This window comes from Collinsella aerofaciens (genome assembly GCF_040910185.1).
Lineage (GTDB): Bacteria > Actinomycetota > Coriobacteriia > Coriobacteriales > Coriobacteriaceae > Collinsella > Collinsella aerofaciens_BF.
Window position 1 is genome coordinate 18,738 of record NZ_JBDGBA010000009.1, and the last position, 57,671, is coordinate 76,408.

Here is a 57,671-nt window from a genome sequence, read left to right on the forward strand (position 1 = left end):
ACATAAACGCGACACAGCACACGATCACAGGGATGGAAGAATGCTCGTCGAGTGTGCTTACCGCAAAAAGACCGCATACGTACACGCCCAGGCCGACTGCCGTGGGGCCCTCGCAGCCAACACGGTCCGAAACCGTACCCGAAAGCGGGCCGATAAAGGCATTCACCATTGGCAGCGCCAAAAAGAGCAATCCGGAAATGTCGGAACCAAAGCCGTGGGCGTCCTGAAAATAGAACGGCAGGATAAACTCGGATGCGCCAATGCCAACAAACACGATGAGCATGCAGGCAAGGTTGATGGTGAAGGCCGAATTTGCAAAGCAGCGACGAGCAGCCTCGATCAGGGACATGGGGCGTTCGCCGGCCTCTGGCTTAACGTGCGGCAGCGTGTAGAGCCCCACGATAAACGAGATTACGCCGATGGGCAGGTTGATGAGGAAGATGCTCTCCCAGGGAAAGCTTGCCACCAGCATGCCGCCGAGCACGGGGCCGCACATCATGCCGAGGGCCACGAAGGTCGCGAGAATACCCATGGCACGGCCTCGTTCGCGCGCCGGAAACGACTCGGTGATGATACCCATGTTGTTAGCCATGGCCGCCGCGCAACCGACGCCCTGAACAATGCGCGCCAGGATAAGAACCTCGAGCGAGGCCGAAAGGCCGCACAGCAGCGAACCGACCGAAAAGACGATGACGCCCAACTGAAACACATTCACCTTGCCGCGCACGTCGCCCAGACGGCCAAACGGCAACATAGCCACGCAAGTCGCAAGCAGATACACCGAGCTTACCAGCTGAATGCGATCGAGGCCCACGCCCAGCTCCTTTTGCATCACGGGCAGCGCCACGGTCACGACGGTCGAATCCAGACACACCATAAACGTCATGATGAGCACGGTAAACAGAATCGCCCACTTGTTCTTGCCATGGGTGTCGCCCTCTAGGGCAATGTGCTCGCGGCGCAGCTGCTCTGCGGTTTTCTCCATATCCATCCTTTCGAGTGGCCCAACGCAAAAACGGGGCCCCAATCGCCTGTAAACAGTCGCGATTGGGGTCCCGCCTACGGAATCGGAACTAAAGGTCGCCGAAGCTTTCTGCCAGCATCGGCGCCTTATGCGAACGCTAGCCTAGCACTGCTCGAGCGCCTGCTCAAGGTCGGCAATCAGATCGGCCGTGTCCTCGAGGCCGCACGACAGGCGCACCATGTCGGCGGAGATACCGCAGGCGATGAGTTCCTCGTCGTTCATCTGGCGATGCGTAGCGTTAGCAGGATGCAGGCAGCAAGTGCGGGCGTCGGCAACGTGCGTGGCGATCTGGGCGAGCTTGAGGCTCTTCATAAAGGTCTCGGCCGCCGCGCGACCACCGTTAAAGCCAAAGCTCACAACGCCGCAGGTACCGTTGGGCATGTACTTCTGAGCGATGTCATAGTACTTATCGCCCTCCAGGCCCGGATAGCTCACGAAGCGCACCTTGGGATGGCTCTGCAGGAACTTGGCAACGGCCAGGCCGTTCTCGCAATGACGCGGCATGCGCACATGCAGGCTCTCGAGCGAGCTGTTCAGGAAGAAGGCCGCCTGCGGATTCTGCATAGGACCAAGATCGCGCATGAGCTGAGCGGTTGCCTTGGTAATGAAGGCACCCTCGCGACCAAACTTCTCGGCATAGGTCACGCCGTGGTAGCTCTCATCGGGCGTGGTAAGACCCGGGAACTTGTCCGCATGAGCCATCCAGTCAAACTGGCCGTGGTCAACGATCACGCCGCCCAGGTAGGCAGCATGTCCATCCATGTACTTGGTGGTGGAGTGCGTAACGATGTCGGCACCCCACTCAAAGGGACGGCACATCACGGGCGTCGGGAAGGTGTTGTCGACCATCAGCGGCACGCCGTGGTCATGTGCGGCCTTGGCAAAGCGCTCAATATCGAGCACGGCAAGGGCGGGGTTGGCAATCGTCTCGCCAAAGACGAGCTTGGTATTGGGCTCAAAGGCTGCCTCGAGCTCCTCATCGGTGCAGTCGGGGGCGACGAACGTGCAGGTCAGACCCATGCGCTCCATGGTGTGGGCGAGCAGGTTATACGTACCGCCGTAAATGGCAGAGCTAGCGACCACATGATCGCCGGCACCGGCCACGTTAAAGATCGCGAGGAAGTTCGCAGCCATGCCCGAGCTCGTGAGCATCGCAGCGGTACCGCCCTCCATCTCGCAGATCTTGGCGGCAACCAGATCGCACGTGGGGTTCTGCAGGCGGCTGTAGAAGTAGCCCGACTCCTCCAGGTCAAACAGCTTGCCCATATGCTCCGACGTGTCGTACTTCCACGTGGTGGACTGGTAGATGGGCACCTGGCGCGGCTCGGCATCTCCCGGGTGATAGCCGCCCTGAACGCATGTGGTACCGATGGTCTGCTCGCTCATATCTAGCTCCCTTGCCTGGGTTACGTTTTATTCGGTTCACGATACCGCTACCCCGCACCCCTCTCAACCCATCCCCAAGGTAGGTTATGGGACAAATTGATCAGGGTATTTATCTCAAGCTTTGGGCATTTGCTCGATAGATAAAAACGAGGCATACATGAAGCTCTCGATGATTACATGCCCCGTCACGGGTACCATAGGCGGGTACACCGTGACCAAGGAGACAACGATGAAGCAAATCGATACGGCCCAGCTCGACATCACCGCCTGTCAGGCTCAAGCTGCCGAATATCACGCCCGTGGCTTTAACTGCGCCCAGGCCGTCGCCTGCACGCTCGCGCCCGCTGTCGGGCTCGACCCCCAGGTCGCCTTTACCCTCACCGAGGGCTTTGGCGCCGGCATGGGCGGCATGACCGAAACCTGCGGCGCCATCTCGGGCGCCGTGGCCATCATGGGCTTTGTAATGAGCGACGGCATGGAAAACCCCAAGACCAAGGGCCAGACCTACAAGCTGTCGCGCGAAATCGCCAAGCGCTTTGGCGAGAAGAACACGACGACCGTCTGCGGCACGCTCAAGGGTATCGGATCGGACAAGGGTCCGCTTCGCAGCTGCCCCGGCTGCATCGACGATGCCATCGAGATCGCCTGCGATGTGCTAAAGCAGCTCGCCGAGTAATCGACAGCAACAGTAAAACGACGGCCGGCGCGCTTTGGATCCATCCAAAAGCACGCCGGCCGTCGCCGTTAGAACTCGGCAAATTCGGGAGCTCCGACCTCAATCTCCTCACGCCCCGCCATAAGCTCGCGCATCTTAGCGCAAAACGGCTCCTGCTCCCCCGCCTTAAACACCAAATGAAGTGTCACGGCATCCGCGTAATCGGTATCCGAAACCTTGGCACCCGAATCCTGCGCCAAACGAAGCACCTGCTCGTACTGCGGATAGGCCACATGCACGTCAACCGGCACGACGCTTGTCATCTCAACGATCTGCCCGGCCTCCTGAGCCGCGGCCACCGCCGCCTGCGTCGCCGCGGTATAGGCGCGTACCAAGCCACCAGGCCCCAACAGCGTGCCACCAAAATAGCGCGTCACTACGCAGCAAACATTTTTGAGCCCCGCGCCGCGCAACACCTCGAGCGTCGGCATACCGCTCGTGCGGCTCGGCTCACCATCATCGCTCTGGCGCTCGCGTCCATCGACCAAAATCCACGCGGGAACATTGTGTCGAGCGTCGTAATGACGTTTGCGAACCATCTCGATAAAGGCATTCGCCTCATCCTCGGACTCAATATGGACCAGCTGGGCAATAAACCGGCTCTTGCGGTCCACAAACTCGCCCGAAGCCTCAATATTCGATTGCAGAGTAAAATAGCTGTCCAACAAAGCCCCTCAACAACAAGCAAAGCAACAAACAGCCTCAATAATACGGCAAAGGCAGTACCATTGCCCTCGCCAACAAGAACGGAAACGCCAATGATGCCGTCGCCAACAGCGAGACGGCGTCAGCTGAGTCGATTTGGCCCGAAAGAGGAGGGAGCACGCCTTATGGCGGCGACCGACGAATGAGCGCCAAATCGGCCAGCTGACGCCGTCGAAAGCGAGAACCCGTCAGCGCGAGCAAGGTGCCTTGAAAGACGAGATTGCAACAGAAATGAGGCTGCCGATGACCAGGAAAAACAGCAAGACGGCGTCAGCTGAGTCGATTTGGCCCGAAAGAGGAGGGAGCACGCCTTATGGCGGCGACCGACGAATGAGCGCCAAATCGGCCAGCTGATGCCGTCGCAGCGTCAACATAGTTGCTGAGTGGGCCTATAAGCCGGGTTCTGTCGTGAACGGTCATTTATCTTGTCTGCACGTTACCGTGCAGCTCCACGCACGCTACCCGAACGCGGACCGGGCCGGCCCATAGCGTTCCTATTCGCGCTTGCTCCGGATGGGGCTTGCCAAGCCGCCGTGTTGCCACGACGCTGGTGGTCTCTTACACCACCGTTTCAGCTTTTCCCTTTACGCCTTGCGGCGCAGGTGGGAGTCTTCTTTTCTGCGGCGCTTTCCGTCGGATCACTCCGCCCGGCCGTTAGCCGGCATCCCGCCCTCTGGAGCCCGGACTTTCCTCACGCGTGCTGCAAGCAGCACATCGCGCGACCGTCTGGCCCACTCAGCAGTGCAAGAGTGTAGCACACCGTTGCCGCAGGCAATGGCACAACACAAGCGTTCGACACGATAAACCAAGAACCACGCCATGCAGTACAATAGGGTTGTCGATGGGCAACGTCGTCAGTCGAGACGCGACCGCGCTCCGCACCCCTCCGTCTACTCGGTGTGTTCCCGCCTCCTCCCCGAGGCGGGATGTCGGCATTTTTCATGCACCGACAACCCAATAGCAAACAGACAACCCGGGCAGCATTGCGCACGGGCAGCATCGCGTGCATCAGAAGCAAATGCAAAAAGGGACCCGTCCATTGCGGACGGATCCCTTAAACAAGTGATCGTCAAACCGATTTACTCGGCGTCGGTCTCCTCGTCCTTCTTCTCGGAAGGCAGCGGGGTAACCTCGATCTCGACGCCCAGAGTCTCAGCAGCGGACTTCATGGACAGGGAGATACGACGACGGTCGAGGTCGATCTCCATGACCTTGACCTGAACCTTGTCGCCCACGTGGGTGACCTGAGAAGGCTGATCGACGTGCTTGTTGGCCATCTCGGAGATGTGCACCAGGCCCTCGATGCCCTCGCCCAGGTCGACGAAAGCGCCGAACGGGACAAGCTTGGTCACAGTGCCCTCGACAATAGCGCCGACGGGGTACTTCTTGACCAGTGCGCGCCACGGATCCTCGGTGGTCTGCTTGAGACCCAGGGAGATGCGCTCGCGGTTGAGATCGACGTCGAGAACCTCGACCTCGACCTCCTGGCCGACCTTGACAACCTCGGAAGGATGGTTGACGTGGTTCCAAGAGAGCTCGGAGATGTGGATGAGGCCGTCGATACCGCCGAGGTCGACGAAGGCGCCGAAGTCGACGATGGAGGAAACGGTGCCCTGGAGACGCATGCCAGACTTGAGCTTGGACAGGATCTCGGAGCGCTCGGCCTTACGGGACTCCTCGAGCACGACGCGACGGGAGAGGACAACGTTGTTGCGGTTGCGGTCCATCTCGATGACGCGGGCCTCGATGCGGGTGCCCATGTAAGAGGTGAGGTCCTTGACGCGACGGAGGTCGACGAGGGAAGCAGGCAGGAAGCCACGCAGGCCGATGTCGAGGATCAGGCCGCCCTTGACAACCTCGATAACCTCGCCCTCGACGTTCTCGCCGGAGTTGAACTTCTCCTCGATGCGGTTCCAAGCACGCTCGTACTCGGCACGCTTCTTGGACAGGACCAGACGACCGTCCTTGTCCTCCTTCTGGAGAACCAGAGCCTCGATGGGATCACCGAGTGCAACGATGTCTGCAGGGTTAGCGTCCTTGCGGATGGACAGCTCGCGGACCGGGATAACGCCCTCGGACTTGAATCCGATGTCAACGAGCACCTCGTCATGCTCGATCTTAACGACAGTGCCGTTAACGAGATCGCCCTCATCAAAGTCGGTAATCGTACCGTCGATGAGGTTGTTCATCTCCTCCTCGTTGACATCGTCAAGAGAGAAAATGGACGAGTTCTGAATCTCACTCAAAGGTGGACCCCTTTCGAACTACGGGGCCCCGATTGCTAGGACCTACAGAAGGGTGCGACAAGCACACAACGTTTAGGAACACTCGGGAGCCGACAGATACTAATGTGACGCTTATGCAATCACGTTCGTATAGGTTACGGGGAAATGAGTTCGATTTCAAGCGTGAACTGCGATTTTTTACTCGTGTGGAGACTTTTTCGTAATCTTATGAACACACGTCTCCGCAACTTGACGATAACCAGCCAGGCATTCGGCTTTGGGGTAAAGTATCCGGAGCCAACGATTCTAGATCGATTTTTCGAGAAAGGTGCCCGCGTGCTCAAAGCAGTCGTTTTCGATATGGACGAAACGCTTCTTAGCATCAACCTCAACGCGTTCATCCTTCGCTATTTTAAGGATGTCTCTTCGATGCTCGCGGATATCGGGCGCCGCAGCCGCGGTGGCACGATGGCGCGCCTCGGCACCATCCTGGTCGACCTCAACGCCAATCGCCGCAGCGGCACGGACAACCGCACCAATCTTGAGTTTTACCAAGAAGAGGTCGAGCGCCGATGCGGGATCTGCCTCTCCGATCCCCTCATCTACGAGGCGTTTACCTACTATGACCGCGAAATTCTTCCGTACAAGAACGACGATGTCATTAACGCTCACGCCATGCCGGGCGCGCACGCCGCGCTCCAGGCCGTACAGGACGCAGGGCTGCGCTGCGCGCTCTTTACCAACCCCAGCTTTCCCCAGGGCGCCATCGAGTGCCGCATGGGTTGGGGCGACCTGGCCGACGCTCCCTTTGAGCTCGTCACACACATGGGAAACACCACCCGCTGCAAGCCCGATGCCACCTACTATCTAGAGCAGCTTCAGGTGATGGGGCTCGAGCCGCACGAGGTCCTTATGGTTGGCAACGATCCCAAACGCGACTTCCCGTCCCCCGATTGCGGCATCCAAACCGCCTTTGTGGGCCAGGGCAAGCCCAGCCGAGCCACCTGGCGCGGAACCATGGAAGACTTCGCCCGCGACTTTAACGCCGTAATCGAAGCCTTCTACGAGCACCGAATAGCCGACGAACTGTCATAGGACCCCTCGCTCCAAACAAAATAGCGCCGCAGGTTGAGCATGAGTCAGCGAAAATGCCCCTAAGCGAGCAATGTGCCTTGAAAGAGGAGGGCATAGGCCTTCTGGCCATGCCCGACGATTGAAAGGCAGATTGCCGCTTAGGGGCGTTTGCAGCGTCGACTGGTTACGCGGTTTGGTAAAACCGCGTAACTAGCACACCTGGGTTTTACCGATCATGATGTTGAGGATCTCGATGTCGGTGTCCTTCATGCCCACGCGGCCCACGTAGCCCATGCTGGCAATCGTCTGCTCGACGGTATCCTGAATGAGACCCTCGCCGGCGCGGAAGCCGCGGCCCTGCATGGCCATATCGTGGCCCAGAATCGCAGCATCAACGGCAGCGGAAATCTTAGCCGCGCAACTCGCCTTGGCGCCATCGCACACGATGCCGCCCACGTTACCGAGCGTATTCGAGACCGTCGCGCCAATCTGCTCGCGCGTGCCACCGCACAGCCAGGTAATCGCAGCGCCGGCGCCGCACGCGGCGCAAATAGCACCGCAAAACGCCGAGAGCGCACCAATATAGCTCTTGATATGCACGGCGATAAGATCGGACAGCATCACGGCGCGCACCAGGCGCTCGTGGTCGCAACGCAGGTACTCGGCATACTCCATGACGGGCAATGCGCAGGTAATGCCCTGATTGCCCGAGCCGCACACAATGGCGACCGGCAGCGCGCAGCCGTTCATGCGGGCGTCGGACCCGGCGGCCGCACGGGCACGGGCACGGCAGGCGACGTCATCGGCACGAGCACCCAGCAGCGTACGACCCACCTCGGCGCCCCAAGCGTGCGCAAGGCCCTCGGCACTGATTGCGCCATTCAGCTCAATCTGACGCTCAACGGCAGCGCGGGCGTCCTCAATGTCACCGTCCTCGATAAAGTCGATGATGGACTCAATGCTCATAGGGGCATCGGCCTTATCCGCCGCACGCTCGGCCACCACGCGCTCGGCGCAGGCGGCACACTCCCCCGCCGACTTGCCGCATACCGGAATACCATCGAGCGTATGGCACGTGACATTAGTGTGGTGATCGGTAATCTCGACGACCGCGGTATGGCCCCCGGCCGTCGCAGTCACCTTGATGTAGAGGTTGGGCACACCTTCGACAAGCGACACATCGCAGTAGCCGGCGTCGGCGAGGAGCTCGGCCACGCGAGCGCGGTCTTCATCGTTAACGCTCTCGAGCACCTCGAGCGCGCTCTTAGCGTCGCCGCCCACGGCACCCAGCACGGCCGCGGCCTCAATACCGTGCATACCGCCCGAGTTGGGCACGGTCACGCTCTTGACGTTCTTGATGATGTTGCCCGAGCAGGCAACATCCATATGATCGGGCTCGCAACCGAGCGTCTGGCTCGCCAGTGCCGCTGCATAGGCAACGGCAATGGGCTCGGTACAGCCGAGCGCGCAGACAAGCTCGCGGTTCAAAACATCGCAAAACGCGGCATCACGAAGGGAATCGGCAGGCATAGGTATCTCCTACTTGTATAACGGGCTGGGCTCTCAATAATAATTAGCTCTTTTATTTGATAACAATGCATCAAAATCCGCAACCCAGGTTCCGGTAGACGGCATTCAGGCGCAAACTGACGGCATTCATTCATGAGAAACCGGTCTTGTCGCATGCTAAAGCGTTTGACCAAAAAACGCTCGAGCGTTTACGCAAAAGTCGCGCTATCATGCAGTCGAACGCGGTAAACACCTTTAGCATTTGCACCGCACAGACAAGAGAGGAACCATCCATGAAGATCGGTATCGGTAACGACCACGCCGCCGTCGAGCTCAAGAACATCATTTCCGAGCACCTGAAGGAGCGCGGCTGCGAGGTCGTGAACTTTGGCACCGACACCTCCGAGAGCTTTGACTACCCCATCGCCGGCTACAAGGTGGGTAAGGCCGTTGCCAACGGCGACGTCGACCTGGGCATCCTCATCTGTGGAACCGGTGTCGGGATTAGCCTGGCTGCCAACAAGGTCGAGGGCGTACGCGCCGTCGTGTGCTCCGAACCCTTCAGCGCCAAGTTCTCGCGCATGCACAACAACACCAACGTGCTCGCCTTTGGTGCTCGCGTCGTGGGCTCCGAGCTCGCCAAGATGATTGTCGACGAGTGGCTCGACGCCGAGTTTGAGGGCGGTCGTCACGAGCGTCGCGTTAACCTCCTCAACGAGATCGACCACACGCGCGGCCTCAAGGTCGTCGACGAGGCCTAAACCACTCAGTGCCACAAGCTAACAGCAGGGGCCCGCTCGGAACTCATGACCGAGCGGGCCCCTTCATAGATTTTGGAATAAAAGGACGCCGCGGATGGAGTTCCGCGGCGCCCAAGCCACACGCTAACAGCTTTAAGGAGTCAAAGCTGGTTTAGCCAAAGAAGCGCTTGATCTCAATCTCGGCGTTCTCCAGGCAGTCGGAGCCGTGGATCACGTTGGCGTTGACATCGACGGCAAAGTCGCCGCGGATGGTACCAGGAGCAGCGTCAAGCGGATTAGTAGCGCCCATGAGGGTGCGCATCTTAGCAACAGCGGAGAGACCGGAAACGACCATCTTGACGACCGGACCGCTCGTCATAAAGTCGCAAAGACCGCCAAAGAAGGGCTTGTCGGCCAGATGGGCGTAGTGCTCCTCGACGGTAGCGCGCTCGAGCGTGGTCATCTCCATGCGCTCGATGACAAGACCGCTGCGCTCAATGCGAGCAACGATCTCGCCGATCTTACGGTCGCGCACGGCGTCGGGCTTAATCATGATGAAGGTCTTCTCGATAGCCATAAGGTAGCCTTTCAAGTAGGTTCGCGCGTGCCCAAGTCCCATTCCGGCACCCGCCTGGACTGCATCGTAACAGAGTTTTAGCTGCAGTTAAACAAAAAGCTGTTTATTGAAACGCTGCAATTTATTAAAGCGCTCCATATGTGTCACTTCTGTTTCGCAGCCCGATTAGAGTACCATCCGACCGCCCGTCAACCGCATCGAACAGAGCAGGCGGTCGGTTGCCACGCGCAAACGTACCCCCTTCACAACCTGCCCAAAGGTCCTACAGAAGTTCTCGACAAGCCCCTCCCCCATAGCAACAAAATACGGACGCCCACATCAGCAGACGTCCGTAAAGCAAAACCGATTTATCAATACATGGCCAAAACGGCTTCAGCCAAACCTCTACTTTGCCCCGTGACCCATCTCGACGACCTTGGTCAGCGAGCTAAACACGCCCTCATCGGCCACGAGCTGTGCCTCGACACGCTGCAGCTGCACGGCAACGGCGGCAGGAGCGGTGCCGCCCTCGGTCGTGCGCGCGGCGACAATCGACGGGATGTCGAGCGCCTCGGTAATATCGCGCTCAAAGAGCGGGCTTGCCTCCTGGAATACCTCAAACGGCAGGTCCTCAAGATTGCAGCCGCGCTTCTCACACATCAGGACCAGATGGCCCACCACGGCATGCGCCTCGCGGAACGGCAGACCACGCTTAGCCAGATAATCGGCAACATCGGTGGCGGCAAGGTGCCCCACGCCGCACTCGCGCGCCATGGCATCCTCGTTGACGGTCCAAGTCGAAATCATACCGGCCATAACCGACAGGCACTGCATGAGCGTGTGAGCGGTATCGAGCGCACCCTCCTTGTCCTCCTGCAAGTCCTTGTTATAGGCCAGCGGCAGCCCCTTCATGGTCACGAGCAACTGCACCAGGTTGCCATAGACTCGGCCACTCTTGCCGCGGATAAGCTCGGCAAAGTCGGGATTCTTCTTCTGCGGCATGATGGACGAGCCGGTGGAGTACGAGTCGGAAAGCGTGATAAAGCCAAATTCGGAGCTCGACCACAGCACGATCTCCTCGGAAAGACGCGACAGGTGCATGGCCATGACGGAGCCGGCATAATGCAGATCGAGCAGGAAATCACGGTCGGAAACCGCATCGAGCGAGTTGGGAATCACACCCGCAAAGCCAAGTTCGGCAGCCGTCATCTGACGATCGAGCGGATAGCTCGTACCGGCAAGCGCGGCAGCGCCCAGCGGGCAGTTGTCGGCGGCATCAAAGGCGGCCTTCAAGCGTGTAAAGTCGCGCGCGAACATCCAGGAATACGCCAGCAGATGATGCGACAGCAGCACGGGCTGAGCATGCTGCATGTGCGTGTAGCCCGGCAGAATCACCTTGTCGTACTTCTTGGCCGCATCCACCAGCACATGGCGCAACTCAAGATTGGCCTCCATGAGCTCCCTGGCCAGCGCCTTGACGCCCAGGCGCGTATCGGTCGCCACCTGGTCGTTGCGCGAACGCCCGGTATGCAAGCGCTTACCGGCCTCGCCGATGCGGCGCGTCAGCTCGCTCTCGATAGACATATGAATGTCCTCATCGTTGATATCGAAGGTGAAGTTGCCGGCATCGATATCCTGTTCGATTCCGGTCAGGCCCTCGGCAATCGCCTGCTCATCCTCGGCACTGATGATGCCCTGGGCCGCCAGCATCTTGGCATGCGCCTTAGAGCCGGCGATATCCTGCTTATAGAGATGTTTGTCGACCGGCAGCGACGCGCCAAACTCCTGCGTGACCTCGGCCACGCCCGCCTCAAAACGACCGCCCCAAAGAGCCATGGAACCGTCCCCTTTCTCCGAATACCAAAACAAGCGCCCAGCGCAATGCGCCATGTCGCTAAAGCGATTTTTCAACCGCTAGTTTTACACATTCCCCACCGTGCGCGGGGCAATGTAGCTAATTTGCAAAGAAGTGACGCACCAGGCACTTGGCGCCCAACGTCCCCCTCCGGATGTTGCCTTGCGAACCATCGATCCAGGCCTTCAGGCTCATAGGAACATCCTCGACCTTTGCAGCATCGAACTCGGGCGCGAGGGCAAGTAAGGCATGCGCGACAGCATTGAACATAATGGATACTCCTCATATATATAGGCGCAGAGCCGCCCAATTGATAGAAGGAGCCCCGCCGGACAACCCCGGCGGGGCTCGGAATCAGCCGCGGACGCGGCATCATATATGCGGGCGGAACGTAGGGGCCACCGATGTTAAGAAGTGTCAGCAAGCATAACGAAAGGTAGGGACCCCGTGCGCCCGTTTTGTATCACGCGGATGGGCCGCGCGGATACCAAGGGAAGGAGGCGCTAGGCCTGGGCGGCGGCGGAGCTGGGACCCTGGACCTTTGCCCACGTCTTGAGCGACAGCGTATCGATCTCGATAAAGCCGGCGCTGGCCTTCTCGTCAAACGTGGTGTCGCGGTCGTAGGTAGCCAGACCGTAGTCGTAGAGGCTGAAGGGGCTCTTGCGGCCGACGACATGGCAGTTGCCCTTAAAGAACTTCAGACGGACGGTGCCGGTCACGAACTTCTGGGTGTCGGCCATAAAGGCGTCGAGCGCGCTTTTGAGCGGGCTGTACCACTGGCCGTTGTACACGGCGGTGGCCCAATCCTGCTCGAGCTTAATCTTGGCCTTGAGCAGGTCGCCCTCGACGCAAATGTCCTCAAGCGCCTTGTGGGCGGTGATGAGTGTCAGGGCGCCGGGAACCTCATAGCACTCGCGGCTCTTGAGGCCCACCAGACGATCCTCGACCAGGTCCAGGCGACCAAAGCCGTTGTCGCCGGAGATCTTGTTGAGGGCGATGACGATCTCGGAGAGCTTCATCTTCTTGCCGTCGACGGCAACGGGCTTGCCGGCCTCAAACTCAATCTCGGTGTAGGTCGGGGTGTCCGGCGTGTCCTCGGGGTTCTTGGTCATAACCCAAGCGTCGTCGAGCGGCTCGTTCCAGGGATCCTCCAGGTGACCGCACTCAATGGCACGACCCCACAGGTTGTCGTCGATGGAGTAGGGGTTGTCGTTGGCACCCTCGGGAACCGGCACGTTGTGGGCGTGGGCATAGGCGACCTCGTCGGGACGGCACTTCAGGTCCCACTCGCGAACCGGGGCGATAACCTTGAGCTCGGGGTCGAGGGCCTTGACGGCGGCCTCAAAACGGACCTGGTCGTTACCCTTGCCGGTGCAGCCGTGGGCGACGTAGGTCGCGCCAAACTCGTGGGCGACCTCAACAAGCTTCTTGGCAAGCAGCGGGCGAGACAGGGCGGAGAGCAGCGGATACTTGTTCTCGTACATGGAGTTTGCGGCGATGGCCTTAGTCAGGAACTCATCGGAGAACTCGTCGCGCAGGTCGAGTACCTGGCAATCGAGAACGCCCAGGTCGAGCGCCTTCTGCTTCTTGGCATCCAGTCCGGTCTCTTCCTGGCCCACGTTGCCGCAGACGCAAACGACATCGAGATTCTTCTCGTCCTGGAGCCACTTGACACATACGGATGTATCAAGACCACCGGAATATGCGAGAACGACTTTTTCCTTGCTCATGGCTGTTTCCTTTCGCCCTTGGTAGCTAGTTAGAACATCGGTCAGTTGCAAGTCATTTCAAGGTCATATACCGTGCAATATCAGGTTAAATAGCAAAAATCAGCACATACATGCCCTAGAAACATGCAGCAATGTCGTGCTAAAACCCAACGACCTCAAAATGACTCTGTTGAGGCAATTCGCCCCATGCGGACAGAGACGATTGTTATCGTCGTCGGGAAATTGCGCGCTGGCGTCGGATGGCATTGTCTGCAGTGGTGATGATCTTTACGAACTGCATCTGCCTCTCCTTTCACCTATCGCCGGGCGCAATTCTAATATCGTAAACGGTGCCTTTTCCTCGGTAAGCGGTTGTTTTTCCGTCTCCGTTTTCGATGGTCGCTATATTACGCTAAAGTGCCCGCAGCACAAGCGACAAATTCAAATTTCTGAAAAGTTTTTTCATTACTTTGTGAAGCGTGGTGCAAATACGCTCCGTTCCTGCGAAAATACGCCCGACTACGAATTGATGGTTATAACGTCTGAAACAATCTCGAAACGAAAGGCTCGCTTTTATGCAAACTTACGAATCGGACGCCAATATCGGAAACATTAAGATTCTCGCCGTCGACATGGACAAGACGCTGCTGACCGACGAGCGCGTGCTGCCCCAGGGTCTTGATGAGCGCCTGGACAAGCTCGCCGACGCCGACATCGTATTCTGCCCCGCCAGCGGACGTCCCGCCCCCAAGCTCGAGGAGATGTTCGAGGGCGTCAAGAACCGCCTCGCCTTTTGTCCCGACAACGGAGCGTGCGTGATCTATCGCGGCAGCTATATCTATAAGAGCACTATTGACGTGGAGCTGTATCAGCAGGTCTTGAGCCGTGCCTCGGAGGATCCGCGCGCTGTCCCCGTCCTTTGCTGCTTCGACGAGTTCTACGTGCTTGCCCGCGACCATCAATACCACGACGAGATCAGCGTCTACTACAACACAATCAACTACGTCGACAGCTTTGATGGCATTGATTTCGAGTCCAACAAGATTTCGGTCTTCTTCCCCGGCTACGACGCCGAGCCCGCTTTCCGCGAGACCTATAGCCCCGAGTTCTCGGACAAGCTCTACGTCACCAACGCTGGGCGCGAGTGGATCGACTTTATGAACCTGGGCGTCGACAAGGGCGCCGGCGTCGCTCACCTGTGCGAGCACCTGGGCATCGATATCGCCGACGCCGCCGCCGTGGGCGATACGTACAACGACATCCCCATGCTGGAGCGCGTTGGTCACAGCTTTATCGTGGACAATGCCGAGGAGCATATGAACGCGCACGCCAAGTGGCGCATTCCGAGCAACAACGACGGGGGCGTACTGACGCTCATCGACGCCATCTTGGCGGCTCGTTAACGTGGCTCGTCGGACCTGGCCGGGCGAGGCGGGTAAGTTTTTCGTTCGGTCAGGTCCTGGGCTCGCTCGGAAAGCACATTAAGTGCTTTCCGGCTCGTGCGGAATCTACGAAAAACTTACCCGCCTCGCCCGGCCAGGTCCTAGGGTGACTTGCTTGCCGCCTAGATGGCGTCTTGGCGTCTAGATACTTGGCTGAATAATTATGGATGAAGGGAGTTCCTTGCTGAAAGGGACTCCCTTCTGGTTTGGCTGCTTTGGACCTGTGGCTGTTTTTCTATTTCGCGTCGGCCCAGGTTATGCCGGTGCTGGCTTCGGCGATTAGGGGAACGCGGAGGTCTACGACGTGCTCCATGACGTCGCGGACCATGGTGGTTAGGCGCTCGACTTCGTCGATGGGGCACTCAAAGTCCAGTTCGTCGTGTACCTGCAAGATCATGTGGGCGGCAAAGCCCTCCTCTTCCAGACGGCGGCTTACGCGGGCCATCGCGATCTTGATGATGTCGGCGGCGGTGCCCTGCATGGGGTGGTTCATGGCCGTGCGCTCGCCAAAACCGCGGAGTTGCGGGTTTTTGGCCTTGAGCTCCGGAATATGACGACGGCGGCCGTACATGGTCTCGGCGTAGCCCGTCTGCTTGGCGCGCGCCACCACGTTGTCGAGGAATGTACGCACGCCCGGGTAGGCCTCGTAGTAGCGGTCGATCATGTCGCGCGCCTCGGCCATCGAGATATGCAGCGACTGTGACAGACCATAGGCCTGCTGGCCGTACACGATGCCAAAGTTCACGGCCTTGGCGCGACTGCGCAGGTCGGGCGTTACCTCGGACACCGGCACACCAAATACGCGCGCCGCCGTCTCGGCATGGAAGTCCTCGCCCTCGTTAAAGGCGCGCACCAAGTGCTCGTCACCCGAGAGATGTGCCAGCAGGCGCAGCTCTATCTGCGAGTAGTCCACCGCCAAAAAGACGCTTCCCTCGCCTGCCGAAAACGCCGTCTTGACGGTACGACCCAGCTCCGAGCGCGTCGGGATGTTCTGCAGGTTCGGGTCGCTCGAGGACAGACGCCCCGTTGCCGTGATGGTCTGGTTGTACGTGGTGTGCACGCGACCGTCACCACGGCGCAGCGGGCCCAGCGTATCCAGATAGGTGGACTTGATTTTGGACTTTTCACGCCAATCCAAGATCAGACGCACGATTTCGTGGTCGCGGGCAAGGTCGCTCAACACCTTGGCGTTGGTCGAATAGTAGCCGCGCTTAGTCTTCTTGAGGCCCTTGGTCGGAAGCCCCATCACATCAAAGAGCACATGCGACAGCTGCATGGGACTGCCAATATTAAAGGTCTCGTCACCCGCCAGGTCGCGAATGCTGCGCTCGACCTCGGTGATCTGGGTCGCCAGGCCCTCGGACAGATTACGCAGGCGGTCGGGATCCACGAGCATTCCCGCGCGCTCCATCTTGGCAAGCACCGGCACGAGCGGCATCTCGATGCCATCGAACACGTTGGCGGCATTCTCACGGGCCATGCACTCGCGCAACGGCGTCACGAGCGCCAGCGTCAGAGCCGCAGTACGGGCGGCAGGCGCTGGAGCGTCCTCACCAGCACCCTCTGCGCCGCGCGCCGCAGGCAACGCCATCTGCAGATACGTATCGGCAAGATATGCCTCATCGAACTCGGAGCGATCGGAATCCAGCAGATAGGCAGCGACCACGGTATCGAAGATACGCGTGGAATCGGCAGCGAGCGGATCCATGAGCTCGGGCTCAGAAGAATCGATGGGCGAAAGCTCGTGCAACAGCACCTTCATATCCGGGCTCGCCACGCGACCCTCCATAAACAGACGCGCGAGCACGCCAGCAATCACGCCGTGAACGAAGTTGAAGCCCTCAACCTCAGCCGCCGCGCAGCTGTCGCCCTCCTCGAGCGCGAAGAGGCCCTTGGACGTCGCCAACCACAGCGTGCGCGTCAGTCCAAAGAGCGCGCCCTCTTCCTTGTCATCGTCCACCACGGCGGCGACCCACTCGCCCGCCTCGATCGCACGCGAAACCTCGGACGCCACGTCAGCAAGCGCCTCGGCATCGCCGGCAGCGGTGCGCTCAATCGTGGGCATCTCAAACGTTCTAGCAGCGGCAGCAGCGCCACCCTCGCCGCCGATCAGCGCCAAGAAACGGTTCTGCATGGCGGTGATACCAAGCGTGCCCAGCGCCGCGGACACTTCGTCGGCAGAAAACGCCGGGAAGGACGTCGCCTCAAAATCGAGCTCGACGGGCGCATCGGTGCGAATGGTTGCGACCTTGCGGCTCAGCAGCGCATCGTCGATGTGCGCACGCAGGTTCTCGCCCATCTTGCCCTTGACCTCGTCGGCATGCGCGATGACCTCGTCCAAGCTGCCGTACTGTGCGATGAGCGCGCTCGCCTTTTTGGGGCCGATGCCCGGTACGCCGGGAATGTTGTCCGACGTATCGCCCTTTAGACCGTAAAAATCGGGCACGAGCGCCGGCGTAATGCCGTGATACAGGTCATCCACGCTCTCGGGCGTCATGATCGCCACGTCGGACAGGCCCTTACGGGTCGAGACCACGTTGACGTGCTCGGTAACTAGCTGATACATGTCGCGATCACCGGTCACCAGCAGCATGTCACAGCCGGCCTGCTCGCCCAGGCGCGCCATAGTACCCAGGATGTCATCGCCTTCCCAGCCCTCGGACTGCAGAATCGGCACGTTGAGTGCGACGAGCAGCTCCTTGATCATAGGGAACTGCGCATGCAGATCGGGGTCCATGGGCGGGCGCTGCGCCTTATACTGCGGCAGCATCTCCATGCGCACGCGCGGCTTGCCCTTATCAAACGCCACGACCACGCCGTCGGGGTTAAAGGCATCGATCATCTTGAGAAACATGTTCAGGAAGCCGAAGATCGCGTTGGTGGGGCGGCCGTCCGGCGCGTTCATGGTCGGCGGCACGGCGTGGAAGGCGCGATGCATGAGCGAGTTGCCGTCGATAACGGCAAAGGTACGGCGCTTGTCAGACATATTGAATACCTCGCTTTGGGCTGGGCACGGTTTGCTCACTCCAGTTTACACGCTCCCCGCCCCGCGGCCACCTCACATCAAGCTCCCCCGCCACCGTGAGCCCGCGCGTGATACGATGGCTCACGGTACATCAACCAGCACGATCGATCCGAAAGGAGCCTGCGTCATGGAGCGTCCCTGCGCATGGAAAAAGTACACGCCACAGCAGATCGAAGAGCTCGAGGAGCTTTGCCGCGGCTATAAGCAGTTTTTGAGCGAGAACAAGACCGAGCGCCTGTGCGTCAAGACCGGTATCAAGATGGCCGAGGAGGCGGGCTACGTCAATCTGGAGACCGTGATCGCCGAGGGCCGCGCGCTCAAGGCAGGCGACAAGGTGTACGCCGCCAACCACGGCAAGGACCTTATGCTCGTCAACCTGGGCACCGCCCCGCTCGAGCAGGGCTTTAACATCCTGGGCGCCCACGTGGACTCGCCGCGCCTGGACCTTAAGCAGAACCCCGCTTTCGAGGCCGGCGACATGGCCTATCTCGACACGCACTACTATGGCGGCGTCAAGAGCTACCACTGGGTCGCTTCCCCGCTCGCGCTCGTAGGCGTCATCTGCAAAAAGGACGGCACCACCGTCGACATTAACATCGGCGACAAGGCAGACGACCCGGTCTTTACCATCTCCGACCTGCTGATCCACCTCTCGAGCGAGCAGATGGCCAAGCCCGCCAAGGACGCCGTCGACGCCGAGATCCTCGACGTGATCGTGGGCGGCCGCCCCGTCAAGTTTGACGAGGACGACAAGGACGCCCCCAAGGAGCCCGTCAAGCAGATGTTCCTGGACATCCTCAAGGAGCAGTACGACGTCGAGGAGGAGGACTTCCTCTCCGCCGAGATCGAGGTCGTGCCCGCCGGCCCGGCCCGCGACATGGGCCTCGACCGCTCCATGATTCTGGGCTATGGCCATGACGACCGTGTCTGCGCCTATCCGTCCATGCTCGCCCAGATCGACGTCGCCAACGTGGAGCGCACGAGCATCACACTCATCGTCGACAAGGAGGAGATTGGCTCCGTGGGTGCCACCGGCATGACGAGCCGCTTCTTCGAGAACACCGTCGCCGAGATCATGACGCTCGCCGGCGAGGATAGCCCGCTGGCCCTGCGCCGCGCACTCGCCCACAGCCGCATGCTCTCCTCCGACGTGTCCGCCGGCTTCGACCCGGGCTACGCCGGCAAGTTCGAAACCAAGAACGCAGCCTTCATGGGTCGCGGCCTGTGCTTTAACAAGTACACGGGCAGCCGCGGCAAGGGCGGTTCAAACGACGCCGACGCCGAGTACGTGGCCCTCGTCCGCGACATCATGGACGAGGCCGGCGTGGACTTCCAGACCTGCGAGCTCGGCCGCGTCAACGCGGGCGGCGGTGGCACCATCGCCTATATCATGGCCAAGTACGGCATGAACGTCATCGACTCCGGCGTTGCCGTCCTGTCCATGCACGCCCTGTGGGAGGTCGCCAACAAGGCCGACATCTACGAGGCCTACCGCGGCTACAAGGCCTTCATCGAGCGCGCCTAACCAACCCTTCATCAGTTGCGGTGAAATACGGACTAGACTGGCCCATAAACGACCAAAACAGACCGTATTCCACCGCAACTTCTTTTTTGGCAGAGGAGAGTCCATGCTGCAGGTCATCATTTCGCCCGCCAAGCAGATGCGCGCGGCCCAAGATGCTTTTGAAGTCCTGGGCATTACACCCTTTGCGCGCGAGACAGCTCGCCTCCACCGCGCACTGCTAGATATCGAGCGGAATGAAGGCAGCGGCGGCCTGCAGGCGCTATGGAACGTGAGCGACAAACTGCTTACAACGTGCCTGGATACGCTTCACGAATTTATGCCCGTCCTGAGCGATGCCAGCCTCGCCGATCCCGATATCGCGCGTCGAATCTCCCCCGCCGTCATGTCCTATCACGGCATTCAATACCAAAGCATGGCGCCCGAGGTCATGGATGCCGCACAGCTCGACTGGCTGCAAAACCATCTCTGGATCCTCTCGGGCCTTTACGGATGCGTACGCCCCTTCCATGCCGTTGAACCGTATCGGCTGGAGATGGGCGCGAAGCTTGTCGTCGACGGTGCCCGAGACCTCTACGCATTTTGGGGCGACAAGCTCGCAGGGACTATCGCTCCGGCAGGCTCCAACGCTACGATCGTCAACCTCGCCAGCGCGGAATACGCCAAAGCTGTTCTCACCCGCCTCACCACCGATGCCACGGTCGTCACATGTCTCTTTGGCGAAGGCATCCGCAACGGGAAGCCCATCCAACGGTCGACCGCCAGCAAAAAGGCGCGCGGCTCCATGGTGCGGTGGATGGCAGAAAACAAGCTCAAGGATGCAAGCGAACTTACCGCATTCAACATCGGCTATCGGCACATCCCCGAGCTTTCAGACAAAAACACCCTGGTTTTCATGAACGCACAGGCACAATAGACCCGCCGTTTCCAAACACCCCATTACTCCGCCAAGCCATCGGCCTTTGCAATCTCGCTCGTCGAGCCATCTTGGTAGGTAATCTTAACGTGCTCCACCTCGGATACCGCAGCGCCCGCCGAGGGCTCCAAGCGCCATTCCGTCAGCGCAATGTCCATGGTCGTGGGCACGTCCCCTTGATCTTTGAGCTTCACCGTCAGCGTTTTGAGCGTCGCATCAAACGTCACGCGTTCGATTTCTTCGCCCGGAATAGACCCGCCGCTCAGCTGCAGCTGCACAAACTCGTCGCGCGGATACCAATAGTCCCCCGGCGCGGCAACGGTATTGCCGCCCGCGACCCTCACCGTCATTATCGGCAGGGCATCGTCGGCCTCAAACTCCCAGGCAGCGCCGCCGCGACCGCCAAACGTCCAAATACAAAAGGCAATCACCAGCACGGCAAGCACCGCAAAGCCAATCGCGACAAGGCCATGGTGCGCACGGCTTTCCTCGGCCGATACATCCCATTGCGTCTCTCGATATAGATGCTTGTCTTCCATGTTCGCCTCCCCACAGGCACGCTCGTTGGCCCAATCGTACCCATTCAGGCTATACTTGAGCCCACCACATAAACGGGGAGCTTGCAGGACAAGACGGCAGGCTGAGACTGGGCGCGCCCGCCCTGACCCGCAAACCTGATATGGGTAATGCCAACGAAGGGAGCCGTGCCAATGAGCACACAGACCGAGCCCAAGCTCGTCACGCAAATCGACTTCGCCCGCGCCGGGCAGATCACACCGCAGATGAAGGAAGTCGCCGAGCGCGAGCATCGCGACCCCGAGTACATCCGCGAGCGCGTGGCCGACGGCCGCATCGCCATTCCCGCCAACATCGTGCACATCAAAAAGGGCATGCGCGCCTTTGGCGTCGGTGAGGGCCTGTCCACCAAGGTCAACGTCAACTTGGGCATCTCGGGCGATAAGGCCGATGCCGCCGAAGAGTGGAAGAAGGTCAAGATCGCCGAGGACTTTGGCGCCGACGCCATCATGGACCTCTCCAACTCGGGCAAGACGCGCCAGTTCCGCCAGCAGCTCATCGACGAGACGCCGCTCATGGTAGGCACCGTCCCCATGTACGACGCCATCGGCTACATGGAAAAGCCGCTGGTCAAGCTGACCAAGAACGATCTGCTCGAGGTCGTGCGTGCACACGCCGAAGACGGCGTGGACTTTATGACCATCCACTGCGGCATCAATAAATCGGTCATCAAGACCTTCAAGGAGACCGGCCGCCTCATGAACATCGTCAGCCGCGGCGGCTCGCTGCTGTTTGGCTGGATGGAAGTCACCGGTAACGAGAACCCCTTCTACGAGTTCTACGACGAGGTGCTCGAAATCTGCCACGAGTACGACGTGACGATTTCGCTCGGCGACTCCTGCCGCCCGGGCTGCCTCTACGACTCCAACGACGCCACCGAGACCGCCGAGATGATCGAGCTGGGCAAGCTATGCAAGCGTGCTTGGGCCGCCGGCGTCCAGGTCATGGTCGAGGGCCCGGGTCACATGGCGCTCGACGAGATCGCCGCCAACATGAAACTGCAGAAGCGCCTGTGCCACAATGCTCCGTTCTATGTGCTCGGACCGCTGGTGACCGATATCGGCGTGGGTTACGACCACATCACCGCTGCCATCGGCGGCGCCATCTCCGCCAGCTCCGGTGCCGACTTCCTGTGCTACGTGACACCGGCCGAGCACCTATGCCTGCCTAACGCCCAGGATGTGCTCGACGGCCTCATGGCCACCAAGATCGCCGCACACGCCGCCGACATCGCCAAAAAGGTGCCCCACGCCCGCGACATGGACGACAAGATGGGCCAGGCACGCCGCAAGCTCGACTGGGACGCCATGTGGAAGTGCGCGCTCGACCCGGTTACGGGCAAGAAGCGCTACGAGGAGTCCCCCGCCGCCACCGAGGGCACTTGCACCATGTGTGGCAAGATGTGCGCCGTCCGAACCGTCAACAAGATCTTCGAGGGCACCACGATCGACCTCGGCATGGAGGACTAGCCCTGTCGCCGCGGCCGCCTCTGGCGGCGAGCTGGCGCCTGTCAATTGTTGACGTGTGAACATTTGCTTACGTTTGCGTAAAGATTGCATCGCCCGCCCGGGTTCGACATAGAGTCGTCCCGGGCATCTTTATAATGCTGGCTTAAAGACCCATTTGATTCCGACCGAACAAGGGAGCGAACATGGATCGTAGTAAGGTACCTGCCGTCCTGTCCATCGCGGGATCCGATTCCAGCGGTGGCGCCGGCATTCAGGCCGACATCAAAACCATCACGGCGCACCGCCTGTATGCCGAGACGGCCATCACCGCCATCACAGCGCAAAACACACTGGGCGTTACCGCCGTGCAGAACATCTCCCCGGATATTGTCGCGGCGCAGATCGATGCCGTTTTTGACGATATCCGCCCCAACGCCGTCAAGATTGGCATGGTTTCCTCTGCCGAGATTATCGATGTTATCGCCGACCGCCTGAGCGCTTGGAACGCGACAAACGTTGTCGTCGACCCCGTCATGGTCGCCACCTCGGGCGCGCGGCTGATTGCCGAAGATGCCGCCGAGGCGCTCACCCGCCGCCTGTTCCCGCTAGCGACGGTTATCACGCCCAATATTCCCGAGGCCATGGCCCTGCTTGACTACGAGGTCGACTCCGAGCGCACGCAGCAAAATGCTGCCATGCTCCTCACCCGCCGCTTTGGTTGCGCATCCCTCGTTAAGGGTGGGCATCTTGTCAACGAGGCCAACGATGTACTGGCCGAACCCGCGCCGCTCGATGACGAGGGCAACCATCTGGGAGATCCACTCACCACGTGGTTCCGCCACAAGCGCATCGAGACCGACAACACGCACGGCACCGGATGCACGCTCTCGTCCGCCATCGCCTGCGCGCTGGCCCAGGGCATGGATCTTGCCGATGCCGTCAACGCCGGCAAGGCCTACCTGACAGGCGCTCTGGCCGCCGGCCTGAACATGGGCAAAGGCTCCGGCCCCGTCAATCACATGTGGCAGTATTAAGATTTGCAGCCCAAAACCACCGCAAAGGCGCCCGTCCCCTTTGCGGTGGCTTGGGGTCGCGCTACTCTCCGAGCATCTCTTGGAGCTTGGCTGCCACGGCGTGACCCAGGCTCTCATGGCTTTCGGGCATCATATGCAGATAGTCGATATCGCCCGGCTCGGCAAAGTCGGCGGCATTCAAAAAGTCGCAGCCAAACTGCTCGGCTACGTGCGCGTAGTATTCAGCAAAATGCTCCGAGGCCTCGACGGAACGCTCGTCAAAATCGGTCATATATACATCGGCGATTTGCGGCTTGATCTTGATAGGTGCCATCAGCAGAATACGCGGGCAGGATGCGGCATTGGTCCAGGGAAATGCGCGCACCGCGCGAATCAGTGCCATGGTGCCACGGGCAATATCGGAGGCCGTCACACCAAAGACCGTCTTGCAATCGTTAGTTCCCAGCATAATAACGATCGCATCCAGCGGCTTATGGGCCTCGAGCAGCATCGGCAGCGCGCGGATGCCGTTAAGATTGGTGTCCAGATGGCACATGTCGTCGCGTACCGTCGTGCGGCCGTTGAGGCCTTCTTCAATTACATGCCAGCCCTCGCCTAAGTCACGTTGGGCCACGCCGCACCAGCGCACATCCTGCGCATAGCGCACCGCGGTGCCGTCGCGCATGCCCGCCGGATCGTAACCATAGGTGTTGCTGTCGCCAAAGCATAGAACGTTTTTCATCGTAAGCCCCTCGCTCAGTAAAAAGCCGACGGAAGCAGCCTCTCCCGCCGGCTCGACCTATCTGTCAGCACGTACCAATTACAGGTACTTGCGCCAATCGTCCTCGTCCTCATCATCCTCGGTAGCAGCCTGGGTCTGCTCGGCGGCGCGAGCTGCCGCAGCGCGAGCGGCAACCTGGGCATAGGACTCCTCGTTGCGCTCGGGGAAGTTTGCCAGCACGTGCTCGAACTTGGCAAAATCCTCATCCCAGCGCGTAGAAGGCACGGCAAAGAAGACTTGCTTGACCTTAAAGTCGCCCGACGCTAGCTCCTTGCGGAAGAGCTCGGCCACGGCCTCGGCGTCAAAGCCGTTGTTGTCGCAGCCCCAAGCGCCCAGCACGAGCTTCTCGCGACCCAGCTCGTCGCAGATGGCAAGCACAAAGCGAATGCGGTCGCGCAGGGCATCCAGCAGAGCATCGTCGCTCACGCGATACTCCTGGCGGGCGCGCTTAACGTTGGGCGCGGCGGCCACGATCACGTCGGCGTATGCATGCACGTGGTTGCGGTCGAAGCGCACCGCAGGCACCACTAGGGCGCGGTTACGATAGAGCTCGCAGTTGATGTTGCGGCGACGGTTCTCGCCGTACCATTTGCGCTGCTTATCGAGAACGTTGTACAGATACGAATCGGCGCACAGTGTGGCCTCTTGGCCCAGATAACCCTGAATATAGCCACCGCCCGGGTTGGTGAACGAGGCAAAGGCGAGCACGGCCATGTCGCAGAACTGCGCATAGCCACGACCGTTGTCCAAGATGGCCTGCGTGGCGGAGGCATCGAGCACGGTGACCTCAGGCAGGGACGCAGCAGGCTCCTCAGCAGGCGCGGACTCAGCTTCGGCGATTTCCTCGGCAGGCTCCTCGACGGGCTCAGGAGCTGCCTCGACCTCGGCAGCCTCCGCGCCCTCGACGTCCTCGGCAACCTGTTCTTCGGTGGCCACAGCACTCTGAACCTTGGCCTTCATCGCCGCGACAAAGCCGGCAGGCATACCGTCAAACTCGCGAACACCGGCAAGCGAACGCTCGATATCCTTGGCGCACGCTTCGGACACAGTTGCCACGTGACGCTCGGCGGCCTTGGCACGGGCCTCGCGCTTGGGATTGGGCTGACCCGCTCGGTTGGACCTGCGGTTACGGTTCCTGTTGTCGACGTCTGCCATACGTGGCCACCTTTCCTGTCGCTGCCGCTATCGGCTTTTTCCCATCCATGATACCCCGCCGCGCACAAAAAAGACGGCCCCGAAGGACCGCCTTTCGCATCGTTTTACCGTGTCCGGCAGGAAGCGTCGCAATGCCGCGCTTTAATCGCGACGGCCGAGGATGTTCAAAATGCGCAAAAACACGTTGATAATATCCACGAACAGGTTAGAGGCCATAAGCACGGCATTGGGCAGTGTGGGCGGCACCGTCGTGGCAACATAGGTGTCATAGCCAATAAACCCGGCGAACACCACGATCACGATCAGGTCGGTGATGGTCTGCGAGACGCCCATGAACATCAGCACGATCTCAACCAGAATAGTTGCGAGCAGAATGCCAAAACCGATGCCATATACGCGCTGGAAAAACTTGGGGAACGTCACGCCCAAGGCGCCAAAGACAAAGGTGATGGCGGCCGTGGCGATAAAGGCAGTGTTGATGGTGGGCAGGTCGTAGTTGGCAAGGCCAAACGACGCGGTCAGGCCAAAGGTACTCGCAAAGATTACGTAGCCCACAAGGGACAGGCCCACGGACTGCTTGCTGGCGGCGGCCGACATCATGACCATGCCGACGATGGTCAAAATAAACGAGCCAAAGACCAGCGGCAGGGCGGCGCCGCTCATCATCATGCGCGCAAACGACATGGTGCTCGTAAAGTAGGCGCCGGCGCCCATGGCGCAAAAGCCCAAGAAGATCAGGGCAGACATGGCGAGATTGTACGCGCGCGGCGACATCTCCTTGGCGCGGCTTGCGCCGCTCTCGACGGGGCCGTTCTGATAGCCCTGGATATCGTTCATAGGTTCGTCCTTTCAAAAAGTGCCGTGAAAGACGGCGCAGCAGGTGACAAGATTCCTGTCATTGTACCCGAATGCCGTACGTCCTTACCCACGGCGCTCGCCCTCGAGCGTACGGTCGAATGCCCACACCCACCAACGCATCAGATGGGCCTGCGAACCATCTGGTCGTTCGCGCGTCTGGTCCTCCAGATACAACTCGGTCGCGTGCCCGCCAAAACGCACCTTATAGGTTGCCGTACGGATGCCGTGAACCGTCAGGCCAAACCCAGTGGTCGAGACAATCTCGTCAATCGTAAAGCAACGACCGTCGACCCAGCAGACGGTGACCGGCACGACCTGTCCGCCCGCGAGGATGCGAGCCACGACGTCCACATACTGCTTGTGCACGCGCCGAGTTTTGCCATCTGTCTGTCGATATTCCATGCCTCCTATTATCGAACGCATGTTTGCATGTTGTAAAGCGAACAGACTGTGGTTTTGGAGTGTCGTAGTAATCGCACGTGTCCGCATGGCGTGTTAGCAAAAAGAACACCCGCGGTCAACAGGCCTAATATTCAATTTTAGTGCCAAAAAATTCACTTCTCCCATCAGAACTCGGTAAAGAAACCCACAGGAGGTGATACGATTTATCATGTTTTTGTAACGTGTCTGCAAACTTCGAGAAAGCCCATATATGGACGTAACGTTCTCAACCTTCCTCGGCCAAATTGTGTCGAACCCAGTCCTTGCCGTCACCGTGATCCTCGCGTTGGGCGCCATCTTCGTCAATGGATGGACCGACGCGCCCAACGCCATCGCGACCTGCGTCACTACGCGTTGCATGCCCGCCCGCGCCGCCATTCTCATGAGCGCCGCATTCAACTTCCTCGGTGTGCTCATCATGACGCACTTTAACGCGAGCGTCGCCAATACCATCTCGCATATCGTCGACTTTGGCGGAAACAGCACCATGGCGCTCGCGTGCCTCTGCGCGGCGCTGTTCTCCATCGTCGTCTACGGCGCCACAGCGTCGCGTTTTGGTATCCCCACCTCGCAAAGCCACAGCCTTATCGCCGGCCTGACCGGTGCCGCTATCGCCCTCGGCGGCGCGAGCAGCGTCAACGTCCACGAGTGGATGAAGGTCATCTACGGCCTGGCGCTCTCCATCGGCCTGGGCTTTGTCATGGGCTGGGTCCTGTGCAAGCTCGTCTCGATTCTTTTCGCCGCCGCCAACAGGCGACGTGCCAATGTCTTCTTTAAATACGCTCAGATCGCGAGCGCTGCGGCCATGAGCTTTATGCACGGCGCGCAGGATGGACAGAAGTTCATCGGCGTGCTCTTTTTAGGCGTGGCCTTTGCCAGCGGCCAGACGAGCGTCGGCGATGCAGGCATCCCCATCTGGATTATGCTGCTGTGCTCGGCCACTATGGGTATCGGCACCAGCGTGGGCGGCGAGCGTATCATCAAGTCCGTCGGCCAGAGCATGGTCAAGCTCGAAAAGTACCAGGGCTTCTCCGCCGACCTGGCGGGCGCCGCAAACCTGCTGCTTGCCACCCTTACCGGCATCCCCGTGTCCTCCACCCACATCAAGACCTGCGCCATCATGGGCGTCGGTGCCGTCAAGCGCCTTTCGGCCATCAACTTCGGTGTCGTCAAGGACATGATGTTCACCTGGTTCTTCACCTTCCCCGCCTGCGGACTCATCAGCTTTGTCATGGCCAAGCTGTTCATGATGTTCCTCTAGTCAAACCGAACGTCCATCCGGACTGCATTACCTCGCCCGCCCATCTTCACCTCGAAAGGACCACCCATGGCAAAGAAACCCGATTCGTTCTACTTTGACAACTACGTCGCCTGCGCCGACCTAGCCGTCCAGGCCGCAGAGCTGCTCACCAAGATTTTTGAGAACTTTGACCCTGCGCAGATCCACGACATGCTCGATAAGATGCATGCGATTGAGCATGCGGCAGACAAGAAGCACCACGAGCTCGAAGACGCCCTGCTCACCGCCTTTATCACCCCGCTTGAGCGCGAGGATCTAGACCTGATGAGCTGCTCGCTCGACACCGTGCTCGATCGTATCGAGGGCGTCGTGCAGCGCGTCTACTTCACCAACATCCAGAGCATCCACCCCGATGCCATCGTCATCGCCCACAAGGTGACCGACGCCTGCCGCGCCATGAAGGACCTGATGGTCGAGCTGCCCAACTACCGCAAGTCCAAGACCCTGCGCGAGCTGGTCATCCAGATCAACACCATCGAGTCCGAGGCCGACGAGCTCTACATCAACGCCATGCGCAACCTGCACGTTAACGGCAAGGACCCGCTCGAGGTCATCGCTTGGCGTGACGTGTACGCCTTCCTGGAGTACTGCGCCGACTGCTGCGAGAATGTGGCCGATGTTGTGGATTCGATTGTCATGAAGAACAGTTAATTGGGGGTACGTGTCCCGGCGGCGAAGGGCCGGCCACGGTTTGCTTTCTCACTCCGGCTGCTTTGCAGAGTCGTTCGAAAGCAAACCGTGGCCGGCCCTTCGCCTTACGTACCACCATTGGGAACTTTGGCTGATACTTTGAAAGCAATGAGGCTTTTGTTGACAGGGCCTTTGAGCCCGATTGGGAACTTTGGGACCGCCTTAAACGTTTGGCTGGATCGGGCTTTGGGTACCCTTTGTTTTGCTTTGGGTTGATACACTGAATTTGGAGGGCTTGGTTGTGAGTTATTTGGATCTGGCTCGGGGTCGGTATTCTTGTCGTGAGTTTGAAGATCGGGCTGTGGAGCAGGCTGTGGTGGATGCCATTGTTGAGGCTGGGCGTATTGCTCCTTCTGCTTGTAATAACCATCCAACCCGTGTGATGGTGTTGGATACGCCTGAGCTTCTGGAGAAGGCTGCTGCTTGTCAGCCTCGGTTTGCTCGTGATGGGTCTATCTTTGGGGCTCCGCTTGTCTTCCTTATTTGCAGCGTTACCGATGACGCTTGGGTGCGCCCGTATGATCAGATGAATTCCAGCGAAATCGATACGTCCATCGTGTGTGATCAGATGATGATGGAGGCCACCGAGCAGGGCCTGGGAACGTGCTGGGTATGCCATTTTAAGCCTGAGGTGGCACAAGAACAGTTCAATCTGTCCAAGGGCGTCTATCCCTATCACATGCTCGTCTGTGGCTATCCTGCCGACCACATCGCCGATCCCGAGCATCGCGAGGCCCGCACCATTCCCCTCCCCGACTTCCTCCTCAAGTAGATTTTTGGGACATGCCTTAAAGCCTACCCTTGACCGTTCATCCGTTCGCCGAGTTCTGCGCCACTATGTGCAGGGCTTGGTTTTTATGTTACGCACCCCGGCACAGTCATAAAAAAGGACCCGCAAGCTGCGGGTCCTTTCTAGGCACTAAATTGTAGGCCGAATGTTAGTCCAGGTCGTCGGCAGCAAAGTTGTCGATCGGGGCAAAGGGATCGGCCACGGGGACAACCGGGTCAGCGACGGGCAGCGGCTCGGCGGGAACAGTCACTGCAGGAGAAGCGGCAGAACCGACCGGTGTGGAGGCCATGAGGTCGGCCGGGAAGGAGTTCTGGGCATCGTCCATGAAGTGCTGGATGAGCTTAAGATACTCGGCCTTGAACTCCTCACGGGAAGCCTTGAGACGATCGATCTCCTCGAGCTCGGCCTGCTTCTCGGTCAGAGCCTGGCGGATAACCTCGCGAGCCTTGGCGTCAGCCTCGTTGCGGATACGCTCAGCGTTCTCGTTGGCATCGTTAACGATGGTCTCAGCGGTCTGCTGGGCAGCGATCAGGGCAGCGGAAATCTGGCGCTCCTGAGCGGAGAAGTCAGGGGCGGGAGCAGCCACGGGGGCGGCAGGAACGGCCTGGTCGGCGGTAGCCCGAGCCTGGGCAAGCTGAGCCTGTGCATCGGCAAGCTGCTGCTCGGTAGCAGTCAGACGACCCTTAAGGTCAACGATCTTAGCGAGCATAGCGTCAACCTCGGAGGACAGCGTCTCCAAGAAGACGTCGACCTCAGCAGGATCGTAGCCACGCTTGGCCTCAGAGAAAGTCTGAGCCTGGATGTCTGCAGGGGTAATAGCCATAACAAGTCTCCTTTTTCATCGCCTCGGCGCTACACGCCCGACGTAAGTTACTAAGTCAGTTCTACACGAGTATACCTATAAGAAGCTGCAGAACCAGCCTCTGCACCAACTGCAACGCAATAATCGCAACGACCGGCGAAAAATCGATACCGCCCATCGGCGGGATGAAACGACGGAACAGGTTGAGCCACGGACCGCACACGCTATCAAGCACCGCGGCAATATCCTGAAGCAAACCACCCTGCTTCATGGGAATCCACGTCATAAAGCAGTAGACGACAATGAGCGTGGAATAGAAGTTGAACAGCGTGTTGACCAGCTGGACGATAGTGTAGATGTTGATGGGAATCTCCTCGTCTTGTCTTTACTTAAGGTAGCCGTCGGCACGAAGCTTCTTGAGATCGGAATCTTTGACCTCGCAACCGGCGGGCAGCACCATGAACACGCGGTCGCCCACCTCCTTGACCGTGGCGCCCAGACCGCAGGCAAAGCCGTAAGAGAAGTCCAAGACGCGCTTGGCAACTTCGGTGCGTACGCCCACAAAAATCAGTGCGACAGGCTGCTTGGTGCGAACGCGGCGCACCACGGTCTCCACGTCGTCATAGCTCTCGGGGCGCAGGACATAGGCCGGCAGCTGCGGTGTGGCGTTGATGATATTGCTCGCATAGGCCGAGGCATCGCTCGGTGCAGGCGCGGGCGCAGCGGCGGCACGGGCGCGGGTGTTCTCGGCGTAGCTCGACGGCGTGTCATAGGCACCGGGACGATAACCGCTCGCAACACTGTCCTGCGAGCGCGAAGGCGGGTTATACGTCGTGGCATGGCGAGAGTCATCGCCGACCAGCTGCCCGGAGCGTGTATACACGGCAACCGACTCAGCTTCACCACGGCGCGTCTGACCAAGCAGGCCGTTGCTCGGCTCGTCTTGGGTGTAGAAGCCCTCGCCCGAAGCTCCGCTGTAGCCGTTGCCCTGATAGCCATCGTCATAGCCGTCATCGTAGCCGTAGTCGTCGTCCTGGCCATAACCCTGGTCGTAACCCTGCTGGCCGCCCAGGTGCATCTTATTTTTAATCTCGTCAAGGAAGCCCATGGTTGTGTCCTCTCGCGGTTTAGTGCAGGCGCCCCGATAATCAGTGCGCACTTCAGAGCCTTATTTTACTGCAAACTCCGGGCTAAATACTACCCTGCCCAGGCGAACGAGCGTAGAGCCCTCCTCAAGGGCAGGCTCAAAGTCTTCGCTCATGCCGCAGGAAAGCTCAGGCAGGTTCAAATCGGGATGCGCCGCCTCCAGCTCATCCCTCAGCTCACGAAGCCCCGCAAAGGTGCGGCGTGCCACATCCTTATTCCCCCGGGGCGCCATAGTCATAAGCCCCTGTACGCAAATTCCCTCAAGTTCCGCAAGCTCACCCGCGGCGGCGCGAATCTCATCGGGCGAAAAGCCTCCCTTCGACTCCTCACCACTTACATTGACCTCAATGAGCACACGCTGGGGGCCGGCGAGCTCGCCTGCCTCAATCTTGCGGACAGCACGGCTCGAGATCGCCTGCGCCAGATGCATCGAACCCACCGAGTGAATCAGCTCGGCTGAGCCCAGCACCGCATTGATCTTATTGGTCTGCAGGTTGCCGATCATATCGAAGCGCACCTCGGGCAGCTCCGGATGCTCCGCCAGACCCGTGAGCTTGCGAACCAGCTCCTGCGGGCGGTTCTCGGCAAAATGGCGATACCCCGCCTGGATGGCGGCAACGGTCTCATCGACACCAACGGTCTTGGACACGGCAATGAGGCTCGCGGCGTCGTGGGGACGGCCCGCGCGATCGAGCGCCGCATAAAAACGTTCCAGAATCTGCTCGCGGCGAGCGCGCATCAAGTCCAAATAGTTATCCATTGCCAATCGCCTCCGCTGACAGCCAAACAAGTAGTCCCATGCTAACGCAAGAGCGCGGCCCCGCATGTGCAAGGCCGCGCTCACTTAGGTATTTACAATCTTTCGACGAACGGGGTTACTTACTCCTCGTCGTCCTCGCCATCGTCCTCATCCTCAAGATGATCGAGCAGGTAGCGAAGACCCTCGCTGACCTCGTTAACGGGCACCTTGGCAACGTAGCGTACATCGACGGCGGGCCTCATGATAACACCCTCGCCCGAAGGCACGCGCATGCTCTCGAGCTCATCCTCATCAGTGCAGGCGATATCACCGGCAGTCATACGCTGTCCGGTCAACAGGAAGGTCAGACGGCAGGCGGCATCGATGGAAATCGAGGCGATGCGATCGAGATAGCGCGATACCATGATGGCGCGGCGCAGGTCGTCATAGTTGCTGTCGTCGTCCATAAAATCGCCCGTGTCCATGCGGTTAAAGGTGCGGAAGAACTTCTCGTAGGCGGCGTGCACTGGCTCGTCCTCGACGGCCAAGTTGCAGATGATGGACATGTCGTTGGTGACGAGCGCAGAAAGCGAAGAGCCCAGCACCTGGTAGACGGCCTCAGCCTCGGCCTCGACCGTGCCGACAAGCTCCTTGGGCAGCGAGATGTCGGCCTTGATCATATGACGCGTGGCGCGGCAAATCTGGCGAACCTTATCGGTCATGCGCTGCAGGTTAAAGTCGACGTAGATGATCGTCTGCAGCAAGCGGAAGTCGGAGGCGACCGGTGACTGCGTGGCAATCAGGTTGTAGCAGACGGCCTCCAGGTTGGCGCAGCGTGCGTCAATCGAAAGCGTGCGCTTCTTGGTCTTGGTGGCGAGCTTGCGGTCGTCGGTCACATAGGCCTTCACGGCATCGTGGAGGGCCAGATCGACGGCCTCGTAGATGCTCAGCATCTCGTGACGGGCCTCGATGAGCTGACGGGAAAACAGTTTGCGCATGGTTCACTCCAATCAGTTGGGTGCGGTCATGCCGCCCGCACAGTGAATACGCACCGGACCAGATCCGATCGGCTTGGGACTAGTCGCACCGATCAGCCAAAGCGGCCGGTGATATAGTCTTCCGTCCGCGAGTCCACCGGGCTGGTGAAGATCGCGTCGGTTTGACCATACTCGATGAGCGTAGCGGGCTCGCCGGCAACTTCCTGCAAGAAGAATGCGGTGTAGTCGCTAATGCGAGCTGCCTGCTGCATTGAATGCGTGACGATGATGATCGTCATCTCGGGCGCCAGCTCGGCCATCAGATCCTCGACCTTAGAGACGGACGTGGGGTCGATGGCGGAGCAGGGCTCGTCCATCAGAAGGACATCGGGTTGCACCGCAAGCACGCGCGCGATGCACAGACGCTGCTGCTGACCGCCCGAGAGCGCCAAACCATCCTTGTTGAGCTGATTGGATACCTCTTTCCAGAGGTTGGCGCGCTTGAGCGATTCTTCCACGATGTCATCGAGGTCGCTTTTGCTAGTCACGCCCTGCAGACGAGGGCCAAAGGCGACATTCTCGTAGATGGATTTGGGAAAAGGGTTGGGCTGCTGAAAGATCATGCCCACGCGACGACGGAGATCGACCGGGTCGACACCCTCGGCATAGATATCGTTGCCGTCGAGCGTCATGGTGCCCTCGATGCGCGTGCCCTCGATCAGGTCGTTCATGCGGTTGATGCAGCGCAAAAACGTCGATTTGCCGCAGCCCGAAGGGCCAATAAACGAGGTGATGGCGTTTTTGGCGATGTTGAGGTCGAGCCCCGTCAGCGCATGAAAGTCACCGTACCAAAAGTTGAAATCCTTGGCCGTAATGGCCGCTTGCTCCAGCGTGGGAGCGGACTGATAAACGGACATGGGACTCCTTAACTAGCGACGCTTGCGCGACAGGAAGCGCGCAAACAGGTTGAAGGCCAGAATGATCACCATCAGCAAGAGCGCGGTGCCGTAGGCTGCGTTCATGTTGATGCCGTCGTTGGCAAGCAGGTACAGGTGAACCGTCATGGGGCGGCCGGAATCGAGCGGCGAAATAGGTAGATTGATGGCCTGCCCCATGGTGTAGAGCACCACCGCGGTCTCGCCAATGGCACGGCCGATGGCGAGGACGATGCCCGTGGCAATACGGCCAAAGGCAGAAGGAAGCACGATCTTGGAGACAACCTGCCACTTGGTGGCGCCCAGACCGTACGCGCCCCAACGGATATAGCGCGGAACGGCGCGAATGGCCTCTTCGGTGGTGCGCATGACGATGGGAAGCATCAAGAGCGCGAGTGCCAGGGCGGCAGAGACCATCGAAAGACCCAAGCCCATGGCCTCGACAAACAAGGCGTAGCCAAACAGACCCATAACGATGGAGGGCACCGAGGCCAAAGCGTCAGCAGCGTAGCGAATGAGCTCGACGACCTTGCCCTGCTTGGCGTACTCGGCCAGATAGACGGCTGCCAGCACAGCGATCGGCGTGCAGATAAGCATGGCGAGCGCCGTCACATAGACGGTCGAGACGATCGTGGGCCAAATACCGCCCTCGGCGTTGACGCCCTGGGGCCAACCGAAGATAAAGTCGAGCGAGATGTGTGGCAGGCCGTTGATGACCACGTAGGCGATGATAGCGACCAGCACCAGCGTGGTGATGTAGGCAGCGGCACGGAACACGCCAAGCATGATCTTGTTGGACAGGTCCTTGTTGATGCGGCCCTTCTTGCCGTGGGAAAGGGCACGCTTGATGCGCTCGCGCGACGAGGTCGTATCGACCGTCGTGTCAACGGAATCGGACATAGCCTACCCCCTCTTCTTCTTGGAAATCAGACGGACGATGCCCACCAGCGTGGCGGAGATGATAAACAGGACCACACCCATGCCGAACAGCGCAGAGCGGTGCAGACCCGAGGAATAGCTCATGTCGAGCGCAATCTGGCTCGTGAGCGTCGAGATGGGGCTCGCAATGCTGTCGGGAATAACCGGGGCGTTACCTACGACCATGAGCACGGCCATGGTCTCGCCGATGGCACGGCCCATACCCAGCACGATGGCATCAACGATACCCAGCTTCGCGGCAGGTAGCACGACCTTATAGATGGTCTGCCACTTGGTGGCGCCCATGGCATACGATGCCTCGCGAATGCCCATGGGAATGGAATTGAGAGCATCGATGGTGAGCGTGGTGATGGTAGGGACGATCATGATGGCGAGCACAAACCACGCCGTCAGCGCACCAAAACCAAGGCCGCCGGTCAGTTGTGCGATAAACGGGCGGATGATGATCATGCCAAAGAAGCCGTAGATGATGGAGGGTATGCCCGCCAGCAGGTCAACGGCGGGGCTGATGAGCTTGCGCACGCGCTTGCTGGCAATCTCGACCAGGTAAACGGCCGTACCCACGCCCAGCGGCACGCCCATGGCGAGCGCACCGACGGTCACCAGACCCGAGCCGGCAAGCAGCGACAAGATGCCGTAGTGGCCCTCAGAAGGCGCCCACGTAAAGCTAAAGAAGTCCGCCAGACCGATGTCAGTAAAGACGGGCAGCGCCGAGTACGTGGTAAAGACAAAAATCAGGATGACGGTAACGACCGCCAAGAACGCGCAGGCAAAGAAGATCCACTGCAGCGCCTTCTCCTTGATATAGGTACTGTGCGATACGAGCGCCAGCTCGCGCTTCTTGGGCGTCTGAACATTCTGCTCAGTCTGGGAGTTTTCCTGTGCTTCCATGCTACTCACTCCCCTTCTCGTCGTTGGTGACGGGAATAAAGCCCGCCTCGCGAATCTGCTTGTCCATCTTTTCGGACGTCACATAGTCGATGTAATCCTGCGCCTGCTGCGAAGGCGCACCCTTCACAAAGAAGTAAAGGTCGCGTGAGATGGGATAGCCGCCGCTCGCGACCGTCTTCTCGGACGCCTCAACATGATTGACCGAGACGGCCTTGACCGAGGTCTTGGCGTTGAGGCTATCGACGAAGCCCAGCGAAATGTAGCCAATGGCACCGCGCGAACGAGATACCACGTCGCGCACCTGGCCCGTGCCCGAAAGAACGGCCGAGCGGCGATCGAACGGGGTGCCGTCCATCACGATGGTGCGGAAGGCCTCACGCGTGCCGGACGCCTCATCTCGATTGATGACCTGGATCCTCAGGTCCTCGCCACCGACTTCTTTCCAGTTGGTGATCTTGCCGGCGTAAATATCGCGGAGCTGCTCGGTCGAGAGGTTATCGACCGGGTTATCGTCGTTCACGATGACCGCGATACCGTCGTGGGCAATGACGATGGGAGTCAGGCCCAGATCCTGTTCGTCGGCATTGAGTCCACGGGAGGAGCTGGCGATATCGGCTGTGCCGGCGCTGACGGCCTCGATGCCAGCGGAAGAACCCAAACCGGAAACGAGCACGTCGATGCCGGTCTCCTCCTTAAAGCCCTCGGCCGCAATCTCGGCGATAGGAAGGCAGGTCGTGGAGCCGGCGACGGTAATGGAAGAGGTAGAAGATCCCGAAGAACAGGCGCACAGCGTAAGCGTAAGCACAGCGGCGCTCAGGACCGATACGATCTTTCTCATAGCATCACGCCGATCGCAGCATGGCGCCCACAGGTGCCGTCCTCGTTACGGTAGGAATAAAAGCGGTCGTTCTGACGCACAGTCGAAAGCTGGGTATCCACGATATTATCCGCGTCGACACCGACATCTACCAGCGCCTCGCGAATGGCAGCGGAAAGATCGAGCATGCGAGAGGCACTCGCATCGATGCAAGAGAACTCGGCGGCAAAGCGATCCATGAGTTCCTGGGATACCTCATATTCGTCACCCAAGATATGGGGGCCGATATAGGCGGAAACGTTGCTCGCATCGCAGCCGGCAGCATCGCAAAGCGCCTGGCACGCCTTGGCAGAAATACGTGCAATCGTGCCCTTCCAACCGGAGTGCACCACGGCAAATCCGCCAGGGGCCACCAGCACCACGGGAACGCAGTCGGCAAAGCAGAGCAGCACGGGCACGTTATGCGCCGTGCAGACGATGGCATCACAGCCCTCGGCAATCTGCTCGCGAACGTCCTCAAGGTCATCGGCGCCGTTCGAGGTCACCGCAACGATATGATCACCATGGACCTGATTGGGAACGAGCAGGTTGTGCTCGCACTCGGCGGCACCCATAGCTTCGAGCGCACGACGACGATTTTCTTGAACAGCAAAGGGGTCATCGCCAACATGCGAGCCCAAGTTGAGTGAGGAGTACGCATCTTCGGAAACGCCACCGGCGCGCTCGGTGAAGGCAAAGCGAACATCGGATGTCACGCCCTCCACCAACGTAACTCCATCATGGTCGACACGCGAAACGTTGTCCGCACGTGCTGCCATACTAAAGCCTCCTAATAACACAAGTACCGCGGCATCGCCGCTACAGCCCGCGTTTATACGGCTGTCATACTTCTCTAAAAGGATACCTGCTGCGCTGGAGGCAATCGTAAAGGGAACGTAAAGAGATTGGAGGTTCTAGTTTACAAAGTCGAAATAAAAAGGGCGCGTCCATACGGACACGCCCCTGTGCACAACAATGCAAAGAACGACTTAGAAGCTACCGCGCTTCAGGAAGTCGGGAAGCTCGAACTGATCGTTGCCGAAGTTAGGAAGCTCGGTGCCACCGACGTTGCGGGTCGGAGCGGCCTGAGCCGGGCTCGTGGCCGGAGCGGTGCGCTGCGGCTCAGCGGAGGCAGCGGCCTTGCTCTGAGACTGCTGAGCAGCAAAGAGCTCGTCCTGACGGTTGACGTTGGAGTCGGAGAAGCCCGTAGCGATGACGGTGATACGCACCTGATCGCCCAGGGACTCGTCGACAACGGTACCGAAGATGATGTTGGCCTCGGGGTCGACGGCGTTGGCGACAACGTCGGCGGCGTCGCTGATCTCCTGGATGCCCAGGTCCTTGGAACCGGCGATGGAGAGCAGCACGCGCGTGGCGCCATCGATGGAGCTCTCGAGCAGCGGGCTGGAGATGGCCTGCTGGGCAGCGTCGACGGCACGGGTATCCCCAGAAGAGGTACCGATACCCATCATGGCGGTACCGGCCTGCTTCATGATGGTCTTAACATCGGCGAAGTCCAAGTTGATGATACCGGGGACGGTGATGAGGTCGGTGATGCCCTGGGTGCCCTGGGAAAGGACGCCATCGGCAATCGCGAAGGCCTCGAGCATGGTGGTCTTCTTCTCGGCGATGTCGAGCAGCTTATCGTTAGGGATGACGATCATGGTGTCGACGCAATCGGAGAGGGTCTTAATGCCCTCCTCGGCGCTCTTCTTGCGCTTGCGGCCCTCGAAGGTGAAGGGCTTGGTCACGACGGCGACGGTCAGCGCACCGACCTCGTTCATCGCGATATCGGCAACGATGGGAGCAGCGCCGGTACCGGTGCCACCGCCCTCGCCGCAGGTGATGAACACCATGTCAGCGCCAGCGAGCGCCTCGGCAATGTCGTCGCGGGACTCATCGGCAGCCTTGCGGCCAACCTCGGGGTTGGCGCCGGCGCCCAGGCCGCGGGTAAGGTCGGTGCCGATGTGCACCTTGATATCGGCATCAGAGATCGCGAGTGCCTGAGCATCGGTGTTGATGGCAACAAACTCGACGCCGCGGATGCCCTCTTCGATCATTCGATTGACCGCGTTGGTACCGCCGCCGCCGACGCCGACCACCTTAATGACGGCAAGGTAGTTGTTGATCTCTGTCTCGTGCATGTCGGTCCTCCGAACAAAGGTTATAGCCATAGCATGGGTCGACCCCGCGCACATTAACCTTCAGGTTGAAAGTAAATGCAAAGGTAAACCGTATTATGGTTGCACATTATGAACGTATCAGTCAAATAATTGACCGTGAAAACCAAACAAACCAGATAAACGGCGTGGTATGACCCCTCAACAAAGCATCAACCAGCGCTACGAGGTCGGAGCGTTCCTAAATGTATAGTTACCCGGAGAGCGCACATTGATATACGTTACGCCCTCTACCTGCGAAAGCAGCTTGGTGACTACGCGCTCCTTCTTGACGATATCGTTCGAATCACCCAGCGACACCTCAATGCCGTTATTGAGGTTTGCCGAGATGGCTTCGACCGAAGGCGTGGAAATATCCTTGACTTGTCCCAAGAACTCGCTCGAAAAACCACGCACATAATCCAAGCCAGCCTTAACGGCCTTGGAGCTCACCGCCTGGCCGGAAACCGGAGCGACATCCGCCGAGACATCAGTCAACAACACCGCGCCATAGTGCTTAGCGAGCGCCAGCGCGGCATCAATGCCGGTCAGGGTATTTGAGCCCTGCCCCGTCGTGATGACGTTGCCCTGGTCATCCACTTCGACCGACGTCGACAGCGGGGCGATCCAGGTGTCATCATCCCCGATGGCCCAGGCAAGGTCATCGGAGCTGATATAGGCAATTGCGATGACCTTGCGCTCCATCGGCGTAATGATGAGCGTATGCGGGAACTGACGCTGGACATCCACGCCCGACACCCACGGGTTCTGCTTGAGGTCCTCGGTAATCTGGTCAGGATCGACGTTAAAAAGCGACGTTCCCTCGGGCAAATCGATCAGCTGGATAGCATCGTGCTTCGTCACATGCTCGCTGCCTTGAATCTGAATATCAGTGGCGGTAAACAATCCAGAGTTGATCACCACGACGGCAACGACGACGAGCACGGCCAAGACGGCCAGAACGCCGCCCACGATTTTGCCTTTGCCTGTAACGAGAGAAGCGGCGTCTGACGTTTTATTTGCCATCGCCCCAAGTGAAGACAACGGGTTGACGCCTTTTTTACCCGAAGGCTTCTTGGCGGTAGCCGGCACCGATGTCAGCGAGCGCGGTTTCGATGCGCCCAGCGTGCGACCCGGACGCGCCGCCTTAGTTCCCGTCGAGGGCTTAGGAGTTGCCATGGGACGGGCAGGTTTGGCGCCCATAACAGGCTTTGACGTCACCGAGGGACGCGAGGACTTTTTTGCGGCCGGACGATTACCGAGCTGCGAGCCGACAACCGGACGACTGGTCTGTCGAGCATGCCCGACAGACTTAGAGTGCGCGACGGTATTGCGTTGAGGTTTGGCAGGCGCGCCGGAACGCCCTCCGGCGCGGCGGAAGGTGGGTTTCGATGCTCTAGAAGCCGAGGAATTTAACTTCCGGTCTGAGCTCGATGCCATACGCCTCCCTCACCTTTCCGTGCACATGTCTGATAACCGCGGCAACGTCATCGGCCGAGGCAGTTCCGTTATTAACGATAAAATTAGCGTGAACGGGCGAAACTTCCGCGCCGCCAATCGAAAAACCCTTTAATCCACAATCCTCGATAAGCTTGCCCACGCTCGCATCGGGCGGATTGCGAAAGACCGACCCGCAGGATGCGCGACCCATGGGCTGTGTACGCTTGCGCCTCGTGAGGTACCGCTCCATGCGCTCGCGAATGTCGGCCTTGGGCGCCGGTTTAAGCTTGAGCACGCACTCGAGGATGATCTCATTGCGGGGAAGGCTACATTCGCGGTAGCCCCAAGTGATCTCGGACCCCGCATAATGCTTGATACCGGATGCCGGGTCAAACGTTACGACATCCTCAACCAGCGAGCCAATCCACTCGGTCCGTGTGCCGGCATTCATAGATATCGCACCGCCGACCGAACCAGGGATGCCAACGGCAAACTCAAGGCCCGAGAGGCTACGCGACAGGGCATCGTTGACCAAGCGCGCAAACATCACGCCCGCACCGACCGTCAGCGTACAACCGTCATCGGCAACAACCGTGCGCTGAAACTCACGTCCGAGCGAAATGACGGCACCGCGATAACCGCCATCGGCAACCAGCAGATTGGAGCCCTTGCCGATGATGACCCACGGCACCTGCTCGCGATCGAGCACCGCCACGGCACGGCGGAGGGCATGATAGCTATGGCACGTCACAAAGAGGTCGGCCTTGCCGCCGATACGATAGCTCGTATGACGCGCAAGGCGCTCGTCCTCGATCACATCCGTGTCGATCATGCCCGAGAGCGCCATGACGGCGTTAAACAGACCCATTAGACTTAAGCGTCTTTCTTGGCAGTCAGATACTCAATGAACTCGGGACCGACGGTCGTAACGTCACCAGCACCCATAGTGAGCAGCAGGTCGCCCTCGCCCACCATCTGCTCGAGCTCCTGATTAAGCTCAAGACGGCTGGAGCAGTACACGACCTCCTTGCCAGGATGCTTGGCGCGCACGGTATCGGCGAGCATCTTAGAGGTGACACCCGGAATGGGCATCTCGCCAGCCGAGAACACATCAATCAACAGCAGTTTATCGGCATTGGCAAATGCATCGGCAAAGTCGTCGCACAGGGCCTGCAGGCGCGAATAGCGGTGCGGCTGGAACACGACGTCGACATGCTTGTAGCCCAGCGACGAAGCGGCAGCAAGCGTCGCCTTGATCTCGGTGGGGTGATGGCCGTAATCATCGACCACGGTGATGCCATCGATATCGCCCACGTGGGTAAAGCGACGGCGGACGCCCTCAAAGCTCGAGAGCGCCTTGGCGGCGGAGTCGATGTCAAGGCCCAGGACATGGGCGACGGTGAGCACCGCCGTGGCGTTGAGCATGTTGTGGCGACCGGGATTGCTCTTGATCTCCACAGCATGCTCAGTGCCGTCCTCAAAGCGAACGATAAAGTCACTCTGGATGCCCTTGACATCCGGGTGCATGCAGACGATGTCGTTGCTCTCGGCAAAGCCGTAGGAAAGCACGTGACGGCCCGTCGACTTGGCGAGCTCGACCAGATGCGGGTCCTCACCGCAGACGATGACGGTGCCGTCCTCGCCCACCAGGCTCATGAATTTGGCGAAAGTTGTCTCGATCTCCTCGATACCCGAGTAGTGATCGAGGTGGTCGGCCTCGACGTTGGTCACAATGACCACGTTGGGGTTCAGGAACAGGAAGGAGCTGTCGGACTCGTCGGCCTCGGCGACAAAGTAGTCGCCCGAGCCGTTCTTGCCGTTCGTGTCATAGCCCTCGACAATGCCGCCGATCAAGAAGCTCGGATCCAGGCCCATGCGGTCGAGCATGGTGGCGCACATCGAAGACGTGGTGGTCTTGCCATGCGTGCCGGCAACAGCGACGGTGGTGTAGCCGTGGCCCAAAGCAGAGAGCATCTTGGCACGGGGCCACACGGGAATACCAAGCTCGCGAGCGCGCACGAGTTCAGGGTTGGACTCCGGAATAGCGGTAGAGACAACAACCACGTCGGGCTTGACCTCGTCGATCGTGGCGGCCTCATGGCCCACATGCACCTTCACACCAGCGCGGGTAAGCTGGCGGATATAACGTGACGTCTTAAGGTCGGAGCCGGTAACGGCATAACCGCGCTCGTGCAGAACGAGGGCGATGCCGCTCATGCCGGCGCCGCCGATACCGATAAAGTGGGCGCTCTTAAACTCGGGCGCGGAGGTTGCAGTCTGGGAATCAGCCATGTGCTCGTGTACTCCTTGCGTAAACACTGCCTGTAACCCGTTAACTGTACCGCACCAACCGCATCAGCGCGAGGGCGACCGACGATATCCCGTCTAACTAACGCAAACCCTCTACCGCATCCGCCAGAAGAGCGGCGGCCCTATCCTGAGCCAGACCACGCGCCGCCTGACGCATGGCGTCGCGCGCCGCCGCGTCATCGACCAGGTGCAGCAGCTCATCGGCAAAGGCAGAACCGTCGATATCGGCATCGGCGCAGAGCACGCCGGCCCCGGCGTCGACCAGATAACGGGCATTGGTGGTTTGGTGATCGGCCGTGGCGTGCGGGTACGGCACGAGCACCGAAGGCACGGCGAGTGCAGCGATCTCGGCCACGCTCGATGCGCCCGAACGCGAGAGCACCAAATCGGCAGCAGCCAGCATATCGCCCATGTTGTCGATGTAAGGCTGGACGCGGTAACGCTTCGCCTCCTCGGGCGTCAGCGCCAAAGCGCGCTCGGTCTCCTCAAAGCCGTCGGCACCCGTCGAATGCAACACATAGAGGTTCTTGCGCGAAAGCAGCTCGTTTTTGAGCGAAGCCACGCGCTCGTTGAGGTGCTGGGCGCCAAGTGAACCGCCAAAGACGAGCAGCAGCGTAGCGTCCTCGGGAACGCCAAGTGCCTTGCGGCCGCGAGCGCGATCGCCCTCGATTACCGAGCGACGTACGGGGTTGCCGGTCATGAGCACGTGGCCAGGGTCACCTTCGCGCTCAAAGACCGAACGCGCTGCCGGCACCGAGATGCACACGCGGGCGGCGTGGGAGTTCATCATCTTGTTGGCCAGGCCCGGAACAGAGTTCTGCTCATGCAGCAGATACGGAACGCCCGCGCCCTTGCACCACCCCAGCAGCGGAACCTCGACATAGGCACCAAAACCAATGGCGGCATCGGGCTTGCCAACCTTTGAAAAATGACTGGCGAGCGCACGCTTGGCCTTGTTGACACGCCACAGCGAGGTCAGCGCCGTCCAAGGACGGGAGCGGTCGAAGCCTGTGACCGTAATGGGCACAAAATCAAACCCAGCCTCGGGGACCAGACGACCCTCGAGCTTGCGCGACTGGCCCACGAACACAACGTGGTGGCCACGGTCACGCAGCTCTTCGGCCAAGGCGAGCGCGGGGTTGATGTGCCCTGCCGTGCCGCCGGCTGCAATAGCAACGGTCATTTTATCGGTCATGGTAGTCCCTTCGTACACGCGGTCCCTGGTCGTCGGTACGCAAACGCGCCGACGGGTCTGAGTTCAAATCGATTCGCTTATATCCGCCGCCCGCATTGCGAGGAGTGGGGCGCTGAGGACGACCTTGCGGCGCCGTTCGCTGACGCGGGCGGGCTGCGGGGTCGGTCGCAGAGCCATCCAGGACGGTAAAACCGTTACGCGAAGATCGCTCGCCGCGCACGTGGGGCACGCCGGCGGTACTCTCATCCATAACGGCAAAGCTCTCACGGCGGCGGTCATACTCATCGCGGCGGGCGCTCTCGTACGAAACGCGCAGGATCAACCCGGCAAGCATGAGCGACACAATAATCGACGAACCGCCGTAGCTAATAAACGGCAACGGTTTGCCCGTCATGGGAAACACGTTGAGGATGCCCAGCGCGTTAATCAAAAACTGCACCGCGAGAATGACCGCGGAGCCAGACGCCATAAGCGCGCCCCGACGATCGGTCGCCTGCTCGGCAATGCGAAACGCCGAGTAGATCAGCATCGCAAACACCAAGAAGAACAGCACGGTTCCGACAAAACCAACTTCCTCGCCAATGATGGCCAGGATGTAGTCATTGTGCGCCTCGGGCAGATACGAGTACTTCATGGTTGAGTTGCCGATGCCACGGCCGAACAGACCGCCCGAGGCAAAGGCCATGATGGCAAGCGTGGCCTGATAGCCGTCACCATACTCGTCGGCCCAAGGGTTCAAGGCAACCTGAATACGCACCATACGGTACGGCTCTGCGACAAGCGCAATCACGATCACGAGAATGCCGAAGATTAGCACGCCGATGATAAATCTGGGGTCGAGACCCGCAAACAACGCCATGCACATGAGGGTCAACAGGATGATCAGGACAGTACCGAAATCGGGCTGGATAAAGATCAGAAAGAGCGAAATGCCCAGGTAGATGCCCATCTTGCGAAGGAATTCGTTGATGTTGCCACCGGGCGAAAAGAAGCGATCAAGCATGATGGCCGAATACGCAATGGCAAATGGCTTTAAAAACTCGGAAGGCTGGAACTGAATACCGGCGATGTTGAGCCAGCGCGTGGCGCCGCGGCTGCCGCTGCCCACCAAGAACACCAGAAGCAGTAGCCCTATCATGCCGATAAGGAAGATCCTGAGCACATCCTCCCCAAACCAGCTGTCCGGCAAAACGCGCACGATGGCAATCAGTGCCAGAACACCGACCACGGCAAACGCGGCCTGTCGACCCAGAAAAAACGTCGCCGAGCCATTCTCGTGCAGCGCCTCGACCGAAGACGCCGAGTACACCATCAGCAGGCCAAAGCACACCAAGGTAAACAAGCAGGCCATGAATATCAAACGGGGGCGCATGATACGGGCGGGAACGCCGGCAATATAGCGTTCGCTAAACGACTGCCCGCCGCGGCTGGAACGCGGTGTGATGCGACGTGAGGAAGCACGGTCCGAGTCGGGCCTCCTCATACCTTGTCGGGGGCTCTCCTCTCTCACCGCAACCCCTATTCCATTTGCGATTTCGCCGCAGCGGCAAGCTGAGCCACGTAGTCCTTAAACACGCGGCCGCGCTCCTCATAGCCCGAGAACTCATCGAACGAAGAGCAGGCAGGTGATAGTAAGATCACGTCACCACGGCTCGACAACGAACGGGCAACGTCCACGGCGTCGCGCAGGTCATCTGCCTGGGCGATATCCACATCGCCATCGACATCGGCCTCGTCCATAGCGGCGGTGAAGCGCTCGCGCGCATCGCCAAAACAGACGACCGAGCGCACGTTGTCCATAACGACGCGCGCGAAGTCCGTGAGCGGCGTGCCCTTATCGTGGCCGCCGAGCAGCAAGATCACATCGTCATCGGGAAATGCCGTCAGCGCCTTCTCGACCGCATCGGTGTTGGTCGCCTTGGAATCGTTGACGTAGCGCACGCCGTCAATCTCGCCACACGGCTCCACGCGGTGCTCGAGCGGCTGGAACGAGGCAAGACCGCGGCAGACACCATCGACATCGGCACCGACCGCCAAGGCAGCCGTGGCAGCGCACAGGGCATTGATAACATTGTGATGGCCCGAGATCTTGAGCTCGGATGTAGCGATGAGCGGGGTCTCGACACCCTTCAGGCGCACGACCATCTTGCCGTCGCGCACAAAGGCGGCATCCTCGCCCTCAGGCTCGTCAAAGGCAACCTTGCAGATGCGACGACCCGGCGTGTAGATGTACTCATCGAACTCGTGAATGCCGGCGTCTTCGACGTCGACAACCACCAGATCGTCATCGACCATATTGTCAAACAGTTTGATCTTAGCAAGCGCATAGTTCTTATGGCTCTTATGCCAGCCTAAGTGGTCGGGAGTGATGTTGAGCAGCACCGCCACGCGGGGGTGGAGCTCGGTTGTCGTAGCAATCTGATAGCTCGAGAGCTCAGCCACAAACCACTCGTTGTGGGCTCGGCCGTCAATCTCGTTGACCGGCGGCTCGCCGATGTTGCCGACAGCAACGCTGGCCTCGCCGGCAGCCTTAAGCAGATAATCAGTCAGCGACGTGGTGGTCGTCTTGCCGTTGGTGCCCGTGATGGCAATCCAGTTATCGGGCGACAGGCGATAGGCAAACTCGGGCTCACCCATAATCTGGGCGGCATGCTCGCGCCCGGCCTTAAAGAAGCCCGAGAACTCCGAGATGCCCGGGCACGTCACGCATACGTCATAGGCGCCCTCGACCTGTTCGGTCCCATAGACAAACGACGCACCAGCAGCCTCGAGCGCACGCGTGGCGTCATTGGGCTCAGAGGTGCCGCCGCCATACACGGTAACGGCGCTTACGCGCTCGGGATGTGCCAGCGCCCAGCGGGCGACATCGAGACCGGATTTGCCCTGACCCAAAACGAGCAGGCTAAAGACATCAGCAAGAGGCATGAAAGACCACTATCCCAACTGGAAGAACAGGGCAAGGCCAACGGCACCAAAGGCCGCAGCGATAATCCAAAAACGGATGACGACCTTGGTCTCGGCCCAGCCCTTCTTTTCGAAATGATGATGGATGGGCGCCATAAGGAAGACGCGCTTGTGCGTAAAGTGGAAGTAGACAACCTGAATCATGACCGACAGGGTCTCAACGATAAACAGGCCGCCGATGATGAGGGAGACGACCTCGGTGTTGGTCATGATGGACGTGCAGGCAAACGCGGCGCCCAGGGCAAGCGAGCCGGTATCGCCCATAAAGATGCTCGCCGGATAGCAGTTGAACCACAGAAAGCCCAAGCAGGCACCGGCACACGCGGTGCAGAAGATGGACAGGTTCACGTCTCCGTGCAAAAACGCCATGGCAGCCATGGCGAGCATGGCAATCATAGAGGTGCCGCCAGCAAGACCATCAAGGCCATCGGTCAGGTTCACGGCATTAGAAAGACCGGCGATCATCAGCCAGCAAAAGACAATGTAGAGCCACGGGAACGAAAGGCCGCAGATGGTGGTCGAAAGCACGCCAAGGTCGATCGTCAACCCACCGGGAAAACGAATCTCGGGGGCGACGCCGCACCAGTTAACGGCAAGTACCGTAAAGGTGACACAGATAATGGTTAGGCCGATCATCTTGGCATGGGGCGTCAGACCGAGCGAGCGCCCATGCGTAACGGAGGTCAGGTCGTCAATCAGGCCCAGCACGCCGGTCGCCAGCGTGGCGAGCAGCACGAGCACGAGCTCGGTGGTGAGCTTGCCCATTAGCAGACAGGTCAGCGAGATCGCGACGAGGATGACAACGCCACCCATGGTGGGCGTTCCCTGCTTAACCAAATGACGCTTGGGGCCGTCGGCACGAACCTGCTGGCCGATACCCTCGACCTTGAGCAGCTTGATCCACCACGGCATGAGCAGCAGCGCAATGGCGGCGGCGATGCCAAGCCCCAAAAAAGCCTGATACGTTGGATACGAGGGATTGCCGAACATGGGCTAGCACACACCTTCCACAAAGCGGTCGAGCTCAACAAAGCGGGAACCCTTGACCAGTACAACATCATGTTTTTCAAGCGCGCCGCCCATGCGGTCGAGCACCTGCTGATAATCGGAGAACACCTGGATGCGGTCCTCGTCCATGCCCATCATGCGCGCGGCATCGGCCATAAGCTGGGCCAGCTCACCACCCACGCACGCCAGCATGTCGAGCTTCTTGGCGGCGGCATAGGCGCCCACGAGCTCATGCATGCGAGGAGCCTCATCGCCCATCTCGCCCATCTCGCCCAGGATCGCCATACGAGACCCCGTGCACGATAGCGAGCACAGCAGATCGAGGCCAGCAGCCATGGATTCGGCACTGGCGTTATAGGAATCGTCGATGACGCGGGCACCGCTCTTGGCGCGCTTGATCTCCTGGCGGTGACCGGTGATCGTGAGGCCTCTAAAGGCAGCATCAATCTGCTCGGGCGTCACGCCCAGGCGATAGGCAACTGCGGCGGCCTTAACGGCATTTGGGACGGACTGCACGCCGGGGATGGCAAGCATGGTATCGGTCGTCTCACCCTGGCCAAAATCGAGCGTAAAGACCGGACGGCCCTCGTCATCAACACGAATGTCGCGGGCACGGACCTCATCATCGTCCGAGACGCCGGCCAGCATCACATCGATACCAGCAGGCTGGGCGAACGTATCGCGAATGAACGGCGTAAAGTCGTCCTCGCCGCCCAAAACCAGCAGCGGCAAGAAGTCGCCGGCGGCGCACATGCCCTGGACAATCTCGGCCTTAGCGCGGGCGATGTTCTCGCGGCTGCCCAAAATGCCGATGTGAGAGGTACCAATCTTGCTCACGATGGCAAGGTTGGGATTGGCGGACTGGGACAGGCGCTCAATCTCGTGGAAATGGTTCATGCCCATCTCGAGCACCAGGACCTCGGTATCGGCCGGAGCGGAAAGCACCGTGAGCGGCATGCCGATCAGGTTATTGAAATTGCCCTTGGTGGCCCAGACACGATAGCGCTTGGCGAGCACGGCGGCGAGCACGTCCTTGGTCGTCGTCTTGCCGATGGAACCGGTAATACCAACGACCAGGCAGCCAAGCTCCAGGCGATACGTGTGCGCCAAACGCAGCAGAAACTCCTCGGGATCATCGGTCAGCAGGATGGCGCACCCCTTGTCCTGCGCCAGCGAGACCAGCTCGGCCTCGGGCTCACGCGTCATCACGACGGCGCCGGCACCCGACTGGACGGCACGGGAAGCAAAATCATTGCCGTCGACGTTTTCACCGGGAAAGGCGACGAAAATCGTCCCTTCCTCGACCTGGCGCGAGTCGATAACGCACCCGCGGCATACCCGATCGGCTTCTCCCGTCACGGTTCGGGCCCCTGTTGCGGCCGCGAGGTTGTTGACGGCGATCTCTATCATTGCAGCTCCCCTGTAAACCTAATAATGCTATCGGCGTATTGTATCCCAGCGCCGCACATGCGTGGTGCAGGGCATGTGAACACCCTCATATGGGACAACAAACCACGCCCCAAAGATTGTAACCCCCTACTTCGTGTGCGGGATACCCAGCACGTCGAGCGCGTTGGCCATAATGGACTGGAACGGCACCGCAGCGGCATCTGAGCCGCTCGGCGTTCCGTCGAGCGTGATATAGCACAGCACCTTGGGCGATTGTGCCGGTGCAAAGCCCATAAAGGACGACATGTAGTTCTCCTTGAGGTAGCCGCCGTTCTCGTCGGCACGTTCGGCCGTACCGGTCTTACCCGCCACGTCATAGCCGTCAACCGCGCCGCCAACGCCCGTTCCCTCGGACACGACCGTCTGCATGCACGATGTCACCTGGGATGCGGCGTCCTCCGAAATCGCGCGCTCGCCTTCGCCCCAGTCCTTCTCGTCGCCCTTGCTGGACTTATAGAAGTGCGGTGTCATCATCACGCCGCCGTTGGCGATGCCGCCCACGGCACGTGCGATCTCAATCGGCGAGACAGACAGTGCCTGTCCAAAGCTCATCGAGCCCAGCGTGGCGCCGTCATACTGGTCACGCTCCTTGACGATACCCAGGCTCTCTCCCGGAAAATCGACACCCGAGCTGTGACCGATGCCCCACTTGTCCACATAGGCGGCAAAGTCGTCGGCACCGATCTTGCGCCCCACTAGGACAAAGCCCACGTTGGACGAACGGCGCATCATCTCGCGCACATCCATGGTCATGGCATAGTCGCGCTTGTCGGCATCGGTGACGGTATCGTCGCCCACCTTGATGCTCGCCGGCACCTCAAACGACGTACTCGATCGCACGACGCCCAAGTCGAAGCCGGCGCCCGCCACGAGCGTCTTAAAGACCGAGCCGGGCTCGTAGGCGTCGGTGACCAGGCGCAGATTCATATCCTCGGTCTTGGCATTCTCCAGATCGGTCTGGTCGTAGGTCGGGTACGAGCAGGCTGCCAAAATCTCGCCTGTCGTAGGATCGGTGACCAGCGCCGAGCCGTTCTTGGCCTTAGTCTTCTCAACTGCCTCTGCCAGGGCATCCTCGGCCGCACGCTGGATATTGACGTCGAGCGTCGTCACGATATCAACGCCGTCGACCGCAGCCACCTTTTTATAGGCACCGCCCGCGATATAGCTGCCGTCCCTCGCGCGCTCGCGTACGAGAGAACCGTTCGTGCCGGTCAGAAGCTTGTTGTATTGCTTTTCGAGACCCGTCAAGCCGTCGTTGTCTACATTCACTACACCCAGCACCTGCGATGCCAGATTGCCGTATGGATATACGCGCTTCATGGCCTGCTCAAAAAGCACGCCGGGCAGGTTCTTCTTCTCCAGCGCCGCAACATCGTCTTCGTCCACCTGGCGCTTGATATACACCCAGGTTCCATCGGACTCAACGAGCTTGCGGCAGGTCTTTTTATCGATTCCAGTTGCCTTGACCAGCGCCGACACCGTCTTGTCAACATCCTCGACAAGCTGCGGGTTCACGGCGATGTTGCGACATTCGACCGACGACGCCAGCACGTTGCCGTTGCGGTCGTAGATGGTGCCGCGTTTGGCATAGAGGGTCTGCGCAAGCAGGCGGCGCGCATCGGCACGCTCGCGCAGTTTATCGGCTTCGACAATTTGATAGTCGGCAAGGCGAAAGACGCCCAAGCCCAAGCCAAGCCCGATGAAGCCCATGACGGCTTTGCGGCGAGGCAGAGGCGCGCCTGTGAGCCATTCGGTCGACGAACTCTTGCGCGACCTGGTGTTATGCACTTGAGGGCCGCCCGAGCCGCGAAGTCGCGACGCCGGGTCGTTGCCACGGGACCGCCCGGCGTTGTAAGATTGCCGACCCGTTCCTTGATAACCAGAACGTCCCCGCGACGAGGGACGTCCAGAACCGCGGCCCCCATCGGAACCGCGGCGATAGTCATTTGTCATACTCAACTACCGTCTTGCTACTGAGCGGTCGCGGTCGCGTTGGCGCCCGCGGCTGCATCCTGCGAAAAGTCAAGTGTAACGCTCTCGCTGGGCTCCACCATGCCATAAGCGCCCGCAAGGTCGCGAATGCGCGTGTCGGCGCCATAGACCGAATGCATGACCTCCAGGTCGGAGCTCTCATCGGTCGCCTTTTCGAGCGTGCTGGTAAGCTCGGCGTTGCTGTTGAGCACCTGGGCCGTAACGCCGGCGAGCGCCACGCGGGCGACGCCGATCGTCATGAAGATAGCCGCAATGATGCAAAACGTTTTAAGAACGCTCATGAAAACCGGGCTTACCGCCTGGTTTGCCTGACGGCCCGCGCCCGTGTAGACATCAAAGCGCGGCGCGCGCTGCTCACGGGGAGCAACGGGGGCCTGCGGCGTCTCACGATAGGCGGGCATGGCGTTCATATCATAGGCGAGTGCTGCGCTTGAAGTGTTGTAGCCCATGATATGCCGCCTCCCATCCCGAGTACGTTGGTAGTGTGTTTAAGCTTCGTTTATGGTGCGAGCGGGAGGTCCAATATCGCGCGGTCGCGCCTACAGACGCTGCGCCACGCGGATTTTGGCTGATCTCGCCCGAGGGTTGCGCTCAACCTCATCAGGCTGGGCAACCAAGGGTTTGCGGGTGATGACCTTGAGTATCGGCACGTTGCCGCACACGCACACCGGAATCTCCGGCGGACACGTGCACCCCTGGCTCATCTCCTTAAAGTGGTTCTTTACGATACGGTCCTCGAGCGAGTGATACGAGATGACGCAGATACGTCCGCCCGGGTTGAGCCACCTGGTGGCGGCATCAAGCCCTCGTTCGAGCACATCGAGCTCGTGATTGACCTCGATGCGAATGGCCTGGAAACTTTTCTTGGCCGGGTGTCCGCCATGCCGACGAGCGGCAGCCGGGATACCCGCCTTGATGATCTCGACAAATTGGCCGGTGGTTTCGATCGGTTCTTGCTCGCGGCGGCGCACGATCTCGCGCGCAATCTGCGAGGCGAACTTCTCTTCTCCGTAGACGCGTAGAATCCGGGCGAGGTCGTGTTCGTTATAGGTGTTGATGACCTCAGCTGCGTTTAAGGTGTTATTACCCGGATCCATCCGCATGTCCAATGGGGCGTCCTCGTTATACGAAAAGCCCCTGCCAGGGATATCGAGTTGCGGTGACGAAACGCCCAAATCGAACAGGAAGCCATCGACCCCGGGCACCTCGGCCGAGCAAAGCAGCTCGTCCAAGTCGCCGAAGTTGCCCTTCAGCAGCTGGTGCGGAACGCCGGGGACCTCGCGGTCCAGACGGGCGCCAGCGGCCTCGAGGGCCATGTCGTCCTGATCGACGCCGAGCAAAAGGCCCGTCTCCCCCACCTGCGCGGCCATCTTTACCGAATGGCCGGCACCGCCAAGGGTGCAATCGCAGACAACGGAGCCGCTCTTTAGCCGCAGCGACTCAAGCACTTCGCCGAGCATGACAGGTTCATGCCGATATTCTTGTGTCAAGATCCCACGCTCCATCCGTTACCCGTGCCTTGCCCTTACGAGAAGAAGAGGTCCAGCAGGGCCTCATCGTCATCGTCCTCATCGGCCGCGGCGCGATCCCAAACCTCAAGGTGGTCGTAGTTGCCCACAACCGTGACCTCGCGGTCGAGGTTCGCCTGCTTGCGGAGAGACTCGGAAAGACCGATACGACCGGCGCTGTCCACGTCCATCGACGTGGTGCGCTTGTTGATCGCCCTCATGAGCTTCTGGTCGTTGATGTCACGCGGGTTAAAACCCTCGTGGCCCTCACGACCCGCGAAGAGTCCTTCGACCCACTTATCGAAGGCCTCGGCAGAGAACACGTACAGAGCATCGACATCCAGGGCTTTGAACACGCGAACGTGCTCTCCAAGCTCCTCGCGAAGGGGTGCAGGCAGGGACAGACGACCTTTTGAATCGAGATTGCGCTCGTATGCACCCGTCATTCCCATGTGCGCCCTCCCCTCGGTTACTCAGATGGCACGTACGCGGGGAACCACCCCGCCTGTCGACGTCATCAATAATATGGGGAACCGCCCCATTTTTCAACACCTTTCCCCACCCCTTCCCCCACCACGCCCCACCACTCCACCCTCAATATGTTGTAAAACACCCCCGAGCATATGTTCGAGAACACAATATGTTGTGTTTGCAGCAAAGGCGTGATGCCACCTGTAGAACCACGCCCGCGAACCTCAACCTTCAAGTTGACCTTGAGGCGATTTTTACGTCCCTTTACACGCCGTTCACATCGCCCCCAAACTCCCCCACCCACGACACACACGGCCCACCACCGCGTCGGTGTCTGGCGAAAAATGGGACGGGCCCCAGATTGCCCATGCGCGCAAAAGTGCGTCTCGGCAATCTGGGGCCCGTCCCCTTTAATATTTATAAATATGCAGGTCAGCGAGGTGCTAGCGATGTGCCAGCGGATGCGCCGCCAGATAGACCTCGGTCAGTTGCGTACGATCGACATGCGTGTAGACCTGCGTGGTCGATATATCGGCATGTCCCAAGATCTCCTGTAGCACACGGAGGTCTGCGCCGCCCGCAAGCATATGGGTGGCAAAGGAGTGACGCAGCGTATGGGGATGGAGCCCCACCAGTCCCACCTGGCGCCCGTAGCGCTCACAGATGGCATGGATGCCCTGGCGCGACAGACGGCGGCCGTTCTTATTTAAAAAGACCGCCGAGGTCTCGGTTCCGCGGGCATGGGCCGCCAAGCGAGAACGCCCCTCAGTTACATAAAGCGTCAGAGCTCGCGCCGCGCTTCCTACCAGCGGGGACAGGCGTTCCTTCGAGCCCTTACCACGAACGAGCACAAAGCCATCGTCGATATGGATATCGCCCACATCGAGCCCCACCAACTCGCTCACACGCAAACCGCATCCGTAGAGCACTTCCAAGATGGCATGGTCGCGCAAGCCCATCTCGCCCTCGGGGAAGTCTTGATCGAGCAGCGCCGAGACATCCTCCACCGATAGATACTCCGGCAAACGCTCAGCCTTTTTAGGCAGGCGCAACGCCGCCGTTGGATTTTGGGCCACAGCCCCATCGCGCACCAAAAAGGCATGCAGGCCCTTCACGGCCGCAAGCGCACGCTCCACCGAGGCATCCGAATAGCCCCCATCGCGACGGTCGGCGACAAAGCCCTCCACGACCTGACGGGTCACCTCTTCAAAAGACACAATACCCGCCCGCTCCAGATAGGCGCAGTACGTCGTCAGGTCACGACGATAGGCCGCAATCGTGTTGCGCGCCAAACCCCGCTCGACCGCGAGGTAATCGAGATACTCCCCCGCCGCCACGGCGAGCGACGAGGGAGTAGCTTCGGTATGTTCCTTATTCGCCGGCACCCTTAGTCCGTAGCGAGGTTCATGGGCGTCACCTGCAGACGGTCGACACCCTCGTGCTGGCCGATCGAAGCGCGCACGAACTCGCGGAACAGCGGCTGCGGGTTGGTCGGGCGGCTCTTGAACTCGGGATGAGCCTGGGTTGCCACATACCACGGATGCACGTCGCGCGGCAGCTCGACCATCTCGACCAGGCGCTCGTCGGGCGACAGACCCGAGATAACCAAGCCGGCGTCCTCGAGCTGGTCACGGAAGGCGTTGTTGAACTCAAAGCGATGACGGTGACGCTCGTAGACGAGCTCCTCGCCATATGCCTCGCGAGCAAGGGTATCGGCGGCGAGCTTACACGGATAGGCGCCCAGGCGCATGGTGCCGCCCTTCTCGGTCACGTCCTCCTGCGAGCTCATCAGATCGATGACGCTAAACGGGCCATCCGGATCGAACTCGGAGGAGCTGGCGCCGGCAAGGCCGACGACGTTGCGGGCGAACTCGCACACGGCCACCTGCATACCCAGGCAAATGCCCAGATACGGAATCTTGTGCTCACGGGCAAACTCGGCCGCGAGGATCTTGCCCTCCAGGGCGCGCTTGCCAAAGCCGCCGGGGACCAGGATGCCCGAGGCGTCGCCCAGAACCTCGGAGACATTCTGCTCGTCGAGGCTCTCGCCGTCGACCAGCTGGACGTCCACATGGCGATCGTAGAAGACGCCCGCATGGTGCAGGGCCTCGATAACCGACAGGTACGCATCGGGCAGCTGCGTGTACTTGCCCACGACAGCGATCTTCACCTTGTCGGCGTGATGGTTGGCGTGATTCTGTTTGCGCAGGAACTCGTTCCACTCGCTCATGTCGCGCTCACGCGGGTCCAGACCCAGGCGCTCGCAAATGCGCAGGTCAAAGTCCTGCTCGGCAAGCAGCTGCGGAACATCGTAAATGCTCGCGCAGTCCTCGTTGGTAAAGACACAATCGGTGTCGACGTCGCAGAAGCTTGCGATCTTTCCGCGGATAGCGTCATCGATATGGTGGTCGGAGCGCAGCACGATGATATCGGGCTGGATGCCAAAGCTGCGGAGCTCCTTGACGGAATGCTGCGTGGGCTTGGTCTTGACCTCGTGGGCGGCGGCGATATAGGGAACGAGCGACACGTGGATGTAGCAGACGTTCTCGGGGCCGGCCTCCTTGCGGTACTGACGGATGGCCTCGACAAACGGTTGGGACTCGATGTCGCCGATCGTGCCGCCCAGCTCGGTGATGACTACATCTGAGCCGGTCTGCTCCTCGATGCGGCGGAACTTGTCCTTAATGGCATTGGTGACGTGAGGAATCACCTGCACGGTACCGCCCAAAAAGTCGCCGCGACGCTCGCGGGCGATCAAGCTCTTATAGATGGCGCCGGTCGTAAAGTTGGAATCGCGGGTCAGGTTCTCATCAATAAAGCGCTCGTAATGACCCAGGTCCAGGTCGGACTCGTAACCATCCTCGGTAACGAAGACCTCACCATGCTGGAAGGGGCTCATGGTACCGGGGTCGACGTTCAGATACGGATCAGCCTTCTGCATCGTTACTTTGTAGCCACGCGACTTGAGCAGACGGCCCAGCGAGGCCGCGGTGATACCCTTGCCCAGAGACGAAACCACGCCACCGGTTACGAACACATGCTTGGTCATATTGAGTTACCTGCGCTTCCCGTAGAAGTTGTTTATCCACATCTTACGGGTCTTCATTGTAATACTCGCGCCGCGGACCGTTCGCAATTTTTCTCGCGTGAGATTGCATTTCTCAATCTTGAAACAAAACGCCGCCCGGTTTCCCAGGCGGCGTCGCTATGGCAAGGGTTACATGCTGCTATCGATCAGAAACCTCGTCCTCAAGCATTTCTTGAACGAGCATGCCGGTACGGACGCCCTCAAGATACCACTCGCCACGTTCGGTGAGGCAAATGCCATTTGCAAGCTGACCGCCGTCGTCGCTATAACGCGAGACGACATCAATCATGCCTTCGGAATCCAAGCGATCGATTGCGGCGCGGGCACGATACGGCGAAACCCCCACGCGCTCGGCAAGCGTTTTGCGCGAGAAACCATACGGCCCGCCATTGTCTTCGGTTTGCTGGTCGATCTCCATCAATACCAGCACCTCGACACGCTTCATATCGTTGACACTCGCACGACCCTTGCCCGCCATAGCAGCCTCCTCAAACCGAGCACGAGCATCTAACGCGCCGTGCGCGACCGACACACCTCACGATGGCAGGTAATATCCATCATGCGGCATCCCGCTAAGGATGAAACAGTTACGGTTATTGTATACCGCTCAAATTGTTTCTAGGCAGGTAAACAGCTACTTTTCGCCGAAATAGGCGCTTTATTGATCAAAAAGCCGTACCGGGCGCTAACCCGATACGGCCAAAATGCAATGCAATTACCGCGGTGCTTCAAACTTAGCGATGGAAGAAACCGCGGCGCTCAAACTTGGGCTCGCAGCACACGTTGATACCCAGTTTGCGCAGTACCGTCTCGTCCGTCGGCGAGATAATCACGCTAAAGAAGGCATCGCAACCGCGCAGCTGCTCCAGGCCCGAAAGGACGCGAGCGGCCGTCTCACTCGTGGCCGAGGTGATCGACAGCGCCATAAGCGTCTCGTCGGTGTGGAGGCGCGGGTTTTTGCTGCCCAGGAAATGCGTCTTGAGCTTGCTGATGGGCTCGATCGCTTCATCGCTAATGACCTCGAGCTCAAGGTCGACGCCCGAGACATGCTTAAGTGCATTCATGATGAGCGAGCTCGCGGCGCCCAGGCGCGTGGAAGTCTTGCCGGTCACCACGGAGCCATCGGGCATGACCATGGCACCCACGGGACCACCCGTCAGCTGCTCCCTGGTGAGGGCTGCCGAGCGCGCCGGTGAGTAGTTCTTATCGATGCCGGCTTTCTTCATAATAATCTTGAGACGGTCGACTTGCTCATCGCCCACGCCGGTACGGCGCACATTTTCGACCGCGGTAAAGTAGCGGCGGACGATCTCCATCTTGGAAGCGTCGCGGCAGGCATCGTCATCG

At 59.8% G+C, this 57,671-nt stretch carries 53 protein-coding genes and 1 other RNA gene (1 of these 54 only partly in view); 11 read left to right on the plus strand and 43 right to left on the minus strand.

Translation table 11 applies throughout. The features are described 5' to 3' along the window. Positions 1–985 (minus strand): MFS transporter (locus AB5Z54_RS05060; protein WP_368160639.1); only part of this gene is annotated, 985 nt, incomplete at its 3' end. A 141-nt stretch (positions 986–1,126) separates the two neighbouring features. Then, entirely contained in the window at positions 1,127–2,410 is a 1,284-nt protein-coding gene (locus AB5Z54_RS05065; protein WP_161144717.1) for an O-acetylhomoserine aminocarboxypropyltransferase/cysteine synthase family protein, read from the minus strand. 229 nt (positions 2,411–2,639) lie between these two features. On the opposite strand from AB5Z54_RS05065, the gene AB5Z54_RS05070 reads away from it, so the two are divergent. Then, the gene (locus tag AB5Z54_RS05070) at positions 2,640–3,086 is read left to right on the plus strand and encodes a C-GCAxxG-C-C family protein (RefSeq protein ID WP_329737890.1); all 447 of its coding nucleotides are present in this window, start codon (positions 2,640–2,642) and stop codon (positions 3,084–3,086) included. Between the two features lie 68 nt (positions 3,087–3,154). Here the strand turns inward: AB5Z54_RS05070 and AB5Z54_RS05075 are convergent, their stop codons facing one another. The 3 genes from AB5Z54_RS05075 to rpsA all read right to left on the minus strand — a co-directional run bounded on the left by AB5Z54_RS05075 (position 3,155) and on the right by rpsA (position 6,076). Continuing rightward, entirely contained in the window at positions 3,155–3,793 is a 639-nt protein-coding gene (locus AB5Z54_RS05075) for a YigZ family protein (RefSeq protein ID WP_199411510.1), read from the minus strand. A 413-nt stretch (positions 3,794–4,206) separates the two neighbouring features. Continuing rightward, positions 4,207–4,568, minus strand: an RNA gene (gene rnpB, locus AB5Z54_RS05080) — RNase P RNA component class A. Between the two features lie 341 nt (positions 4,569–4,909). Further along, a complete protein-coding gene (gene rpsA, locus AB5Z54_RS05085) occupies positions 4,910–6,076 on the minus strand; it encodes a 30S ribosomal protein S1 (RefSeq protein ID WP_022095232.1) in 1,167 nt (388 codons plus the stop codon). Positions 6,077–6,391: 315 nt separating this feature from the next. On the opposite strand from rpsA, the gene AB5Z54_RS05090 reads away from it, so the two are divergent. After that, on the plus strand, positions 6,392–7,150 hold the full coding sequence (locus AB5Z54_RS05090) for an HAD family hydrolase (RefSeq protein ID WP_368160643.1): 759 nt from the start codon (positions 6,392–6,394) through the stop codon (positions 7,148–7,150). Positions 7,151–7,339: 189 nt separating this feature from the next. Here the strand turns inward: AB5Z54_RS05090 and AB5Z54_RS05095 are convergent, their stop codons facing one another. After that, on the minus strand, positions 7,340–8,659 hold the full coding sequence (locus AB5Z54_RS05095; RefSeq protein WP_215693666.1) for an L-cysteine desulfidase family protein: 1,320 nt from the start codon (positions 8,657–8,659) through the stop codon (positions 7,340–7,342). A 272-nt stretch (positions 8,660–8,931) separates the two neighbouring features. On the opposite strand from AB5Z54_RS05095, the gene rpiB reads away from it, so the two are divergent. Next, entirely contained in the window at positions 8,932–9,399 is a 468-nt protein-coding gene (gene rpiB, locus AB5Z54_RS05100) for a ribose 5-phosphate isomerase B (protein WP_368160646.1), read from the plus strand. A gap of 151 nt (positions 9,400–9,550) precedes the next feature. Here rpiB and ndk read toward each other — a convergent pair whose 3' ends face one another. The 4 genes from ndk to AB5Z54_RS05120 form a co-directional block, all read right to left on the minus strand. Next, complete coding sequence (gene ndk / locus AB5Z54_RS05105) at positions 9,551–9,955, minus strand: nucleoside-diphosphate kinase (protein ID WP_006234152.1); 405 nt, start codon at positions 9,953–9,955, stop codon at positions 9,551–9,553. A gap of 384 nt (positions 9,956–10,339) precedes the next feature. Then, a complete protein-coding gene (gene argH / locus AB5Z54_RS05110) occupies positions 10,340–11,770 on the minus strand; it encodes an argininosuccinate lyase (protein ID WP_368136249.1) in 1,431 nt (476 codons plus the stop codon). A 118-nt stretch (positions 11,771–11,888) separates the two neighbouring features. Beyond that, entirely contained in the window at positions 11,889–12,059 is a 171-nt protein-coding gene (locus tag AB5Z54_RS05115) for a hypothetical protein (protein ID WP_346977171.1), read from the minus strand. Between the two features lie 233 nt (positions 12,060–12,292). Continuing rightward, the gene (locus tag AB5Z54_RS05120) at positions 12,293–13,519 is read right to left on the minus strand and encodes an argininosuccinate synthase (RefSeq protein WP_368160648.1); all 1,227 of its coding nucleotides are present in this window, start codon (positions 13,517–13,519) and stop codon (positions 12,293–12,295) included. Between the two features lie 554 nt (positions 13,520–14,073). Between AB5Z54_RS05120 and AB5Z54_RS05125 the strand changes: the two genes are divergently transcribed. Continuing rightward, positions 14,074–14,901: a Cof-type HAD-IIB family hydrolase gene (locus AB5Z54_RS05125; RefSeq protein ID WP_152067739.1), complete on the plus strand. Its 828-nt coding sequence runs from the start codon at positions 14,074–14,076 to the stop codon at positions 14,899–14,901. A gap of 274 nt (positions 14,902–15,175) precedes the next feature. Here the strand turns inward: AB5Z54_RS05125 and polA are convergent, their stop codons facing one another. Next, on the minus strand, positions 15,176–17,926 hold the full coding sequence (gene polA, locus AB5Z54_RS05130; RefSeq protein WP_260699155.1) for a DNA polymerase I: 2,751 nt from the start codon (positions 17,924–17,926) through the stop codon (positions 15,176–15,178). A gap of 166 nt (positions 17,927–18,092) precedes the next feature. Between polA and AB5Z54_RS05135 the strand changes: the two genes are divergently transcribed. Together AB5Z54_RS05135 and AB5Z54_RS05140 are read left to right on the plus strand one after the other, a co-directional pair. Beyond that, entirely contained in the window at positions 18,093–19,490 is a 1,398-nt protein-coding gene (locus tag AB5Z54_RS05135; RefSeq protein WP_368160649.1) for an aminopeptidase, read from the plus strand. A gap of 103 nt (positions 19,491–19,593) precedes the next feature. Next, positions 19,594–20,403, plus strand: coding sequence for a YaaA family protein (locus AB5Z54_RS05140; RefSeq protein ID WP_368160651.1), 810 nt, complete (start codon positions 19,594–19,596; stop codon positions 20,401–20,403). A gap of 23 nt (positions 20,404–20,426) precedes the next feature. On the opposite strand, the gene AB5Z54_RS05145 is transcribed toward AB5Z54_RS05140, so the two are convergent. Then, positions 20,427–20,942: a hypothetical protein gene (locus AB5Z54_RS05145; protein ID WP_195521823.1), complete on the minus strand. Its 516-nt coding sequence runs from the start codon at positions 20,940–20,942 to the stop codon at positions 20,427–20,429. 171 nt (positions 20,943–21,113) lie between these two features. Here AB5Z54_RS05145 and thiC point away from each other — a divergent pair, with 171 nt between their 5' ends. Both thiC and thiD read left to right on the plus strand, forming a co-directional pair. Beyond that, positions 21,114–22,448 (plus strand): phosphomethylpyrimidine synthase ThiC, encoded by a 1,335-nt coding sequence (thiC, locus tag AB5Z54_RS05150; protein WP_368134632.1) that lies wholly within the window; start codon positions 21,114–21,116, stop codon positions 22,446–22,448. A gap of 182 nt (positions 22,449–22,630) precedes the next feature. After that, positions 22,631–23,461 carry a bifunctional hydroxymethylpyrimidine kinase/phosphomethylpyrimidine kinase gene (thiD, locus tag AB5Z54_RS05155; RefSeq protein ID WP_152067745.1) on the plus strand — a complete coding sequence of 277 codons (831 nt, stop codon included), beginning with the start codon at positions 22,631–22,633 and terminating at the stop codon, positions 23,459–23,461. A gap of 61 nt (positions 23,462–23,522) precedes the next feature. On the opposite strand, the gene AB5Z54_RS05160 is transcribed toward thiD, so the two are convergent. The 4 genes from AB5Z54_RS05160 to AB5Z54_RS05175 all read right to left on the minus strand — a co-directional run bounded on the left by AB5Z54_RS05160 (position 23,523) and on the right by AB5Z54_RS05175 (position 26,636). Then, positions 23,523–24,182 (minus strand): SGNH/GDSL hydrolase family protein, encoded by a 660-nt coding sequence (locus AB5Z54_RS05160; RefSeq protein WP_368160654.1) that lies wholly within the window; start codon positions 24,180–24,182, stop codon positions 23,523–23,525. A gap of 78 nt (positions 24,183–24,260) precedes the next feature. Then, a complete protein-coding gene (locus AB5Z54_RS05165) occupies positions 24,261–25,376 on the minus strand; it encodes a TIGR02452 family protein (protein WP_215693652.1) in 1,116 nt (371 codons plus the stop codon). 141 nt (positions 25,377–25,517) lie between these two features. Then, on the minus strand, positions 25,518–26,213 hold the full coding sequence (locus AB5Z54_RS05170) for a Bax inhibitor-1 family protein (RefSeq protein ID WP_055286094.1): 696 nt from the start codon (positions 26,211–26,213) through the stop codon (positions 25,518–25,520). An 84-nt stretch (positions 26,214–26,297) separates the two neighbouring features. Beyond that, a complete protein-coding gene (locus AB5Z54_RS05175) occupies positions 26,298–26,636 on the minus strand; it encodes a hypothetical protein (protein WP_006234236.1) in 339 nt (112 codons plus the stop codon). A 250-nt stretch (positions 26,637–26,886) separates the two neighbouring features. On the opposite strand from AB5Z54_RS05175, the gene AB5Z54_RS05180 reads away from it, so the two are divergent. The 3 genes from AB5Z54_RS05180 to AB5Z54_RS05190 all read left to right on the plus strand — a co-directional run bounded on the left by AB5Z54_RS05180 (position 26,887) and on the right by AB5Z54_RS05190 (position 29,437). Continuing rightward, a complete protein-coding gene (locus AB5Z54_RS05180) occupies positions 26,887–27,936 on the plus strand; it encodes an inorganic phosphate transporter (RefSeq protein WP_006234237.1) in 1,050 nt (349 codons plus the stop codon). A gap of 66 nt (positions 27,937–28,002) precedes the next feature. Continuing rightward, positions 28,003–28,626, plus strand: coding sequence for a DUF47 domain-containing protein (locus tag AB5Z54_RS05185; protein ID WP_055309822.1), 624 nt, complete (start codon positions 28,003–28,005; stop codon positions 28,624–28,626). Positions 28,627–28,906: 280 nt separating this feature from the next. Further along, a complete protein-coding gene (locus AB5Z54_RS05190) occupies positions 28,907–29,437 on the plus strand; it encodes a nitroreductase family protein (RefSeq protein ID WP_349070123.1) in 531 nt (176 codons plus the stop codon). 166 nt (positions 29,438–29,603) lie between these two features. Here AB5Z54_RS05190 and AB5Z54_RS05195 read toward each other — a convergent pair whose 3' ends face one another. The 27 genes from AB5Z54_RS05195 to AB5Z54_RS05325 form a co-directional block, all read right to left on the minus strand. After that, positions 29,604–30,278: a DivIVA domain-containing protein gene (locus tag AB5Z54_RS05195; RefSeq protein ID WP_368160656.1), complete on the minus strand. Its 675-nt coding sequence runs from the start codon at positions 30,276–30,278 to the stop codon at positions 29,604–29,606. Between the two features lie 61 nt (positions 30,279–30,339). Continuing rightward, positions 30,340–30,627 carry a YggT family protein gene (locus AB5Z54_RS05200; protein WP_040358293.1) on the minus strand — a complete coding sequence of 96 codons (288 nt, stop codon included), beginning with the start codon at positions 30,625–30,627 and terminating at the stop codon, positions 30,340–30,342. A gap of 15 nt (positions 30,628–30,642) precedes the next feature. Continuing rightward, positions 30,643–31,365: a cell division protein SepF gene (locus AB5Z54_RS05205; protein WP_022094497.1), complete on the minus strand. Its 723-nt coding sequence runs from the start codon at positions 31,363–31,365 to the stop codon at positions 30,643–30,645. A gap of 60 nt (positions 31,366–31,425) precedes the next feature. Then, complete coding sequence (locus AB5Z54_RS05210; protein WP_368160658.1) at positions 31,426–32,163, minus strand: YggS family pyridoxal phosphate-dependent enzyme; 738 nt, start codon at positions 32,161–32,163, stop codon at positions 31,426–31,428. A gap of 119 nt (positions 32,164–32,282) precedes the next feature. Beyond that, on the minus strand, positions 32,283–33,140 hold the full coding sequence (locus tag AB5Z54_RS05215; RefSeq protein WP_195239090.1) for a phosphate signaling complex PhoU family protein: 858 nt from the start codon (positions 33,138–33,140) through the stop codon (positions 32,283–32,285). Between the two features lie 92 nt (positions 33,141–33,232). Continuing rightward, positions 33,233–34,036 (minus strand): phosphate ABC transporter ATP-binding protein PstB, encoded by an 804-nt coding sequence (gene pstB, locus AB5Z54_RS05220; RefSeq protein WP_055309817.1) that lies wholly within the window; start codon positions 34,034–34,036, stop codon positions 33,233–33,235. A gap of 12 nt (positions 34,037–34,048) precedes the next feature. Further along, the gene (gene pstA, locus AB5Z54_RS05225) at positions 34,049–34,954 is read right to left on the minus strand and encodes a phosphate ABC transporter permease PstA (protein ID WP_006234250.1); all 906 of its coding nucleotides are present in this window, start codon (positions 34,952–34,954) and stop codon (positions 34,049–34,051) included. A gap of 3 nt (positions 34,955–34,957) precedes the next feature. After that, positions 34,958–35,884, minus strand: coding sequence for a phosphate ABC transporter permease subunit PstC (gene pstC, locus AB5Z54_RS05230; protein ID WP_152067753.1), 927 nt, complete (start codon positions 35,882–35,884; stop codon positions 34,958–34,960). A 1-nt stretch (position 35,885) separates the two neighbouring features. Further along, entirely contained in the window at positions 35,886–36,722 is an 837-nt protein-coding gene (locus tag AB5Z54_RS05235) for a phosphate ABC transporter substrate-binding protein (RefSeq protein WP_055251678.1), read from the minus strand. After that, positions 36,719–37,519 (minus strand): purine nucleoside phosphorylase YfiH/LACC1 family protein, encoded by an 801-nt coding sequence (locus tag AB5Z54_RS05240; RefSeq protein ID WP_368160660.1) that lies wholly within the window; start codon positions 37,517–37,519, stop codon positions 36,719–36,721. The genes AB5Z54_RS05235 and AB5Z54_RS05240 overlap by 4 nt, the downstream gene beginning before the upstream one ends. 210 nt (positions 37,520–37,729) lie before the next feature. Then, positions 37,730–38,884, minus strand: coding sequence for a cell division protein FtsZ (gene ftsZ / locus AB5Z54_RS05245; protein ID WP_022094491.1), 1,155 nt, complete (start codon positions 38,882–38,884; stop codon positions 37,730–37,732). Between the two features lie 198 nt (positions 38,885–39,082). Further along, a complete protein-coding gene (locus tag AB5Z54_RS05250) occupies positions 39,083–40,078 on the minus strand; it encodes a cell division protein FtsQ/DivIB (RefSeq protein WP_244261733.1) in 996 nt (331 codons plus the stop codon). A 217-nt stretch (positions 40,079–40,295) separates the two neighbouring features. Next, entirely contained in the window at positions 40,296–41,207 is a 912-nt protein-coding gene (gene murB, locus AB5Z54_RS05255; RefSeq protein WP_006234257.1) for a UDP-N-acetylmuramate dehydrogenase, read from the minus strand. 5 nt (positions 41,208–41,212) lie between these two features. Beyond that, positions 41,213–42,631 carry a UDP-N-acetylmuramate--L-alanine ligase gene (murC, locus tag AB5Z54_RS05260; RefSeq protein WP_368160662.1) on the minus strand — a complete coding sequence of 473 codons (1,419 nt, stop codon included), beginning with the start codon at positions 42,629–42,631 and terminating at the stop codon, positions 41,213–41,215. 97 nt (positions 42,632–42,728) lie between these two features. Next, positions 42,729–43,844 carry an undecaprenyldiphospho-muramoylpentapeptide beta-N-acetylglucosaminyltransferase gene (murG, locus tag AB5Z54_RS05265; protein ID WP_006234259.1) on the minus strand — a complete coding sequence of 372 codons (1,116 nt, stop codon included), beginning with the start codon at positions 43,842–43,844 and terminating at the stop codon, positions 42,729–42,731. Further along, positions 43,834–45,327 (minus strand): putative lipid II flippase FtsW, encoded by a 1,494-nt coding sequence (gene ftsW / locus AB5Z54_RS05270; protein ID WP_368160664.1) that lies wholly within the window; start codon positions 45,325–45,327, stop codon positions 43,834–43,836. Before ftsW ends, murG begins: the two co-directional genes overlap by 11 nt. Before the next feature lie 35 nt (positions 45,328–45,362). Then, complete coding sequence (gene murD, locus AB5Z54_RS05275) at positions 45,363–46,769, minus strand: UDP-N-acetylmuramoyl-L-alanine--D-glutamate ligase (RefSeq protein ID WP_368160665.1); 1,407 nt, start codon at positions 46,767–46,769, stop codon at positions 45,363–45,365. 9 nt (positions 46,770–46,778) lie between these two features. After that, the gene (gene mraY, locus AB5Z54_RS05280) at positions 46,779–47,798 is read right to left on the minus strand and encodes a phospho-N-acetylmuramoyl-pentapeptide-transferase (RefSeq protein ID WP_006234262.1); all 1,020 of its coding nucleotides are present in this window, start codon (positions 47,796–47,798) and stop codon (positions 46,779–46,781) included. A 3-nt stretch (positions 47,799–47,801) separates the two neighbouring features. Continuing rightward, the gene (locus tag AB5Z54_RS05285; RefSeq protein ID WP_195239097.1) at positions 47,802–49,226 is read right to left on the minus strand and encodes a UDP-N-acetylmuramoyl-tripeptide--D-alanyl-D-alanine ligase; all 1,425 of its coding nucleotides are present in this window, start codon (positions 49,224–49,226) and stop codon (positions 47,802–47,804) included. Positions 49,227–49,352: 126 nt separating this feature from the next. Further along, a complete protein-coding gene (locus AB5Z54_RS05290) occupies positions 49,353–51,053 on the minus strand; it encodes a peptidoglycan D,D-transpeptidase FtsI family protein (protein WP_306421710.1) in 1,701 nt (566 codons plus the stop codon). A 182-nt stretch (positions 51,054–51,235) separates the two neighbouring features. After that, positions 51,236–51,706 carry a hypothetical protein gene (locus AB5Z54_RS05295; RefSeq protein ID WP_055309808.1) on the minus strand — a complete coding sequence of 157 codons (471 nt, stop codon included), beginning with the start codon at positions 51,704–51,706 and terminating at the stop codon, positions 51,236–51,238. 90 nt (positions 51,707–51,796) lie between these two features. Beyond that, positions 51,797–52,762, minus strand: coding sequence for a 16S rRNA (cytosine(1402)-N(4))-methyltransferase RsmH (rsmH, locus tag AB5Z54_RS05300; RefSeq protein ID WP_006234266.1), 966 nt, complete (start codon positions 52,760–52,762; stop codon positions 51,797–51,799). A gap of 20 nt (positions 52,763–52,782) precedes the next feature. After that, entirely contained in the window at positions 52,783–53,217 is a 435-nt protein-coding gene (locus AB5Z54_RS05305; RefSeq protein ID WP_368160666.1) for a division/cell wall cluster transcriptional repressor MraZ, read from the minus strand. 462 nt (positions 53,218–53,679) lie between these two features. Next, entirely contained in the window at positions 53,680–54,621 is a 942-nt protein-coding gene (gene xerD, locus AB5Z54_RS05310; protein ID WP_171025140.1) for a site-specific tyrosine recombinase XerD, read from the minus strand. 2 nt (positions 54,622–54,623) lie between these two features. Continuing rightward, positions 54,624–56,285 (minus strand): CTP synthase, encoded by a 1,662-nt coding sequence (gene pyrG / locus AB5Z54_RS05315; RefSeq protein WP_055286060.1) that lies wholly within the window; start codon positions 56,283–56,285, stop codon positions 54,624–54,626. A gap of 178 nt (positions 56,286–56,463) precedes the next feature. Next, entirely contained in the window at positions 56,464–56,802 is a 339-nt protein-coding gene (locus tag AB5Z54_RS05320) for a helix-turn-helix domain-containing protein (RefSeq protein ID WP_055286058.1), read from the minus strand. 256 nt (positions 56,803–57,058) lie between these two features. Continuing rightward, positions 57,059–57,671, minus strand: the 3' end of a protein-coding gene (locus AB5Z54_RS05325) for a DUF1846 domain-containing protein (RefSeq protein ID WP_006234276.1). Its footprint extends 869 nt past the window's final position; only the last 613 of its 1,482 coding nucleotides appear in the window; its start codon lies beyond the right edge, outside the window; the stop codon is at positions 57,059–57,061.

Excerpts from the sequence above, each read along its gene's own strand:
- AB5Z54_RS05065 (WP_161144717.1), bottom strand. The coding sequence starts at position 2,410 with ATGAGCGAGCAGACCATCGGTACCACATGCGTTCAGGGCGGCTATCAC.
- AB5Z54_RS05070 (WP_329737890.1), top strand. The coding sequence starts at position 2,640 with ATGAAGCAAATCGATACGGCCCAGCTCGACATCACCGCCTGTCAGGCT.
- AB5Z54_RS05095 (WP_215693666.1), bottom strand. The coding sequence starts at position 8,659 with ATGCCTGCCGATTCCCTTCGTGATGCCGCGTTTTGCGATGTTTTGAAC.
- rpiB (WP_368160646.1), top strand. The coding sequence starts at position 8,932 with ATGAAGATCGGTATCGGTAACGACCACGCCGCCGTCGAGCTCAAGAAC.
- ndk (WP_006234152.1), bottom strand. The coding sequence starts at position 9,955 with ATGGCTATCGAGAAGACCTTCATCATGATTAAGCCCGACGCCGTGCGC.
- argH (WP_368136249.1), bottom strand. The coding sequence starts at position 11,770 with ATGGCTCTTTGGGGCGGTCGTTTTGAGGCGGGCGTGGCCGAGGTCACG.
- AB5Z54_RS05115 (WP_346977171.1), bottom strand. The coding sequence starts at position 12,059 with ATGTTCAATGCTGTCGCGCATGCCTTACTTGCCCTCGCGCCCGAGTTC.
- AB5Z54_RS05120 (WP_368160648.1), bottom strand. The coding sequence starts at position 13,519 with ATGAGCAAGGAAAAAGTCGTTCTCGCATATTCCGGTGGTCTTGATACA.
- AB5Z54_RS05125 (WP_152067739.1), top strand. The coding sequence starts at position 14,074 with ATGCAAACTTACGAATCGGACGCCAATATCGGAAACATTAAGATTCTC.
- polA (WP_260699155.1), bottom strand. The coding sequence starts at position 17,926 with ATGTCTGACAAGCGCCGTACCTTTGCCGTTATCGACGGCAACTCGCTC.
- AB5Z54_RS05135 (WP_368160649.1), top strand. The coding sequence starts at position 18,093 with ATGGAGCGTCCCTGCGCATGGAAAAAGTACACGCCACAGCAGATCGAA.
- AB5Z54_RS05140 (WP_368160651.1), top strand. The coding sequence starts at position 19,594 with ATGCTGCAGGTCATCATTTCGCCCGCCAAGCAGATGCGCGCGGCCCAA.
- AB5Z54_RS05145 (WP_195521823.1), bottom strand. The coding sequence starts at position 20,942 with ATGGAAGACAAGCATCTATATCGAGAGACGCAATGGGATGTATCGGCC.
- thiC (WP_368134632.1), top strand. The coding sequence starts at position 21,114 with ATGAGCACACAGACCGAGCCCAAGCTCGTCACGCAAATCGACTTCGCC.
- thiD (WP_152067745.1), top strand. The coding sequence starts at position 22,631 with ATGGATCGTAGTAAGGTACCTGCCGTCCTGTCCATCGCGGGATCCGAT.
- AB5Z54_RS05160 (WP_368160654.1), bottom strand. The coding sequence starts at position 24,182 with ATGAAAAACGTTCTATGCTTTGGCGACAGCAACACCTATGGTTACGAT.
- AB5Z54_RS05165 (WP_215693652.1), bottom strand. The coding sequence starts at position 25,376 with ATGGCAGACGTCGACAACAGGAACCGTAACCGCAGGTCCAACCGAGCG.
- AB5Z54_RS05170 (WP_055286094.1), bottom strand. The coding sequence starts at position 26,213 with ATGAACGATATCCAGGGCTATCAGAACGGCCCCGTCGAGAGCGGCGCA.
- AB5Z54_RS05175 (WP_006234236.1), bottom strand. The coding sequence starts at position 26,636 with ATGGAATATCGACAGACAGATGGCAAAACTCGGCGCGTGCACAAGCAG.
- AB5Z54_RS05180 (WP_006234237.1), top strand. The coding sequence starts at position 26,887 with ATGGACGTAACGTTCTCAACCTTCCTCGGCCAAATTGTGTCGAACCCA.
- AB5Z54_RS05185 (WP_055309822.1), top strand. The coding sequence starts at position 28,003 with ATGGCAAAGAAACCCGATTCGTTCTACTTTGACAACTACGTCGCCTGC.
- AB5Z54_RS05195 (WP_368160656.1), bottom strand. The coding sequence starts at position 30,278 with ATGGCTATTACCCCTGCAGACATCCAGGCTCAGACTTTCTCTGAGGCC.
- AB5Z54_RS05205 (WP_022094497.1), bottom strand. The coding sequence starts at position 31,365 with ATGGGCTTCCTTGACGAGATTAAAAATAAGATGCACCTGGGCGGCCAG.
- AB5Z54_RS05210 (WP_368160658.1), bottom strand. The coding sequence starts at position 32,163 with ATGGATAACTATTTGGACTTGATGCGCGCTCGCCGCGAGCAGATTCTG.
- AB5Z54_RS05215 (WP_195239090.1), bottom strand. The coding sequence starts at position 33,140 with ATGCGCAAACTGTTTTCCCGTCAGCTCATCGAGGCCCGTCACGAGATG.
- pstB (WP_055309817.1), bottom strand. The coding sequence starts at position 34,036 with ATGTCCGTTTATCAGTCCGCTCCCACGCTGGAGCAAGCGGCCATTACG.
- pstA (WP_006234250.1), bottom strand. The coding sequence starts at position 34,954 with ATGTCCGATTCCGTTGACACGACGGTCGATACGACCTCGTCGCGCGAG.
- pstC (WP_152067753.1), bottom strand. The coding sequence starts at position 35,884 with ATGGAAGCACAGGAAAACTCCCAGACTGAGCAGAATGTTCAGACGCCC.
- AB5Z54_RS05235 (WP_055251678.1), bottom strand. The coding sequence starts at position 36,722 with ATGAGAAAGATCGTATCGGTCCTGAGCGCCGCTGTGCTTACGCTTACG.
- AB5Z54_RS05240 (WP_368160660.1), bottom strand. The coding sequence starts at position 37,519 with ATGGCAGCACGTGCGGACAACGTTTCGCGTGTCGACCATGATGGAGTT.
- ftsZ (WP_022094491.1), bottom strand. The coding sequence starts at position 38,884 with ATGCACGAGACAGAGATCAACAACTACCTTGCCGTCATTAAGGTGGTC.
- AB5Z54_RS05250 (WP_244261733.1), bottom strand. The coding sequence starts at position 40,078 with ATGGCAACTCCTAAGCCCTCGACGGGAACTAAGGCGGCGCGTCCGGGT.
- murB (WP_006234257.1), bottom strand. The coding sequence starts at position 41,207 with ATGGGTCTGTTTAACGCCGTCATGGCGCTCTCGGGCATGATCGACACG.
- murC (WP_368160662.1), bottom strand. The coding sequence starts at position 42,631 with ATGGCTGATTCCCAGACTGCAACCTCCGCGCCCGAGTTTAAGAGCGCC.
- murG (WP_006234259.1), bottom strand. The coding sequence starts at position 43,844 with ATGACCGATAAAATGACCGTTGCTATTGCAGCCGGCGGCACGGCAGGG.
- ftsW (WP_368160664.1), bottom strand. The coding sequence starts at position 45,327 with ATGAGGAGGCCCGACTCGGACCGTGCTTCCTCACGTCGCATCACACCG.
- murD (WP_368160665.1), bottom strand. The coding sequence starts at position 46,769 with ATGCCTCTTGCTGATGTCTTTAGCCTGCTCGTTTTGGGTCAGGGCAAA.
- mraY (WP_006234262.1), bottom strand. The coding sequence starts at position 47,798 with ATGTTCGGCAATCCCTCGTATCCAACGTATCAGGCTTTTTTGGGGCTT.
- AB5Z54_RS05285 (WP_195239097.1), bottom strand. The coding sequence starts at position 49,226 with ATGATAGAGATCGCCGTCAACAACCTCGCGGCCGCAACAGGGGCCCGA.
- AB5Z54_RS05295 (WP_055309808.1), bottom strand. The coding sequence starts at position 51,706 with ATGGGCTACAACACTTCAAGCGCAGCACTCGCCTATGATATGAACGCC.
- rsmH (WP_006234266.1), bottom strand. The coding sequence starts at position 52,762 with ATGGAGCGTGGGATCTTGACACAAGAATATCGGCATGAACCTGTCATG.
- AB5Z54_RS05305 (WP_368160666.1), bottom strand. The coding sequence starts at position 53,217 with ATGGGAATGACGGGTGCATACGAGCGCAATCTCGATTCAAAAGGTCGT.
- pyrG (WP_055286060.1), bottom strand. The coding sequence starts at position 56,285 with ATGACCAAGCATGTGTTCGTAACCGGTGGCGTGGTTTCGTCTCTGGGC.
- AB5Z54_RS05320 (WP_055286058.1), bottom strand. The coding sequence starts at position 56,802 with ATGGCGGGCAAGGGTCGTGCGAGTGTCAACGATATGAAGCGTGTCGAG.